Source organism: Stenotrophomonas sp. YJH_SMC_21, from assembly GCF_059369555.1.
In genome coordinates this window covers 114,947-170,152 of record NZ_JCAFSU010000007.1, presented here as the reverse complement: position 1 = coordinate 170,152, position 55,206 = coordinate 114,947, and the positions used below count along the sequence as shown (strand labels likewise).

Below are 55,206 nucleotides of genomic sequence, written 5' to 3'. Positions count from 1 at the left end.
GTTCCTGGCCCCGCGCCGCTGTACCTGTCCTGGTTTCGCGCATGCACATGATGGAAGAGCTCCTGGTCGTCACCACCGGTGGCACGATCGACAAGATCTACTTCGACGACAAGTCGGACTACCAGATCGGCGACCCCCAGATCGGCATGATCCTGCGCGAGCTGGGCGTGACGTTCCGCTTCAACGTGATTCCGATCCTGCGCAAGGATTCGCTGCACATCAACGACGAAGACCGCGAACTGATCCGCGCCACCATCGCCGCGCAGCCGACCCGCCACGTGCTGGTGACCCACGGCACCGACTCGATGGTGCAGACCGGCAAGGTGCTGGCGACGATCCCGGACAAGACCATCGTGATGACCGGCGCGCTCAGCCCGGCGCGGTTCCGTGGGTCGGATGCGGAGTTCAACATCGGCTGCGCGATCGGTGCGGTGCAGTCGCTGCCGAGCGGCGTATACATCGCCATGAACGGTCGTATCTTCGATCCGCAGCACGTGCGCAAGAACGTGGCCGCCAACCGCTTCGAGTCGGTCTGAGGAACAGCGTGCCGACCAAGGTCGGCACGCACCAAAGCGCTGCCCTTGCAAGGCCGGTACCTACCCAAAGAAGAACGCCCCGGCCTGAGCCGGGGCGTGCCCATGGAGAGGGGCTTGGGCTCAGTACTGGGCGTTGAGGGTCAGGCCCGAGAAGGTGCTGTAGGCCTTCACCCGCACATACCAGGTGCCGGCGGCAGGACTGTTGATGGTGCAGGTCTCGCTGTTGCCGCTCAGGTACGGACGGCAGGTGTAGGTGGTATCGGTCGGGGCACTGCCTTGGCGCACATACAGGTCGGCATCACCGCTGCCGCCACTGATCGCGACGCGCAGCTGGGTGCTGCCGGCCGGAACCGCGACGGTGTAGTTCAGCTCGGCACCGGTCGCAGCGCCCAGGCCGGTCACCGGTACGTTGTTCTGCAGCACGTTGCCACCCGGGTTCGGGTTGCCGCCACCATTGATCGCTGCGGCCACGGCGGCATTGGCGTCGATGATGCCGGCGCCGCAACCACCCGAGCAGGCGCCCGGCAGCGGACGTGCCGTGCTCTTGATGATGCTCTCGACCTGCGCCGGGCTCAGCGGGCTCGGAGCGACCGACTGCATCAGCGCGACCACGCCGGCCACGTGCGGCGCCGCCATCGAGGTGCCGTTGTACGACGCGTAGGTCGCGCTGCCCGGCGTGGTGGTGCCGGTGTTGAGGGTGGACAGGATGCTCTGGCCCGGTGCCGAGATGTCGATGCCGGTACCGTAGTTGGAGAAGCTGGCACGTGCACCGGCTGAGGTGGTCGCCGCCACCGCGATCACGTTCGGGCAGTTGGCCGGCACCGACGAGGACACGTTGGTGTTGCTGTTGCCGGCGGCGACCACCACGGTGGTGCCACGGCCGACCGCGCCGTTGATCGCGTTCTGGTAGGTGGTCGAGCAGCTGCCACCGCCGCCCAGCGAGAGGTTGATGACTTCGGCCGGATTGGCGTTGGCCGGTACGCCGCTGACGGTGCCACCGGACGCCCACACGATCGCATCGGCGATGTCGGAGGTGTAGCCGCCGCACTTGCCGAGCACGCGCACCGGCACGACCTTGGCATTGAACGCGGTACCTGCCACGCCGGTACTGTTGTTGGTCACCGCCGCCACGGTGCCGGCAACGTGGGTGCCGTGCCAGCTGGAGTTGGAGGCCGGGATGCCCGAGCCACACTCGTTGGCGCCGTACCAGTCGCCTTCGTCGTTCGGATTGTTGTCGCGGCCGCCGCCATCACGCGCCATCGCGGCGTCGCTGATGAAGTCATAGCCCGGCAGGATGTTGGCGTTGAGATCGGCATGGTTGGTGATGCCGGTATCGATCACGGCCACCACCACGCCGGTGCCGGTGGCCTTGTCCCAGGCCGGCCGGATGTTGATGCCGGCATTGGAGGTGCCGAAGCCCCATTGCTCGCTGAAGCGGGTGTCGTTCGGGGTCAGCGTCGCGCGCATGATCTGGTCGACTTCGACGTATTCCACGTTCGGGTCGGCGGCCAGCTTGCGCATCAGCAGTTCGGATTCGGCCTGGTCGAGCGGACGGTCGGTCTTGACCAGGGTCGGGCCGACGGCCAGCTTGCGGACCTGCTGCAGGCCCAGCGCGCGGCCCTGGCTGCTGGCCAGGCCGGCGGCGGCCGTCTTCAGCGACGAAGCCAGCGCAGTAGTGTTGGCCACGGCGGCGCTGCCGTCGCGGTACTTGACGATGAAGCGCTGGTGCGTCGGCGCGGACTGCAGGCCGCTGAGCTGGACATCACCGGCCAGCGCAGGCGTGGCCAGCAGCAGCGATGACAGAACGGACGCACCAAGGACCACCCACACTCGACGCACACGCGGTTGCGTTACCTGGGACATCGTATTTCCCTTTCTTGTGGTGTGAATGCCGGAATCGGCAGAAGCACCGGCCCGAACCCTGGGCTGGCTTGCATTGGCGAGGTTCGAAGTCCGGTGAGTCAGCGGATCCCCCTAACGATCCGCCGTGCAGATGACGCTAATGGCCGAAACCGGACACCACAAGATTTTCAGCGTCTTTTCAGCAAGATGAAATGTTCGTTCTGAGACTTTTCGGGTCGAGGGTTTGTGAAGGTGAAGGAACTTTCTCGTGTCCTGCACAGACCTGACTGGGCCGTCACGTGTCCTGGAATGACTATGCCGACATCGGCGTTCGCTGATTCGGGGTCAGATCCCTTTTCCCATGGAAAAGGGATCTGACCCCAGGCCGATAACGCAGAAAGCCCGTCACGGGGGACGGGCTTTCCGGAAGCGCAGTCGAGCGTGGCTCGACGCTACAGTTCAGCGTGGGCGATCAGCCCAGCTTGACCAGCCAGTTGTGGCGGTCCGGCAAGCGGCCGTACTGGATGTCGGTCAGTTCCTTGCGCAACGACATGGTCACTTCGCCGGCCGGCGCGTTGGTGTCGCCCACCGAGAAGCCCTCGCCCTTCAGCTGGCCGATCGGGGTGACCACCGCGGCGGTGCCGCAGGCGAACACTTCGGCGATCTCGCCGGAGGCCACGCCCTGCTTCCACTCGTCGATGCTGACCTTGCGCTCTTCGACCTTCATGCCACGGTCGCGGGCCAGCTGCAGGATGCTCTCGCGGGTGATGCCCTCGAGGATGCTGCCCGACAGTTCCGGGGTCACCAGCGTGCCGTCCTTGTAGACCAGGAACACGTTCATGCCACCCAGTTCTTCCAGGTACTTGCCTTCGACCGGGTCGAGGAACAGCACCTGCGAGCAGCCCTGTGCCTGCGCCTTCTGCTGCGGCAGCAGCGAAGCAGCGTAGTTGCCACCGCACTTGGCGGCACCGGTGCCGCCCTTGGCTGCACGCGCGTATTCGGTGGACAGCCAGATCGACACCGGGGCAACGCCCTTGGCGAAGTACGGGCCGGCCGGGCTGGCGATGACGTAGTAGCCGGCCTTGTGCGCGCCACGCACGCCGAGGAAGGCTTCGTCGCCGATCATGAACGGACGGAAGTACAGGCTGGACTCATCGGCCGACGGCACCCAGTCACTGTCGACCGCGATCAGCTGCTTCAGCGATTCGACGAAGATCTCCACCGGCAGTTCCGGCAGCGCCAGGCGCTGCGCCGAACGCTGCAGGCGACGGCCGTTGGCATCCGGACGGAAAGTCCAGATCGAGCCATCGGCATGGCGGTAGGCCTTGATGCCTTCGAAGATTTCCTGGCCGTAGTGCAGCACGGCCGCAGCCGGATCCAGCTGCAACGGGCCGTAGGCACGCACGTTGGCGTTGTGCCAGCCGGCATCCTTGTCCCAGCGCACTTCCACCATGTGATCGGTGAAGTGCAGGCCGAAGCCCGGCTTCTCCAGGATCTTGGCGCGCTCTTCAGCGCTGCGCGGGTGGTCCGAACGGGTAACGGCGAAGCTGGGGATGGACTGGGACACCGGAGGATTCCTGTTCTGGTTGCGGGTAGTGCCGGGCCCGCGTCACTGCGGGCCCTGGGTCAAAGCATGCCGGTCTCGAGCCGGGCCGCCTCGGACATCATGTGCTGGTTCCACGGCGGGTCGAACACCAGGTCGACGTCGGCCTCGGCCACCGTCGGGATCATTTCAAGCTTGCTGCGCACGTCATCGACCAGGATGTCGCCCATCCCACAGCCCGGTGCGGTCAGGGTCATCTTCACGTCGATCTCGCGCTGGCCTTCGTCCAGGTGCTTGATCTCGACCTCGTAGACCAGGCCCAGTTCGACGATGTTCACCGGAATTTCCGGGTCGAAGCAGGTGCGCAGCTGCTGCCACACCAGCTGTTCCACCTGTTCATCAGTGGCGTCGGCCGGCAGTTCCAGCGGTGCCGGTGCCTCCTTGCCGATGGCGTCGCCGTCCTTGCCGGCGATGCGGAACAGGTTGCCCTCGACGAACACCGAATAACTGCCGCCCAGCGCCTGGGTGATGTACCCATAGCTGCCGGCGGGCAGGGTCACGGTATCGCCCTGCGGGACCATCACGGCCTCGCAATCGCGCTCGAAGTGGACAGGTTCGCTGCTACGGGAATACATGGGGACCGATATGGGGCCGTGGCCGGGGCCACGCAAGACGGCATTCTAGCCCAGCCGCTCCGGCACCGCCGGTGCACCGCCGCAAACCACAGTATCCTGTGGGTGATCTTCAGGGAGCTTCGATGTCCTCCAATGCCGCGCGTGCCAGGGCCGTGACCTGGCTCTGGCCCATCATGCTGTTGCTGGGCCTGGTTGTTGCTCCCCTTGCCTGGATGGTGCTGGCGCTGATGACCGGCCGGCAGGTCGGCTGGATGGCGGTACTGACCGCCCTGGAACTGGTGTTCATGCTGCGCATGGGTACGCTCGGCCCGGGCCGGCTGCGCATCGTGCTGGTCGTGGTGGGCACCCTGCTGGTGGCCGCCGTGGCCAACTGGACCATCGCCAGCGCCTGGATGGGCGGCTCGATCGGGCTGGACCTGTGGGACGCCACGATGCGGATGGGCCCGCACCTGGCCTGGACCCTGATCACCCTGGCCAATGGCGCGGTGGAGTGGCTGTGGCTGGCCGTGGCCGTGGCCGTAGGCGCCTGGCTGGCGCGCTGAGCGCGCCGGTTGCCACGCCCGCCGGGGACATGCAGGTAGATCCACGCATGCGTGGATGGGATGGTAGTGCCGGCCGCTGGCCGGCAAACGCGTGCGGACCAGGGCCCGCACCCACCCGATGTAGCCGCCACACGTGGATGCGGTAGTGCCGGCCGCTGGCCGGCAAACGCGTGCGGACCAGGGCCCGCACCTACCCGATGCAGCGGCCACGCGTGGATGCGGTAGTGCCGGCCGCTGGCCGGCAAAGGGGTCAAAGCCCATTCCTGCGGAAAGGGATCCGCCCCCGGTCCTCAATGCCCGCCGTCGAGCGCCTTCAACTCGCTGACCAGGGAGGCTGCCGCTTCGGCACCGTCGCCATACAGCATGCGGGTGTTGTCGGCGTAGAACAGCGCATTCTCGATGCCCGCGAAGCCGGTGCCCTTGCCGCGCTTGATCACCACCACGTTGCGCGCATTGACCACGTCCAGCACCGGCATGCCGTAGATCGGGCTGGCCGGATCGGTTCGTGCGACCGGATTGACCACGTCGTTGGCGCCGATCACCAGCACCACGTCGGTGTTGGCGAACTCCGGGTTGATGTCGTCCATGTCCGCGATCAGGTCGTAGGGCACGCCCGCTTCGGCCAGCAGCACGTTCATGTGCCCCGGCATGCGCCCGGCCACCGGGTGGATCGCGAACTTCACCTTCACCCCGCGCTGGCCCAGCCGCTGCGCCAGCTCCCAGATCTTGTGCTGCGCCTGCGCCACGGCCATGCCGTAGCCAGGCACGATCACCACGCGCTCGGCGAAGGCCATCATCGCGGCGACGTCAGCCGCTTCGATCGGCTTCTGCGAGCCGCTGATCGCCTGCGCTTCGCCACCAGCACCACCGCCGAAGTTGGAGAACAGCACGTTGCGGATCGGCCGGTTCATCGCCTTGGCCATCAGACGGGTCAGCAGGATGCCCGCCGCGCCGACCATCATGCCGGCGATGATCAATGCTTCGTTGCCCAGCACGTAACCTTCGAACGACACCGCCAGGCCGGTGAACGCGTTGTACAGCGAGATCACCACCGGCATGTCGGCGCCACCGATCGGCAGCGTCATCAGCACGCCCAGCGTCAGCGCAAGTACGAAGAAGGCAACGATCGCCCAGGTGCTGAGCGTGCTGGCGGCGATGATCGCCAGTACCACCACCGCCAGCGCCACCAGCAGGTTCATCACCTGCTGGCCCGGCCAGGTCACGCGCTTGTCCAGGCGTCCATCCAGCTTGGCCCAGGCGATCACCGAGCCGGACAGCGACACCGCGCCGATCGCTGCGCCGACCACCGCCAGCAGCAGCACCGTGCCCGACGGCTGGCGCGCGGCCAGATCGGCCAGCGCCTGCGCGCTCCAGTGGCTGGTATCGCGGTTGGCAAGGAAAGCGTAGCGCAGCAGCTCCACCGCGCCGATCGCCGCCGCCGAGCCACCGCCCATGCCGTTGTACAGCGCCACCATCTGCGGCATGTCGGTGATGGCAACCTTGCCGGCCGACCACCAGGCCAGGCCCGCGCCGAGCAGCAGCGCCACCAGGATCAGCGGCACGTTGTGCAGTTCGGGAAGGAAGAAAGTGGCCGCCGTGGCCAGCAGCATGCCCAGCCCGGCCCAGCGGATGCCGCTGCGCGCGGTCAGTGGCGAGGCCATGCGCTGCAGGCCCAGCAGGAACAGCGTGGCGGCGACGAGGTAGCTGGCCTTGACCAGCCAGTCGAGCAGTTCGACGGTGCTGATGTTCAAGCCTGCGGCTCCTTCGGCTCGTCCTTGCCGCCCTTGGGCGCGCTCGGCTTGAACATTTCCAGCATGCGCGCGGTAACCACGTAGCCACCGGCGGCATTGCCGGCACCCAGCACCACGGCGAGGAAGCCCAGGGCCTTCTCCAACGGTGTCTGTGCGTGCCCCAGCACCACCATCGCGCCGATCAGCACGATGCCGTGGATGAAATTGGAGCCCGACATCAGCGGGGTATGCAGGATCACCGGCACCCGCGAAATGATCACGTGGCCGGCGATGGCGGCCAGCATGAAGATGTACAGCGCTACGAACCCGTCACTCACTGGCAACGCTCCCGCTCTGTCTTCGTCGGCCCATCATAACCATGGGCTGAACCCGGCGTGCACCCGGCGTCAACCGAAGCGGCGCTCACGCGTTGTCGATGGTGACCCCGAGCGAGGAACCGTACCCTGTGCTGGTGAGCAGCCCCGTCCCCCCGAGCGCCGAGACCGATGCCCTGCCGGCATCGCTGGAAGCGTTCCTGGCCAGCGTCGGCCCGCGCGCGTTCCGCTTCGCCGAGGCCGGCCTGCGCCAGCGCGAAGACGCCATGGACGCGGTGCAGGACGCGCTGCTGCGCATGCTGGACTACGCCGACAAGCCGGCAGCCGAATGGGCGCCGCTGTTCTGGAGCATCCTGCGCCGGCGCGTGATCGACGTGCAGCGCCGGCGCCGCTTCCGCCTGCCGTTCTGGCGCGACAACCAGGACGCGCAAGGCGGCGAGATCGACTGGGCCGATCCCGGCCCGGACCCGGCACAGGCGCATGAACAGCGCCAGCAGTACCAGCAGCTGGTGGACGCGTTGCGCCGCCTGCCCGCCCGCCAGCGCGAGGCCTTCACCCTGCGCGTGCTGCAGGACCTGGACGGGGCCACCACCGCCCGCGCCATGGGCTGCAGCGAAGGCGCGGTAAAAACCCATCTGGCACGCGCCCGGCAGGCGCTGCAGGACTACCTGGAGATCCACCCGTGAACCGCTCCCTGCCTTCCGATGACACCCTGCGCAGCCTGCACGCGCAGTCGCTGCATGCGCTGTCGCCGGCCACACTGGCACGCCTGCGCCAGGCCCGACACGGCGCCAGCGCGACCCGGCACGGGCGCCTGCGCTGGTGGCTGGCCAGCGCCTGTTCACTGGTGGTGGCGCTGGGTATCGGCCTGCAGTTCACTGGCCATGGCACGCTGACGGGCCCCGCGCCGGCACCTGTGCTGGCCTCGGTGGAAGACAACAGCGCGCTCTACGACGAAAATCCCGATCTGTACCTGTGGCTGGGCGATACCGACCTGGCGATGGAGTGAATCATGTCCCGACTGCACACCCTGCCCCTGCTGATGACCCTGTTGCTGCTGCCGGCCCTCCCGGCGCTGGCGCAGAGCGCCGCGCCCGCCCCTGCGGCACGCCCTGCGCCGGCCACGCCGCTGCCGGCCTGGGAACAGTTGAGCGAAGCGCAGCGGGAATCGCTGCTGGCGCCACTGCGCGACCGCTGGAACAGCGCCGATGCCGGCCAGCGCCAGCGCATGCTCTCGCATGGCCAGCGCTGGCAGACGATGAGCCCGGAGGAGCGCGACAAGGCCCGCCGTGGCCTGCGCCGCTTCGAGCACATGAGCCCGGAACAGCGTGAGCAGGCCCGGGCCCTGTTCGGCCAGATGCGGGAACTGCCGCCCGCGCAGCGCGACGCACTGCGGGAGCGCTGGTCGCAGATGACGCCGGAACAACGCAAGGACTGGGTGCGCGACAACCCACCGCCGGCGAAGCCGCGCTGAAACGCCCCGGGGAACGGGGTCAGATCCCTTTGCCAGAGGCAAAGGGATCTGACCCCATGTCGTTCATGCGTGCCAGCGTGTCTTCGCCAGCAGCTCGTCTTCCCAGTCGAAACCAAGCTGCCCTTCGCGCACGAACAGCGCGACGAAGTTGAGCAGGTTGCGCGCATACATCTCGCTGGCCTGGGTCGCGCCGCGGCTGGCAAGGCCCAGCGGGCCATCGATGGTCACGCCCTGATGCTCGATGCACTGCCCCGGTTGGGTCAGTGCGCAGTTGCCGCCGCTCTCGGCAGCCAGGTCCACGATCACGCTGCCGGTGGCCATGCCCTCCACCATCGCGGCAGTCACGATCGTCGGCGCCGGTCGCCCCGGTACCGCTGCGGTGCAGATCACCACATCCACGCTGCGCAGGTGGTCGGCCAGGCGGCGCTGCTGCTCGGCACGCTCTTCATCGGTCAACGCGCGCGCGTACCCGCCTTCGCCCGCCGCGCTCACCCCCAGGTCGAGGAAGCGCGCGCCCAGCGACTGGATCTGCTCGCGGGTTTCCGGACGCACGTCGAAACCTTCCACCTGTGCACCGAGACGCCGGGCAGTGGCAATGGCCTGCAGCCCCGCCACGCCGGCACCGATCACCAGCACCTTGGCCGGACGCACGGTGCCGGCAGCGGTGGTCAACATCGGGAAGAAACGTGGTGCGCGTTCGGCGGCGATCAGCGCGGCCTTGTAACCGGCCATGCCGGCCTGCGAACTGAGCACGTCCATCGCCTGCGCACGGGTGGTGCGCGGCAGCTGCTGCAGCGGGAACAGGTGCAGGCGGTCATCGGCAGCCAGTGCCGCCAGGCCCGGATCACTGGCCGGGGTCAACAGGCCAACCACGGTGGCACCCGGCTTCAGCTGTTCAAGCACCGCCGCTGGCGGCGCCTGCACGCACAACAGGATGTCGATTTCGGCCCAGCGGCCGGCGTCGAATGCGCGGGCACCGGCATCGTCGTAGGCTGCATCGGTGAAACCTGCCGCGAGACCGGCGCCGGCCTCGTACCAGACGGTAATGCCGAGGGCGCCGAGCTTGCGCGCGGTTTCCGGCGTCAGCGCCACGCGCCGTTCGCCCGGCGCGGTCTCCTTGATCCCCAGCAACGCCACGGCCATGCAGGTCCCCGCTGATCGGTGAGTTTTCCCGATCCTAGCAGGCGGCTCCACTCAGTGCAGCGTGGCGCTGCCCGGGTCCAGCCGATCGATCACGCCCTGCATGGCGCTGTCGAACGCACCGTCATCCACATGGGCGCGCAGACGTCCCAGCCGCACCATCACCGCCAGTTCCTCCGGCGAGGCCACGCAGAAGCGCACGCCGCGACGGTTGACGAACAGCAGGCGCGAGGAAATCGGGCTGACCCAGGACAGCTTGCCGGCCTGCACCTTGCCGTCCTTGTCGACGAAGTCCAGCCAGTTGCCGATCTCCATCCGGCGGAAGCGATCGGCGTCGGCATTGTCGAAATCATCGGCATCGATCTGCCCGCCCAGCTCGACCGCCGGCGATTCGGCCACCGGCGGGGTCGGTAGTGCCACCTGCGGCAGTTCCGGCAGCGCGCGTTGCAGTTCCGGCCGCGATTCGGCAATGCCCTGCAGGGTGTCATGCAGGGCATCGATGGCGCCGGTGGCGGCGTCGCCATGCACGCCCACGCTGGCGAACACCTTGGCCAGCGCCGGCTGCCAGGCCTGCAGCCACGGCTTGCCGACGATCTGGCGGCGGGCCTCGGCCACTTCCTCCAGCAGCCCGTCGCCCAGGCTCAGGGCCTCGGCCACCGATGCGCCCTCCTCGCCCTCACGCAGCAGCGCCAGGGTCAGGTGGTGCTGCCACGGCTGGCGCAGGAATTCAGCGATGGCCGGCGGCAGGGTGGCATCACCAATGCGGCGGTCCAGCTCGGCACCGGCACGGGTACGGGCCATTTCCAGCTTTTCCTGGCCACGCTGCGTTTCGGCGGCGCGACGCTCGGCGATTTCCACGCGGCGGCGATGCTGCACGAGGAACTCGCGGAATTCTTCTTCCAGGGTCAGGAAGATCGCCAGGTTCTCGTTGAACTCGGCGACCAGGCGCTCGATGATCTCCTCGACCTTGGCCATCAGCATGCGCTCGGCCTGGCTTTCGCCAGTGTTGCCTTCGCAGGCCTCGGCCAGCGAGTTGAGCAGCTTGCGCGCCGGATGGGTCTTCTGCACGAACATGCGACGGTCGAGCATGGCGACCTTGACGAACGGCACCACCAGGCGGCCGATCAACTCGCGCGAGCGGCCTTCCAGTTCGCGCTCGTCCAGCATCACGTCGAACAGCATGCCCACCAGGTCGATCGCATCCTCGTCCTGCGGGTCCAGCCGGGTCTGGCCCGGGTCGACACCGAGACGGGTGGCGCTGGACAGCACTTCGCTCTTCAACCGCTGCGCGAGTGATTCGCCGTCCTCGCCGATCGCTGCGCGCAGGGTCGCACTGGGCGTGGCCTGCAGCAGCGACAGCACCGACATCATCTCGCGCTGGCTGAGCGGACGCTGCTGGCCGATCGCCACCTGTGCGGCCGACGTCGCGTCCTCGCGCACGTGGCGGGTCTGCTGCAGCAGTTCGTGCAGCGCCTCCAGCAGCATGCCCTGCTGGCCCGCATGGGCCTCGCCGGTGCCGCTGCCTTCGGCGCCCAGGTGCTGCTGCATGTGGCCACGCCGCTCGGACCAGCGTGCGGCAAAGCGCTGCGCCCAGGCCGGCGCGGCCTGCTCGTCATCACCGAATTCGCCGTCCAGGCCCGAGCCCGGGCGCTGCTCCACCAGGTCATCCAGGCCCGAGGCCATGCGCGGGTCGGGCGCGGCCGACGGCGGACGCCGCGGCGCCCCCATCTGCGACATCACCCCGGCCGCGGCCAGTTGCTCGTCCAGCTTCTCGTAGATGCGACCCACCGGCGCGCGCAGGTCGCGCTCGCACAGCTTGATCAGCACCAGGTGTACTTCCGGGGCCAGTTCACAGCCGGCAAAGGCTTCGTGGATGGCCACGCCCAGGTGTTCGGGGCTGATGGGATTATGGTCGGCATCCAGTTCGGCGCCGCCGACCAGACGGCCCAGGCGACGGTCGAGCCGCGCCAGCACCGGCTTGAAGTCACGCAGCAGCACCGTGGCGAAATTGCGCACCGCCAGCCGCGACTCCAGCACGTGCTCGGCCAGCAGGCTCAGGCCATCCTCGGCTGGGCCGGACAGCGTCGATTCGGCCGACATGGGCTCACCACTGGCCAGCGCATCCCAGGCCCGCTGCAGGTGGCCAGAGAAGGCACCGGCAATGTCCTCGCGGCGGCGGCGCAGTTCGCGCATCGCATCCAGGAACAGCAGCTGCGACGAACCGGCATTGCCGGCCCGGTCGAACAGGGCATCGTCGAAGCGCGCCAGTGCCGCGCCAAAGGCCTGGCACAGCGCGGGCAGGACCATGTCCCGGGCACGCTGGAGCTGGGCCGGGTCACGGCCCGGCGATCCCATCGGTGTGGGCGCGCTCATCATTCGGGAAGGCTCCCCACCTTCTCTGGTACGACAGACAACGTGGACATCGCGACGACCGGCACACCCCATGTACCGGTACGTCGATGGTAGGCCGGCCAGCCCGTCACGGACAGTGAAACAGTCCTCACTTCAAACCTCATGACCGGCGGCCCGGCAAGGTAGATATCGTAAGCCGTGCAAGGCCTGCGAGGCGAGGGGAAGCGGCCGCCCGTTTCCCGCCAGTGGCATGACGTTCATCACAATTTGGTATTCAAAGGCCAGACGCGACACAGACGGTGTCTTTGACCACCCCGACTATAATCAAACCTTCGTGATGACCGGTTCAGACTCCATGCCCGACCCCGCCGCCCTGCTCGCCCTGGATGCCCGCCGCTCCGTGCCTTCGCGGCAACTGGCCGAGCCCGGCCCGGACCCGGCCACCCTGCAGCGGATGCTGGCTTCGGCAGTGCGCGTGCCCGATCACGGCAAGCGCGTACCGTTCCGCTTCCTGAAGATCGCCGGCGATGCACGTCACACTCTGGGCGACTTCCTGGCCGAGCGCAGCCGCCAACGCGACCCGCATGCGGGCGAGGCCGTGTTCGAGAAGGATCGCCAGCGTTTCAGCCATGCGCCGCTGGTGATCGTGGTGGTGGCCAGCCCGCGCCCGGACCCGAAGGTGCCCGAACAGGAGCAGCTGATGACCGCCGGCTGCGTCTGCTTCGCCCTGCTGCAGGCCGCACAGGCGCTGGGCTTTGGCGCGCAGTGGCTGACCGCCTGGATGGCCTTCGACCCCGCCGTGCACGCCTACCTGGGCCTGGCCGAGGGCGAAGGCATCGCCGGTTTCATCCATATCGGCACGCCGAAGGCCGCCGTGCCCGAGCGCGAGCGTCCGGACCCTGCCACCCTGCTGCGCGACTGGACGCCTCCGGCATGACCCTGCCGGTACCACCGCCGTCGCTGTACCTGGTCGACGCCAGCATCTATGTGTTCCGCGCGTGGCACTCCCTGCCCGACCAGTTCCAGGACGCGCAGGGCTGGCCGACCAATGCCGTGCACGGCTTCGCCCGCTTCCTGCTGGACCTGCTCGAGCGCGAACGCCCGCGTCACATCGCCATCGCCTTCGACGAAGCGCTGGACAGTGGCTTCCGCCACCGCCTGTACCCCGCCTACAAGGCCAACCGCGACCCGGCGCCGGAGGCGCTCAAGCGCCAGTTCGTGCACTGCAAGGCGTTGTGCGCGGCGTTGGGCCTCGCCGTTCTGGCCCACCATGAATACGAGGCTGACGACCTGATCGGAAGCGCCCTGCATGTGCATCGTGGCAGCCACCGCGGCGTGATCATCTCCGCCGACAAGGACCTGTCGCAGCTGCTGCTGGATCACGACGAGCAGTGGGACTACGCACGCAACCAGCGCTGGAACGTGGCCGGAGTGAAGGCGCGGCACGGCGTGCACGCGCACCAGATTGCCGACTATCTGGCGCTGTGCGGCGATGCGGTGGACAACATTCCCGGCATCAGTGGCGTCGGCAGCAAGTCCGCCGCCGTGCTGCTGGCCCATTTCGGCAGCATGGATGCACTGTACGAACGCCTGGACGAAGTGCCGTTCCTGCGCCTGCGCGGCGCCGCCCAGATGGCGGTGCGCCTGCGCGAGCAGCGCGAGCACGCCCAGCTCTGGCGCCAGCTGACCACCATCGCGCTGGACGCGCCGCTGGAAGGCAGCCAGCCCGGCCTGTTGCGCCAGACCGCCGATCCCGAGCTGCTCGGCGGCCTGTGCCAGACCCTGCGCTTTGGCCCGATGACCCGCCGCCGGCTGTTCGATGCCGCCGGCGTGCCCGATATTCTTCCCACCCACAGCGAGCCCGCATGAGCCAGCGCAACACCGAAGCCCCGCGTGTCGTCTATGAAGGCAAGTACCAGCGCATGCTGGTGCGCGGCACCTGGGAATACAGCGAACGTACCCATGCCGGTGGCCTGGCCGCGATCATCATCGCCGTCACCCCCGAGGACAAGGTGCTGTTCGTGGAACAGTTCCGCGTGCCGCTGCAGGCAGCCACCATCGAGATGCCGGCCGGCCTGGTCGGCGACATCCACGCCGGCGAATCGATCGAAGTCTCGGCCGTGCGCGAACTGGAAGAAGAAACCGGCTGGACCGCCGATCACGCCGAAGTGCTGCTGATCGGCCCGACCTCTTCCGGCGCCAGCAGCGAAAAAATCGCCTTCGTGCGCGCTACCGGCCTGCGCCGCGTTGGCGAGGGCGGTGGTGACGACAGCGAAGACATCATCGTGCACGAGATTCCGCGCAGTGAGGCAGCGGCCTGGCTGGTGCAGAAGATGGGCGAAGGCTACGAGCTGGACGCCAAGCTCTGGGCCGGGCTGTGGATGATCGAGCACCATCTGGACGGACGCCCGCGTGGCTGACGCCGACCTGCACGCGCTGCCGGCGCTGCTCGGCGCAGACGACCCGGCGATCCATACGATCCACCGGCCTCAGGGTGCCTCGCCGTACCTGCTGCTGGCCGACCACGCCGGCCAGCAGCTGCCGCGTGCCCTCGCAGGCCTGGGCTTGCCGCAGGCCGAACTGGACCGCCATATCGGCTGGGACATCGGCATTGCCGGAACCACCCGTGCACTGGCCGAACGGCTGGATGCCTGGGCGATCGAACAGACCTATTCGCGGCTGCTGATCGACTGCAACCGCCCGCTGGTGTCGCCAACGCTGATTCCGGAAGTGAGCGACCACACCGCGGTGCCGGGCAATGCCGGGCTGTCGGCGGCACAGCGGCAGCAGCGTATCGATGCGATCCACGCGCCCTACCACGCGCGCATCGACGCGGAACTGGATGCGCGCCGAGATGCCGGCCGCTCCACCCTGCTGGTGATGATGCACAGCTTCACTCCGGCGATGAATGGCGCGCAGCGACCTTGGCATGCCGGCGTGCTGTACCACCAGGACACGCGCTTCGCCCATGCCTTGCTGCAGGCACTGCGCGAGGAAGGCGACCTGGTGGTGGGTGACAATGAACCGTATTCGGTGAGCAGCACCAGCGACTACGCGGTGCCGGTGCATGGCGAAGGCCGCGGGCTGGTGCACGTGGAACTGGAAATCCGCCAGGACCTGATTGCCGATGTGGCTGGGCAGCAGGCCTGGGCTGAGCGGCTGGCGCGGATCTTCAGCGCATTGCAGCCGCAGTTGCTGGCGTTCGGTTGAACGCGCGTGGATCCATTCCGGATCGGTAGTGCCGGCCGCTGGCCGGCCACCTCAGGGTAGTTGGATCATTGCATTGCCGGCCAGCGGCCGGCACTACCGCAGGCGTGGGACATCCACCACCCACGCCAGCGCCTTCAATCATGCATCGCTGACCGGGCAGACGGTGGCGGCCGATTCGACCGGCGCCGGGCGCAGGCCCAGCGCGATCACCACGCCGAGCGCGGCGAACAACGCGGCGCCGTACTGTGCATTGACCATGCCCTGCAGGGCGTCGGCACTGGTTGCTGCCTGCGTGCCGCGCGCGGCGTTGGCCACCATCACCAGCACCGCCAGTCCCAACGCCCCGCCGATCTGCTGGGCGGTGGCTGCCATGCCGGACGCGACGCCTTGCTGCGGACCCGGCACGCCCTGCCCGGCCACGATCCACATCGCCGTCCAGCTCATGCCCTGGCCGATGCTGAGCACCACGATGCCCGGCAGCAGCGGCCAGTAGCTGGCACCGTGCGGCATCGCCAGCGCCACCGCGGCAATGCCGATGGCACCGGCGGCGAAGCCCCAGGCCAGTACCTGCCGTGGCGAACGGCGCCGCAGCATGCGTTCGGCAATACGGATGCCGAAGGTGCACACCAACGTCGGCAGCAGGAAGGCCATGCCGGCCTGCAGCGGGCTCCAGCCATAGCCATCCTGGAAGTAGAGCGCCAGGAAGTAGTACTGCACGCCATAGCTGCTCATGAAGGCGAAGGTCAGGCCGAGTGCCGCGCGCAGGCCCGACAGGCGCAACAGCGAAAACTGCATCAGCGGGTCACGGCTGCGTTTTTCGATCTGTACGAACACCGTCAACAGCACGGCTGAAAGCAGCAGGCAGATCAGCGTGGCCGGTGCCGTCCAGCCCCACTCCGGCCCTTGAACCAGTGTAGTGACCAGCAGGCTGCCGCCGGCGGTGACGGTCAGGCAACCGGCCAGATCGAAGGAGCGGCCGCGCACCCTTGGACCATCGGACGGCAACCACGCACCGGCTGCGACCGCGCACGCCGTGGCCAGCGGCACGATCACCGCCAGCACCGCCGGCCAGCCGAACGCCTGGGTCAGCACCCCACCGAGCAGCGTGCCCAGCGCCAGGCCCACCGCGCTGGCCATGCTCCAGATCGCCAGCGCGCGGTTGCGCACCGGGCCTTCGGCGTACAGCGTGTTGATCAGTGCCAGCGTGGCGGGGAACAGCAGGGCCGCACCGACGCCCTGCGCGGCGCGCGCGATGATCAACAAGGTGGCATTCGGCGCCAACGCACCGAGCAGCGACGCCAGTGCGAACAGCAGCATGCCCAGCCGGTAGAAACGGCGACGGCCGATCAGGTCGGCGGCGCGGCCACCCAGCAGCAGGCTGCCACCGAACGCCACGGTGTAGGCACTGACCACCCACTGCAGCTGCTGCGCGTTGATCTGCAGCGCGCGGCCCATGTCATGGAGGGCGACGAAGATGATGGTGGCGTCCAGGGCGATGATCAGCTGCGCGGTGGCCAGCAGGGTCAGCGCCCAGCGTGGGTACTTGAGAGGGGGCATCGGCGGCGGTGGATCGGTGGGGGAACGCAGTCTCATTGATGCGGGCCAATCAATAAACCCCTGCCCGACCATATCTGTCATGATTTTCGGCATGAATGGATCCTCGTTGGACCTCAATGCGGTGCGCATGCTGGTGCAGGTGGCCGAGGCACGCAGCTTCACCGTCGCTGCCGGGCAGCTGGGCCTGAGCCAGTCCGGCCTGTCGCGCGCGATCGGGCGGCTGGAAGCCACGCTGGGGGTAAAGCTGCTGCAGCGGAACACCCGCAACGTGGCGTTGACCCCGGATGGCCGCCAGTTCGTGGAACAGGTGGCACCGCTGCTGGCCGGCCTCGACGATGCCGAGCGGCAACTGGCCGACCGCCCGTGCACGCCCTCGGGTACGTTGAAGATCAGTGCGCCGTCGATGTTCGGGCGCAAGGTGCTGGTGCCGATGCTGGCGCCATTACTGGAACAGCATCCGCAACTGCAGGTGGAAGCCGTGCTCAGTGACCGCTTGGTCGATCTGGTCGAGGAAGGCTTCGATGCCGCGCTGCGCACCGGCGTCATCGCCGACCAGCGCATCGTCGCGCGGCCATTGCGGCCGCTGCGCTGGGTGACGGTGGCCAGCCCCGCGTATCTGGCCCGCTGTGGCGCACCGGACGATGTGGCCGCGCTGCGGGATCACGCCTGCCTGGCGGTGCGCAACCTGCGCAGTGGCCGGCTGGTGGACTGGCAGTTCCTGCAGGACGGGCAACTGCGCGAGTTCACGCCGCCGACGCGGATGGTGTTCGACAGCGGCGATCCGCTGGTGGAAGCGGCCATCGCCGGCATCGGCATCGTGCAGGTGATGGATTTCGCGGTGGCCGATGCCTTGGCCGACGGCCGCCTGCAGCGCGTGCTGCAGCCGTTCGAGGGCCGCAGCCGCGCGCTGTCACTGATCTACCCGCCGTCGCGCCAGCATTCGCCGAAGCTGCAGGTGCTGGCCGACGCATTGCTGGCCGGGGATTGGTAGCGCCGGCCGCTGGCCGGCGTCTGCAGGAATCCACCCGTTTCAGGTTTGCCGGCCAGCGGCCGGCACTACCAGGCTGTGGTCGATCCACGCCATGCGTGGATGAGGGTTGATAGCGCCGCGCATGGCCCGGCGCTACCGGTGCGGCGTTGCCGGCCAGCGGCCGGCACTACCGATCAGGCGAAGCTGTCGGTGGCACGTACCAGCGCGTCCACGTTCTCGGCCTCGAACGCCGAATGGCCCGAGGCCGGGGTGATTTCCAGCTTCGCCTTCGGCCAGACCTTGGTCAGGTCCCAGGCGTTGGCCAGCGGGCAGACCACGTCGTAGCGGCCGTGCACGATCACGCCGGGGATGTCGGCGATGCGGTGCGCGTCGCGCAGCAGTTGGTCTTCCACCTCGAAGAAGCCGCCGTTGACGAAGTAGTGGTTCTCGATACGGGCGAACGCCAGCGCGAAGTGCGGGTCTTCGTGGCTGTTGATGAAGTCATCATCGACATGCAGGAAGCTGGTCGCGCCTTCCCACACCGCCCACGCCTTGGCCGCTTCCAGGCGGGTGGCTTCGTCGTCGCTGGTCAGGCGGCGGTGGAAGGCCGAGATCAGGTCATGGCGCTCCACCGACGGGATCGGCTTGAGGTAGTGCTCCCACGCATCCGGGAACAGGCGGTTGGCGCCTTCCTGGTAGAACCATTCCAGCTCCCAGCGGCGCAGCATGAAGATGCCGCGCAGGACCAGTTCGGTCACGCGCTGCGGATGGGTTTCGGCATAGGCCAGCGCCAGGGTCGAACCCCAGCTGCCACCGAACACCTGCCAGCGATCGACCTTGAGGTGTTCGCGCAGCTTCTCGATATCGGCAACAAGGTCCCAGGTGGTGTTGTCCACCAGGTCGGCGTGCGGGGTGGAACGGCCGGCACCGCGCTGGTCGAACAGGATGATGCGGTACTTGGACGGGTCGTGGAACTGGCGCATCTTGTCGCTGCAGCCACCGCCCGGGCCACCGTGCAGCATCACCACCGGCTTGCCGTCCGGGTTGCCGCACTGCTCGAAGTACAGCGTGTGGCGGTCGTCGACCTTCAGGGTGCCGACGTCATAGGGGGTGATGGCGGGGTACAGCGTACGCATGCTTGCAGCTCCAGGGTGATGCCCTGCCGTGGCAGGAGAACCTCCATTCTAGGCCGGACGCCGGCCCAGGGTGATGCGGTCGCGCTGCTCCAGATCCTGCACGGTCTGCACCTCGGCAAACCCCGCCGCGTCGAACAGCGCGCGGATCGCCTCGCCCTGGTCCCAACCGTGCTCGATCAGCAGCCAGCCGCCGGGCAGCAGGTGGGCCTGGCCACCGTCGACGATGCGGCGGATGTCGTCCAGGCCATCCGGACCCGAGGCCAGTGCGGTGGCCGGCTCGAAGCGCAGGTCACCCCGCTCCAGATGCGGATCGTCGCTGGCGATGTACGGCGGGTTGCTGGCAATCAGATCAAAACGCGCGCCCTGCAGCGGTGCATACCAGTCGTGCCCGCCTTCAGCGAAGCGGACGTTGCGCAGATCATGGCGGGCGGCATTGCGCGCGGCCACGGCCAGCGCGCCCGGGCTGGCGTCGGTGGCCAGCACCTGCGCCTGCGGCCGTTCGCTGGCCAGTGCCAGTGCAATCGCACCACTGCCGGTGCCCAGGTCGGCCAGCTGCAGCGACTGGTCTGGCGGCAGGCGCTCCAGCGCCAGCTCGACCAGCAGCTCGGTTTCCGGACGCGGGATCAGCGTGGCCGGGTCGACCTCCAGGTCCAGCGTCCAGAATCCGCGACGGCCGGTCAGGTAGGCCACCGGCTCACCGGCCACGCGGCGGGCCAGCAACGCCTCGAAGACGGCCTGGTCATTGGCGGCCAGCGGATCGGTGGCGTGGGCGAACAGCCAGCTGCGCGGGCGGTCCAGTACGTGCAGCAGCAGCAGTTCAGCCTCGTGGCGGGCCTCGATGCCGCCGAGACGGGCACTGGCCTCAGCCACGGTCTGGCGCAGGGAGGGTTCGGTTTGGAAAGACATGCCGCAATTGTAGAGCCGCAGTCGAGCGTGGCTCGACACTGCAAAAAGCTGCAATCCGTTCAGGTTCTGCCGGAGGGAATAAGGAGGGGCTATCGGCCCCTTTCCGCGCCTCCGGGAGATTTCCCTTGTCACACAGCCAGTTGCAGGATGGGAGCGGCAAGGTTCAGTGCCTGCTCATGACCGAATGATAGACTCCATCTATCAAATAGATGCAATCAATGGATTGTTCTTATCGCCAGCGAGTCGGTAACCTAGCTCCTGTCGATTCACCCACTCCCCTTCACCAGAGGAAAAACGATGTCCCTGATCAACACCCAGATCCAGCCGTTCGAAGCCAACGCTTACCACAATGGCGAGTTCATCAAGGTTTCCGACGCCAGCCTGAAGGGCCAGTGGTCCGTCCTGATCTTCATGCCAGCCGCCTTCACCTTCAACTGCCCGACCGAGATCGAAGACGCGGCTGACCATTACGCCGAGTTCAAGAAGGCTGGCGCCGAGGTCTACATCGTCACCACCGATACCCACTTCTCGCACAAGGTGTGGCACGAAACCTCGCCGGCCGTCGGCAAGGCCCAGTTCCCGCTGGTCGGCGACCCGACCCACCAGCTGACCAACGCCTTCGGCGTGCACATTCCGGAAGAAGGCCTGGCCCTGCGTGGCACCTTCATCATCAACCCGGAAGGCGTGATCAAGACCCTGGAGATCCACTCCAACGAGATCGCTCGTGACGTTTCCGAGACTCTGCGCAAGCTGAAGGCTGCCCAGTTCACCGCCGCCAACCCGAACCAGGTCTGCCCGGCCAAGTGGAAGGAAGGCGAGAAGACCCTGACCCCGTCGCTGGACCTGGTCGGCAAGATCTAACGCAGTACCGGCCTTCCGTGGCCCCACGCCACGGCGCGCCCTTCATCCCCATGCCGGTGCCCTACCGGCGTGGGGGTGAACCCAAGACAGCCAACGCTCGCCCGCCTTGGCCAGCCAGCCCCTTCCACGGTCGCTGTCTTGGGTTCACCCCTACCCCCAGCTGGTCCGCTACCTTGTACAGCGGTGCCACGCCCCCTGTTTGCCTGAAGCCAGGAGAAGACCGATGTTGGACGCCAACCTGCAGTCGCAGCTGAAGACCTATCTGGAGCGCGTGACCCGCCCGATCCAGATCACCGCGCACGCCGACGACGGCGCCAAGTCGCAGGAGATGCTGGAACTGCTGCAGACCCTGGAAAGCCTGTCGGACAAGATCTCGCTGCAGGTGCTGCGCGATGGCCAGGGCCGCGTGCCGTCCTTCGACCTGGGCACCCCGGGCCAGGACATCCACCTGACCTTCGCCGGCCTGCCGATGGGCCATGAGTTCACCTCGCTGGTGCTGGCGCTGCTGCAGGTGGGCGGTCATCCGTCCAAGGCCACCGCCGAGCTGATCGAGCAGGTGCAGAACCTGGAAGGCGACTACCGCTTCGAAACCTACTTCTCGCTGTCCTGCCAGAACTGCCCGGACGTGGTGCAGGCCCTGAACCTGGCCGCGGTGCTCAACCCGCGCATCCAGCACGTGGCCATCGACGGTGCCCTGTTCCAGGACGAAGTCGAGAAGCGCGAGATCATGTCGGTGCCGACCGTGTACCTCAACGGCGAAGTGTTCGACCAGGGCCGCATGACCCTCGAGCAGATCGTGGCCAAGCTGGACACCAATGCCAGCAAGCGCGATGCCGAGAAGATCGCCGCCAAGGACGCCTTCGACGTGCTGGTGGTGGGCGGTGGCCCGGCCGGTGCTGCAGCGGCGATCTACGCCGCACGCAAGGGCATCCGCACCGGCATCGCCGCCGAGCGTTTCGGTGGCCAGGTGCTGGACACCATGGCGATCGAGAACTTCATTTCGGTGAAGGAGACCGAAGGCCCGAAGCTGGCCACGGCACTGGAACAGCACGTGCGCGAGTACGAGGTGGACATCATGAACCTGCAGCGCGCCAGCGCGCTGGTGCCGGCTGGCGAAGACGGCCTGGTGCAGGTGCAGCTGGAGAACGGCGCGGTGCTGAAGTCGCGTTCGGTGATCCTGTCCACCGGCGCGCGCTGGCGGCAGATGAACGTGCCGGGCGAAGACCAGTACCGCAACAAGGGCGTGGCCTATTGCCCGCACTGCGATGGCCCGCTGTTCAAGGGCAAGCGCGTGGCGGTGATCGGCGGCGGCAACTCCGGCGTGGAAGCGGCCATCGATCTGGCCGGCATCGTGTCGCATGTAACCCTGCTGGAGTTCGATTCCAGCCTGCGCGCCGATGAAGTGCTGCAGAAGAAGCTGCGCAGCCTGGCCAATGTCACCGTGCTGACCAGCGCACAGACCACCGAAGTGCTGGGCGACGGCAGCCGTGTCACCGGCCTGGTCTACAAGGACCGCATCGGCGGCGACGCCCACCGCGTCGAGCTGGAAGGCATCTTCGTACAGATCGGCCTGCTGCCCAACACCGAGTGGCTGAAGGATGTGGTGGCGCTGTCGCCGCGTGGCGAGGTCGTCATCGACGACCGCGGCCAGACCAACCTGCCGGGTGTGTTCGCTGCTGGCGATTGCACGACGGTACCCTACAAGCAGATCATCATCGCCATGGGCGCCGGTTCGACCGCCGCACTGAGCGCGTTCGACCACCTGATCCGCTCGTCGGTGAGCAACAGCAGCGGTGCCGTTGCTGAAGCGGCCTGATCCACCGTTCCCAGATCACCGGGAACATTGTCTGCCTGTCGGGTAACCATGCCGTCAGCCGGTCCGTTACCCCTGGGGTGTAAGGATGAACCTACGTGATCTGAAGTACCTGGTAGCCCTGGCCGACCACAAGCATTTCGGCCGGGCTGCCGCCTCCTGCTTTGTCAGCCAGCCCACGCTGTCCACGCAGATCCGCAAGCTGGAAGAAGAACTGGGCCTGCCGCTGGTGGAACGCGCACCGCGCAAGGTGATGCTGACCCCGGCCGGCCAGGAAGCGGCGGCACGGGCACGGGTGATCGTGTCCGAAGTGGAGCAGCTGAAGGAAGCGGCGCGACGCAGCCGCGACCCGGAAGCCGGGACGGTGCGCCTGGGGATCTTCCCGACCCTCGGTCCGTACCTGCTGCCGCATGTGATCCCACGCATCCGCGAGCGCTTCCCGGAGCTGGAACTGCTGCTGGTCGAGGAAAAGAGCGATGTGCTGCTGGACCGCCTGCGCGAAGGCAAGCTGGACGCCGCGCTGCTGGCGCTGCCGGTAATCGACGACCAGCTGCACGCCGAGTTCCTGTTCGAGGAACCGTTCCTGCTGGCGGTGTCCGGGCGCCACCCGCTGGCCCGCCGCGAACACCTGGATGTGCAGGAACTGGCCACGCAGAAGCTGCTGCTGCTGGAAGATGGCCACTGCCTGCGCGACCAGGCGCTGGAAGTGTGCCGCCTGTTCGGCGCCAACGAGAAGTCCGAGTTCCGCGCCACCAGCCTGGAGACGCTGCGGCAGATGGTTGCCGCCGACGTCGGCATCACCCTGCTGCCCAGCCTGTCGGTGCAGCCGCCGGTGCCGCGATCGAACAACATCCGCCTGCTCGACTTCACCGGCGAGGGCCGTCCCAGCCGTCGCATCGCCATGATCTGGCGCCGCAGCTCGGCCATGAACGACTTCCTGATGGAACTGGCCGACCAGTTCAAGCGCCTGCCGCAGGCGCTGTTCACCCTTGATGCGGTGAATGCCACCGGCGAAGCGACCGCCCTGCCCGGCCCCGCCCTGAACGGCTGAACCCCCGCAGCACCGGCCTGGAATCGGCAGGAGTCGATTCCGGCCGCATTTGTCCCCACAATACAGACAGGCGGCGCCAGCAGGTGCCGCCTTTTGCATGGCTTTCAACCAAGGAGCTTCACCATGAGTACCGCCAGCGGCCTGCCGCCGTCGATCACCGTTTCCACCTTCGACATGGACCGCCTGGACGCCATGCTCGAATCCCCTGCGCTGAGCCAGACGCCTGCCGCGCTCGCGCTTGCTGAAGAACTCAACCGGGCCACCGTGCTGGCACCGGACCAGATTCCCGAAGGCATCGTCATGATGCATTCGCGCGTGGAGTGCGAAGATGAAGTGTCGGGCGAGAAGCACGTCCTGACCCTGGTCTTCCCCCGCGAAGCCAACGTCGATGAAGGCAAGGTTTCCGTGCTGGCCCCGGTCGGCAGTGCCCTGCTCGGCCTTTCGATCGGCCAGAGCATCGACTGGAACGCGCCCGGCGGCCGCAAGCTGCGCCTGCGCGTGACCGCGGTCCACAACGACCGCCCCTGATTACCGCTGCGCACCGCGCGCGATTCGATCCCCCTGCACCAGGAGCCGTAATGAGTACCCCGTCCAAACTGTCCCAGCTGCGCGAACTGTCCGTGGTCGTTGCCGATACCGGTGACTACGAGGCGATCAAGCGCCTGCAGCCGGTGGACTGCACCACCAATCCGACCCTGGTGAAGAAGGCGCTGGACCTGCCGGTCTACGCCGAGCTGATCGAACGCGAACTGGCCTGGGGCCGCCAGCAGAGTGGCGACCGCGAAGCCGTGGTGCACGCCGTGGCCGACCGCCTGACCATCGGCGTCGGCGCGCTGCTGAGCACGCTGGTGCCGGGCCGCGTGTCCACCGAAGTGGACGCCGACCAGGCCCACGACACCGCCGCCACCGTGGCCAAGGCCCGCCAGTTCATCCAGATGTACGCCGATGCCGGCGTGCCGCGCGAGAAGATCCTGATCAAGATCGCCGCGACCTGGGAAGGCGTGGAAGCCGCGCGCATCCTGCAGGCCGAGGGCATCGACTGCAACCTGACCCTGATCTTCAACCCGACCCAGGCGCTGGCCTGCAGCGAAGCCGGCGCGTTCCTGATCTCGCCGTTCGTCGGTCGTATCCTCGATTGGTACGTGGCCAACGGCCAGACCCCGGCCACCATCGACGAAGACCCGGGCGTGAAGTTCGTGCGTGGCGTGTATGCCGAATTCAAGCGCCGCGGTTCGCCGACGGTGGTGATGGGTGCCTCGTTCCGTTCGACCGCGCAGATCGAAGCGCTGGCCGGCTGCGACCGCCTGACGATTTCGCCGGACCTGCTGGAGAAGCTGGACGCTGACCACGGCGAGCTGCCGCGCAAGCTGGTGGCCGGTGCAGCGGAAGGCGCGGCGGTGACCCCGATCGATGCGGCGAAGTTCGCGGCGGACCTCGCGGCCGATCCGATGGCCACCGAGAAGCTGGCGACCGGCATCGAGGCGTTTGCCAAGGATCTGGAAGCACTGCGCGAGCGGATCCGCGCGGCACTGTGAGGATTACTGCCAACGGCTGAGCCCCTCGTGGCAGGTTGGTTGGTCGCGAAAGGCATGAAGCAACAGCCGTGCTGGGTCGGGCGGGTTGGGTCCGCGGGGGACGCCGTGAACCCGTCCATCGGGGCTTGGCCGCGGCATCCATGCCGCGGACACCCCCGCGAACCCAACCCGCCCGCCCTCTGACAATTTCCTGCGGCCGCCCGCCACGGAAGAAAGAAAGAAGAGCAACAGCGGGTCGCGCGCTTCGCTTGCTCGCAGCCGAGCATGGCTATGCCGGTCGTCCTGACCGGCACCCTCCGGGCCGTCGCAAGCAACGTTGACAGCGGCTCCTGCCGCTGCCTTCGGCTCTACAGAAGGCACTGCAGAACCAAACGAAAAGGACGCGGCGAACGCCGCGTCCTTTTTGTCTTTCTTCAGTTCGTCAGTAACCAATGCTCTCGCCCACCGTCACCGGAAAACTGTCGAAGGTGGGACGGGTGCAGATGGCGGGACCGTCCACGGCATGGATGCCGTGGACGAGCCCCCAAGGACGGGTTTACGGCGTGTCCCGCCATCTGCACCCGTCCCGCCAAACTCACAGCAAACCAGAGCCGCTTGGCTTTAGCTTTGGCTTTCAGCCGTTGACGTTGCCCGCCGCAGGCGGACCACCGCGCGTCAGCGCGGCGCCTCCACATCCAACCCGATCGGGCAGCTCACGCCGGTGCCGCCGATGCCGCAGTAGCCGTTCGGATTCTTCGCCAAGTACTGCTGGTGATAGTCCTCGGCGTAGTAGTACGCAGGTGCCGGGTACACGATCTCGGTGGTGATCGGGCCGTAGCCGGCCGCATCCAGCTGCGCCTGGTAGGCCTCGCGGCTGGCCAGCGCGACGGCGTACTGCGCCTCGTCGGTGGCGTGGATCGCCGAGCGGTACTGGGTGCCGGTGTCGTTGCCCTGGCGCATGCCCTGGGTCGGGTCGTGGCTCTCCCAGAACAGCTGCAGCAGGCGCTCCAGGCTCACCACCGCCGGGTCGAACACCACCTGCACCACTTCGGTGTGGCCGGTCAGGCCCGAACAGACCTCTTCATAGGTCGGGTTCGGGGTGATGCCCCCGGCATAGCCCACCGAGGTGCTGTACACGCCCGGTTCGGTCCAGAACTTGCGCTCGGCGCCCCAGAAGCAGCCCAGCGCGAAACGGATCTGCTGCAGGCCGGCAAAACGGTCCTTCAGCGGATGGCTGTTCACGAAGTGCTGGTTGCTGTGCAGCGGCAGCGGCTGGTCACGCCCCGGCAGCGCCTCTTCCGGGCGTGGCAGGCGCTGCTTGAAGGCGCCGATGCCGAGGATGCCCTGGCCAATTCCCAACATGATGCGCTCCTACGCCGGAAGTCCGGCTATGTCGTCTGCATCTGAAATGGGGGCGTCCGGCGCGTGGCCCAAGTCCAGCGCCGCCACGATGTCCTCGGCCTGCGGGCGTGCCGCATCGGGGATTCCCACCCGCAGCACACCGAACAGCGGCAGCTCGCCCATGCCGCCCAGCAGCTGCTCGCCAAACACGAAGGCCGGGATGCCGGCATCTTCCAGCGCGTGCTTGACCAGGTGGGCGTCGAACAGGTTGTCGGCCTTGTACACGATGTGCATGCGGCGGCTCCGTGGGACAGGGTTCCAGCATACGCCCGGGGGCTGAATGGTGGTGGTGACGGCGCATGACCGTTCTGCCGGCCAGCGGCCGGCACTACCCATCCACCTTCCGGTAGCGCCGGCAGCGGGCCGGCGGAATGTGGATCGCCGTGCAGTTGGGTAGTGCCGGCCGCTGGCCGGCATCCCCACACCCCACCGGGCAGCCCTGCCCCGTACGCGCTAGACTGTTGGTCTTTCTGCCCTTTTTCGCCCCAGACTCATGTCCGAGCACACCCCCGCCAGCCCCGAGACCCCCGCCGACAGCCACGAGAAGCGCGATTTCATCCGCCAGATCGTGCGCGAGGACCTGGCCAGCGGAAAGCACCAGGCGATCAAGACCCGCTTCCCGCCGGAGCCGAACGGCTACCTGCACATCGGCCACGCCAAGTCGATCTGCCTGAACTTCGGCATCGCCGGCGAATTCAGCGGCGTCTGCAACCTGCGCTTCGACGACACCAACCCGGCCAAGGAAGACCCGGAATACGTGGCCGCGATCCAGGACGACGTGCGCTGGCTGGGCTTCGAGTGGAACGAGCTGCGCCATGCTTCGGACTACTTCCAGGCCTACTACCTGGCCGCCGAGAAGCTGATCGAACAGGGCAAGGCCTATGTCTGCGACCTGTCGGCCGAGGAAGTGCGCGCCTACCGCGGCACCCTGACCGAGCCGGGCCGCCCGTCGCCGTGGCGCGACCGCAGCGTCGAGGAAAACCTCGACCTGTTCCGCCGCATGCGCGCCGGTGAGTTCCCGGATGGCGCGCGCACCCTGCGCGCGAAGATCGACATGGCCAGCGGCAACATCAACCTGCGCGATCCGGCGCTGTACCGCATCAAGCACGTCGAGCACCAGAACACCGGCAACGCGTGGCCGATCTACCCGATGTACGACTTCGCCCACGCGCTGGGTGATTCGATCGAGGGCATCACCCACTCGCTGTGCACGCTGGAGTTCGAAGACCACCGCCCGCTGTACGACTGGTGCGTGGACAACGTCGATTTCGCCCATGACGATGCGCTGACCCAGCCGCTGGTCGATGCCGGCCTGCCGCGCGAAGCCGCCAAGCCGCGCCAGATCGAGTTCTCGCGCCTGAACATCAACTACACGGTGATGAGCAAGCGCAAGCTGATGGCGCTGGTCACCGAGCAGCTGGTGGACGGCTGGGAAGACCCGCGCATGCCGACCCTGCAGGGCCTGCGTCGCCGTGGCTACACCCCGGCCGCGATGCGCCTGTTCGCCGAGCGCGTGGGCATCAGCAAGCAGAACTCGCTGATCGACTTCAGCGTGCTGGAAGGCGCGTTGCGCGAAGACCTGGACAGTGCAGCGCCGCGCCGCATGGCAGTGATCGATCCGGTCAAGCTGGTGCTGACCAACCTGCCGGAAGGCCATGAAGAACAGCTGACCTTCAGCAACCACCCGAAGGACGAGAGCTTCGGCAGCCGCGACGTGCCGTTCGCACGCGAAGTGTGGATCGACCGCGAGGACTTCGCCGAAGTGCCGCCGAAGGGCTGGAAGCGCCTGGTGCCGGGTGGCGAAGTGCGCCTGCGCGGCGCCGGCATCATCCGCTGCGACGAAGTGATCAAGGATGCCGGCGGCACCATCACCGAGCTGCGCGGCTGGCTGGATCCGGAATCGCGTCCGGGCATGGAAGGCGCCAACCGCAAGGTCAAGGGCACCATCCACTGGGTCAGCGCCGTGCATGGCGTGCCGGCCGAGATCCGCCTGTACGACCGCCTGTTCTCGGTGCCGAACCCGGATGATGAATCGGAAGGCAAGACCTACCGCGATTACCTCAATCCGGAATCGCGCCGCACCGTCACCGGCTATGTCGAGCCGGCCGCGGCCAGCGCCGCGCCGGAGCAGTCGTTCCAGTTCGAACGTACCGGCTACTTCGTCGCCGACCGCCGCGACCACACCGAAGCCAAGCCGGTGTTCAACCGCAGCGTGACCCTGCGCGATACCTGGTCGGCCTGAGGACCTGCGCGGGCGCCAGCACGGCGCCCGCACGCCATCGACAATGATCACCGCCCTCTCCGTCCTGTTCTGGTTCATCTCGCAGCATCCGCTGCTGACGTTCTTTGCAGCGATGGTGCTGGCCGGGCTGGTCTCGTGGTGGCGGCGCTTTCCGGGCTACGCCATCGTGGTGTTCCCGCTGGCGATGCTCAACATGTTCCTCGGCCACTTCCTCAACGCCACCTTCCTCAACGTGGTGGGCGAGCGTGGTGAAGCGGTGATCGTCAAGGCCGAGCGAACCAGCTCCACGCTCAACGAACAGTACATCTGGCGCTACGAAGGGGTGCTGCGTACCGCCGAGGGCCGCGACGTGGACGTGGTGTTCCACACCAACACCGCTTCGCTGTGGCCGCTGGAAAACGCCATCCGTATCCCGGCGCGCGACCAGCCGTTCGTGGTCAAGTACACGCCGGGCTTCCCACGCAACTTCGTCATCCTCACCAATGAATCCCCGCACGGCGTCGCCCAGGCCCGGGCCAGCGCGCGCGAGCGGGTGGAGGTGGCGGCACGCAAGCTGCATTTCAGCCCGGGTAATGCCGATTTCCGCGCGGACTATCGCCGCGAGCTGGAAAGCTGGCTGCGCGACCACGGCAACGATCCGCAGCAGCAATCCGACGCGCAGCGATATCGCGCCGAACTCGACGCGCTCGACCGCTAGATGCCCAGGCCCTGCCTGGATGTTCCACCCCATCCACCCCACAGGCCTGACATGACCACGACCTCCGCCGCTCTCCTCCCGCTGCTGCAGCAGGTCCTTCAGGACGCGGGCGTCGCCAGCCACGTCGACGGCAACGCGCTGCTGCTGGACAGCGGCCTGCGCCTGACCCCGCATGCAATGGCCGCACACGCGCGCGAAAACGGTGGTTGGCAGACCTCCACCGTCATCGAAAGCCAGCATCCGCAGTTGTTCGCCGATGGCCTGTTCGAGTACCAGCATGCAAATGGTGCCGATGAGCAGGCATCGCTGTTGTCCGGCTTCCAGACCTGGGTGCGGGTAGACCTGGCGACCCTGCAGACCGCGATCGGCGCCCAAGACGCACAGGGCCTGCCGATGATGGGCCTGACCTATCCGGCCGGTGACAATGGCGAGGAACACGAGCGCACTGTAGTGCTGGGGCCGTTGGCGCACTACCGTGCACAGGAAGTGGATGCCTCCACCTGCAGCGAAGACGATCATGGCTCCTGCCCTTGCTGCCTGTTCACCCGCAGCATGGAGGCCTTCGACGAGCTGCTGAAAGCCCGCCAATTCCTCGCCATCCGCCTGTTCGCCTCGCGCGATGCCGACGGCCTGTGCGAGGCCGATTGCCGGGTCAACGGCCACGACTTCGCCGCCGCCCTGCCCCTGCTGCGCGCCTACGCGGCCAGCTGGCCGCAGGCCGGGCTGGAATTCCGCAAGCAGTACGTGGTGATCCGCACCGGCTCGCCAGGCTGACCCACGCCCACACCCGATACAGGCCCGTGCGGCTACACTGCGCGCCGGTTCCCCAAGCAACCGCACTTTTTCCCATCCCACACGAGGCACCCCCGCGATGCTGTACGCGCAAGTCCACCTGACCCTTCCCGCCTGGATCCACGACCAGATCGACCTGGATCGTCGATATCCGGGCGATGAGGCCAAGGTCGCGCTGGCGATCGAGCTGTCGCGGTTGAACGTCGAGCACGCCAGTGGCGGCCCGTTCGGCGCGGTGGTGTTCGGCCCGGACGACAAGGTCATCGCCGCTGGCGTGAACCGGGTGATGCCGCACGCGACCTCGCTGGCGCACGCCGAGAACATGGCCTACATGCTGGCCCAGCAGCGCCTGCAGACCCCGCGCCTGAACGCGGTGCTGTCGCCGGTCACCCTGGCCACCAGTTCGCAGCCATGCTGCCAGTGCTATGGCGCTACCGTGTGGGCCGGCATCGACCGCCTGCTGATCGGTGCCAACTCGGCCGACGTCGAGGAACTGACCCCGTTCGATGAAGGCCCGCTGCCGGCCGACTGGGTCGGCGAGCTCAACAAGCGTGGCATCGAAGTGGTGCAGGGCCTGAACCGCGACGCCGCGCGCAGCGTGCTGCGCGCCTATGGGGAAAGCGATGGCGCCCGTTACTGAGACCGGCATCGGCCTGCTGTGCCTGTGCCGGCAGGGCTTCGAGCCCGAGCTGGCCGGCGAGCTGCAGTTCCGCGCCGGTGAAGCCGGTTTCGCCGGCTACGCGCGCACCCAGCGCAATGATGGCTACGTGCTTTTCATGTGCGACGAAGCCGCCGCGCTGGCGCCGCGCCTGCGCTGGCGCGAGCTGATTTTCGCGCGGCAGAAGCTGGTGGTGCTGGCCGAGCTGCCGCAGCTGGACCCGGCCGACCGTATTACCCCGATGCTCGACGTGCTGGCCGATGCGCCGCGCTTCGGCGACCTGTGGGTGGAACACCCGGACTCGGACGCCGGCAAGCCGCTGTCCGGGTTGGCCCGCGCCTTCGGCAACGCACTGCGCCCGGCGCTGCGCAAGGCCGGCAAGCTGACTGACAAGCCGAGCAACCGCCTGCCGCGCCTGCACGTGGTGTTCGTCGACGGCACCCACGCCTTCGTCTGCGTGGCCGACCCGGCCGACAGCGCGCCGTGGGCACTGGGCATCCCGCGCCTGAAGCTGCTGCCCGAAGCACCCTCGCGTTCGGCGCTGAAGCTGGACGAAGCACTGCTGACCCTGCTGACGCCGGAAGAACGCGAAGCACTGGCCAAGCCCGGCATGCGTGCGGCCGACCTGGGTGCCGCCCCCGGCGGCTGGACCTGGGTGCTGACCCGCCAGCACATGCACGTGTTGAGCATCGACAACGGCCCGCTGCGCCAGCACGTGCTGGACACCGGCCTGGTCGAGCACCTGCGCGCCGATGGCTTCCACTGGCATCCGGAACAGCCGCTGGACTGGATGGTCTGCGACATGGTCGAGCAGCCGCGCCGCGTGGCCGAACGCATGGCCACCTGGTTCCGCGAAGGCTGGTGCCGGCACGCGATCTTCAACCTGAAGCTGCCGATGAAGAAGCGCTGGGACGAAACCCGCCTGTGCCTGGACCTGTTCCAGGACCAGGCCGGCAAGCCGCTGGTGGTGCGTGCCAAGCAGCTCTATCACGACCGTGAGGAGATCACCGTACTGGCGTCGCCACTGCGCTGACGCCATCACGTCCGCCGGGCATACCCCGGCGCTGCAGAGGGAGGAGCATCCATGCGACATCGAACGATTCCGCTGCTGATCACCCTGCTGGCCGCCGCACCAGCGGTGGCCCAGCAATTGCCGCACACCCCGGCACAAAGCCAGCCGCTGGGCCCCACCGGCGGCGCGATCCGCCAGCAACCGCTGGATGCGGGCCGGGTCAGCGGCAGCGTCGAGATTCCGCAGCCGGCCGGCGAGGCGCAGGTGACCGTGCGTTCGCTGGAACCGAGCAGCGTGGTTGGCCAGTACCGGATCCACTTCGCTGCGCTGGATGTGAACGGCGATGGTTTCATCAGCCGCGAGGAAGCGCAGGCGAATCCGGCGCTGGCCGATGAGTTCAATGCGTTGGACCTGAAGCGTCGCGGCAAGCTGGATCGTGCCGACCTGGCCGGCTGGCTGGTCGACTGAAAAAGGGGACGGAGGGGATTAAGTCGTTTGTGCCACAAACGACTTAATCCCCTCCGTCCCCTTTTTTGATCCAGCGCGATCTTCATCCACGCATGGCGTGGATCTACTGACGTCGGGCACCCACCAGAGCGGTTTGCATTCTGCTACACCCCGGCGGCGCGCTTCCAGAATGCCTGCACCAGCGGTGGCCATTTGCCGACGCAGCCCAGCGCCCGGCCGCGGGCCAGGGTCAGGTGCATTTCGTCGTTGGAGAACAGGCGGTTGATCGCATCGAAGCTGTAGGCGGCGATGTGGTTGTCGCTGCGCCGTTCGCGTGCCCAGCGCTGCAGGCGCTGCGGCGACAGCCGCGGCTGGCCACGGCGCTCGGCCGACGGCGCCAGCCACTGCTGCAGGGCGGCCACATCGCGCAGGCCCAGGTTCACGCCCTGCCCGGCCAGCGGATGCACCACGTGCGCGGCATCACCCAATGCCAGCACGCGGCCGGCCACGTAGTGACGTGCCAGCTGGCGGCGCAGCGGGAAGGCTGCGCGCGGTGATGCCAGCCGCAGCTCACCCAGCCGCGCCGCGAAGGCGCGGGTCAGTTCGCGGTTGAAGCTGTCTTCGTCCAGCGCCAGCACGCGCGCGGCCTCGTCCTCGGGCAGGGTCCATACGATCGAGCTGCGGCGCTCGGCCACCGGCAGCAGCGCCAGCGGCCCGCTCGGCAGGAAACGCTGCCAGGCGGTGGCCTGGTTGGGAAGATCGCTGTCCACGTAGGCCACCACGCCACGCTGGTGGTAGTCATGCTTTTCAACCTCGATCCCGGCCAGTTGGCGCAGGGTCGATTCGGCGCCGTCGGCGGCTACCGCCAACGCCGCTTCCAGGCGACGACCGTCATCCAGGCGCAGGCGCACGCCGTCGTCGTCCTGCTCCAGCGCTTCCACCCGCGCCGGGCAGTGCAGCTGCACGCCCGCCGCCGGCAACGCCGCCCACAGCCGATCCTGCAGCAGGCCGTTCTCGACGATGTAGCCCAGTTCACGACGGCCGAAGCGATCGGCATCGAACAGCAGATCTTCGCCACCGGCCGCATCCCACACCTGCATGCGCCGGTAGGGCCAGGCGCGGGCCTGCGCGATCGCCGGCCACACGCCCAGGCGGCTCAACAGTTGTACGTTGTCAGCAGCGAAGGCGAACACGCGGAGGTCAGGCTGTGCGGCCTGCCACGGCGCGGGCTCACGACCTTCCACCAGCGCAACCGACAGGCCGGCATCGGCCAGCGCCAGCGCGCACGCGGCACCGACCACGCCACCACCGACGATGGCCACATCAAGGCGCATGCGCCGGCTCATGCGGCTTCTCCGCGGCACAGGCGCGGCACTTCGCCGCGGAAGCCCATCGCGCCACCGACCAGCATCGACTGCACCGATGCGCGTTGCGCGGCCACCAGGCCGAGGCTGCGCAGCGGCCGCATCAGCGGCGCCGGGTTGCTGGTCAGGCGCGCCAGGCCGCCGGAGAACGCCACCGTCTGCCGGCGATCTTCCTCGCGGCGCGCGACATAGGCCTGCAGCAGTGCATCACTGCCGGCATCTTCATGCGCATCCTCCAGCAGCTCGGCCAGGGTCAGCGCATCGCGCAGGCCCAGGTTGAAGCCCTGTGCACCCAGCGGATGAATGGTCTGCGCGGCATTGCCCAGCAGCACCGTGCGCTCACCGGCCAGCGCACGCGCCAGCACCTGGATGAGCGGGTAGGCGCTGCGCGGGCCGGACTCGAGCAGGCGGCCGGCACGCCAGCCGATCGCGTTCTGCAGGCGTTGCAGCCAGGCGGCATCGTCCAGCGCCATCACCGCATCGGCCTGGTCGCGCGCAACACCATGCACGGTGCCGAAGTGACGATCGCCGCGCGGCAGCAGGGCCGTCGGGCCGGTATCGGTGAAACGCTCCCACGCGGTGCCATCCGGCGCGCGCTGGCTGCGTACACGGGCCACGAACAGGGTCTGCTGGAAATCATGGCGGTCGACCTCGATGCCCAGTGCACCACGCACGCCACTGGTCGTACCGTCGGCACCCACCACCAGCCGTGCCAGCAATACGCGCTCGCCGGCCTCATCGGCGACCCGCACCTGGCGGTAGCCGTCGACCACTTCACCCAGGCCCAGGAACCGCATCGGCCGGTAACGGCGCAGCCGCGGCAGCTCCTGAAGCCGCGCTTCCAGCGCCTGGCCGAAGTCGCGGGCGACCACCACCTGGCCGAACCAAGGCCGGTCGTAATCGGCCGCTTCCAGCTGCACACGGCCGAAATCGCCGGCACGGCTGACGTGGATGCGCCGGATCGGGCCCGGTGCCATCGCCAGCTTCTGCATCACCCCCAGCGCGGTCAGCGCATTGACGGTGGCAGCGGCGAAACTGAGATTGCGCTGGTCGAACACCGCCGGCAGCTCGCCGGCCGGGCTGGCCTCGAGCAGGCCCACGTCGCGGCCGAGGCGGTCCAGGGCAATGGCCAGGCTGGCGCCGACCAGGCCACCACCGACAATCAGCACGTCATGTCGTTCACTCATGCGTTCATGATACGCGCTCGCCCCGTCTGTACGCCGAACGGCCGGTCCTGCGCCAACCCGCGCGGCGGGCTAGAATGAAACCTGAATCCGCTCCGGGCCCGCCACCATGTCCGACACTGCCAACCGCGCCTTCGTCCTGTCCGTGCTCGTTCTGGTGCTGGCAGCGACCCGTGTCAATCACTTCGCGGCGATCCCCGATGCCTCATGGGCGGTGTTCTTCATCGGTGGCTTCTACCTGGCCCGCTGGACGCGCTGGGCGTTCCCGCTGCTGATGGTGTTCGCGGTGCTGGTGGACTGGATCGTGATCCGCAGCAGCGGCCTGGACTTCTGGCAGCACTACTGCGTGTCGCCGGGCTACTGGCTGCTGCTGCCGGCCTATTTCTCGCTGTGGGCCGGCGGCATGCTGCTGGGCCGCAACTACCAGAGCGCGCGCTGGCCGGTACTGGCCAAGGGCGCGCTGCTGCTGGTCGCCTCAGTGGCGGTCTGCCACCTGCTGGCGCAGGGCGGCTTCTACTGGACCAGCAGCAACGTGGCCGAGCCGACCCTGGCCGGCTGGGCACAGAACTACGCGCAGTGGTTCGGCCCCTACCTGCGCACCACGGCGATCTACGTGGCGCTGGCCGCCGCCCTGCAGCTGGCCGTGGAGCAGGTGTTGAAGCTCCAGCAGGCCCGCCGCGACATCCGCCACTGAGCCGCGACATGGGTCATCGCCTCTCGCGCATCTACACCCGCACCGGCGACGACGGCAGTACCGGCCTCGGTGACGGCCAGCGCGTGCCCAAGGATGACGCCCGGGTGGCGTCCTACGGCACCGTCGACGAGGCCAATGCCGCGCTCGGCCTGCTGCTGGCCGTGCCCCTGCCCGAGGATGTGCGCGCGCTGGTGGTGCATCTGCAGCACCAGCTGTTCGACCTGGGCGCCGAACTGTGCATCCCCGGCCACGCCGCGATCCACGCCGCCGATGTCTCGGCCCTGGAACAGCAGCTGGACCATTACAACGCCGACCTGCCGATGCTGAAGGAATTCATCCTGCCGGCCGGCGGCGAAGCCGCCGCGCGCTGCCATCTGGCCCGCACCATCGTCCGCCGCGCCGAGCGCGAAACGGTCACCCTGGCCCGCCACGAGGCCGTGCGCAGCGAGGCGTTGCAGTACCTGAACAGGTTGTCGGACCTGTTGTTCGTGCTGGCCCGGGTGCTGGCCCGTGCCGACGGCCAGGGCGAAGCGCTGTGGCAACCACAGCAGCGCCAGCGCTGAGCCTGCACGATGCTGGCCTACACCCATCCGTCCTGCCTGCTGCACGACCCCGGCCCCGGCCACCCGGAGTGCCCGCAACGCCTGCAGCATGTGCTGGACGCGCTGCACACCGCGTTCCCCGGCCAGCTGGAGTGGCGCGAAGCGCCACCGGCCAAGTTCGGTGAACTGACCCGGGTCCACGACAGCGCCCTGCTCGACTTCGTGCTGCAACCGCAGACCGCACCGCTGCGCCAGCTGGACATGGACACCTGGACCTCACCCGGCTCGGCCAGCGCCGCCGTGCACGCCGCCGGTGCCGGCGTGGCCGCGGTCGATGCGGTGATGCTGGGCGACGACCCGCTGGCCTTCTGCGCGGTACGCCCGCCGGGCCACCACGCCACCAGCAGCACGGCGATGGGCTTCTGCCTGCTCAACAACATCGCCATCGCCGCCGCCTATGCCCGCGACCGCCACGGCCTGGAACGGATCGCGGTGGTCGACTTCGACGTCCACCACGGCAACGGCACCCAGGACATCTTCCAGCACGACGCCCGGGTCTCGTACTACAGCACCCACCAGGCCGGGCTGTTCCCCAATTCCGGCCTGCGCCGTGACCGCGGTGCCGGCAACCTGATGAACATCCTGCTGCCGCCGGGCAGCGGTGGCTTCCGCTTCCGCAATGTCTGGGCCGACGAGATGCTGCCGGCCATCGACGACTTCCGCCCGCAGCTGCTGCTGATCTCGGCCGGCTTCGACGCCCACCTGCGTGATCCGCAGGCGGACCTGATGCTGGAGACCGACGATTTCGCCTGGATCACCGGTGAACTGCACGCGCTGGCACGCCGTCACGCGGCCGGCCGGATGGTCTCGATGCTGGAGGGTGGCTACGACCTGCAGGCCCTGGCCGAGTGCAGCGTGGCCCATGTCCAGACCCTGCTCACGCCGTCCGTGGGCACCTCCGCCGGATGAACCCGAACCGGCAGGCTCCGGCGTCCTTCATTGCCCCTATGCAAGGGATGGGGCAAGCTACCGTCCGTTTTCGCCCGAATCCGAACCGCGTGCGCCGAGCCCTCCGCCTGCTTCCCCTGCCTCTGAGCATCGCCATCAGCCTGCCGGCGATGGCCGATGAAAAGCCGCTCAACTGGGGCCTGTGCCCGGCCACCGACGTCATTCCCGCGTTCACTGACGCCCCCACCCCGGTTCCGGCCCAGGACAAGGCTGCCGCCGCGGCCGCCCGCGAGCAGCAGCCGACCGACATCGAGGGTGACCAGCTGCTGGGCACCACCACCGTGCCGCAGTACGAGGGCAACGTGGCGCTGCGCCGGGGTGACCAGTTCGTCGGTACCGACAAGCTCAGCTTCGACACCGAGACCGGCAACTACATCGCCGACGGCAATGTCCGCTACCAGGACGGGTCGATCCGGATGGTCGCCAAGCGTGCCGAAGGCAACCAGGAAAGCGATACCCACAAGATCTCCGACATCAAGTACCAGCTGGTGTCGCGCCGGGGCAACGGTGATGCCGAGTCGGTCGACCTGCAGGGTGCGGTCGGCCAGATGCACCGCTCCACCTACACCACCTGCGACCCCTCGCAGCCGGTGTGGAAGCTGTCGGCGCCGCAGATCGAAGTGGACAACGACGAGGGCTTCGGCACCGCGCGCAACGCCGTGCTGCGCATCGGCAAGGTGCCGGTGCTGTGGGCGCCGTACTTCAAGTTCCCGATCGATGACCGCCGCAAGACCGGCCTGCTGTTCCCGCAGCTGGGCATGTCCGGGCGCAACGGCTTCGACTACGCCCAGCCGATCTACTTCAACCTGGCGCCGAACTACGACGACACGCTGACCCCGCGCTACATGAGCCGGCGCGGCCTGCTGCTCGACAACGAGTTCCGCTACCTCTACAACGGCGGCCGCGGCGAGGTGTTGACCTCGTTCATGCCCAACGACCGCCTGCGTGACCGTGACCGCGGCCGGGTGATGTTCACCGGCTACCACAACGTGGACAGCCACTGGCAGGCCCGCGCCAACCTGGCCTGGGTCAGCGACGAGCGCTATGTCGAGGATTTCGCCAACCGCCTGGTGGGGGTGACCGCCTCCAACCTGCAGAGCACGGTGGGCCTGTATGGCACCGGCACGAACTGGACGGCCGGCATCATGGCCGACCGCTGGCAGCTGACCGACTACACGCTCGACGAGCGCGCCCTGCCCTACAACCGCCAGCCGCGCCTGTACTTCAACTGGGACAAGCCGGTCCGGCCCTGGCTGGAAGCCGGCATCTACGCCGAAGCGGTGCGCTTCACCCACGACGACATCAACTTCAAGAACGCCGTCGGCACCGGTAAGGATCTGCAGTACACCCGCAACGGAGTGCAGTGGACCGACGGCGTCGGTGTCAGCGGCGGTTCGCGATTGGACGTGAAGCCGTATGTGTCATTCCCGATCAGCGGCGCGGCCTGGTATGTGACCCCGACCCTGGCCTACCGTTACACCGCCTATCAGCTGGACCGTGGCCTGGTGGATGGTGTGAGAGGCATCCAGGCCCAGATCCTGCGTTCGCAGGGCATCGACCCGAACACGGCCACGCCCGAGCAGCTGCGCGGCAATACCTCGCCCAGCCGCAGCCTGCCGATCGGCAGCATCGACGCCGGCCTGTTCTTCGATCGCGAAACCAGCGTCCGCGGCAAGTCGTTCCTGCAGACCCTGGAACCGCGCCTGTTCTACCTGCGCACGCCGTACCGCAACCAGGACGAGCTGCCGATCTTCGACACCCGTGACTTCACCTTCAGCTGGGGCCAGCTGTTCCGCGACTCGCGCTACACCGGCGCCGACCGCCAGAACGACGCCAACCAGCTGACCCTGGCGGTGAGCACCCGGTTCATCGACCAGACCACCGGCAAGGAACGTTTCTCGGCCTCGATCGGCCAGATCCAGTACTTCGATGAGTCGCGGGTGACCACCACCCCAGGTGGTGCTCCGGTGGAAAAGGGCAAGTCGGCCTGGATCGCCGACGGCAACTACATGATCAACGACCGCTGGACCCTGGGCGCCACCTACCAGTGGGACCCGAAGTACAAGCGCGAGGATCTGGCCAGCGTCCGTGCCCGTTACCTGATGCCCAACGACGGCGTGGTCAACCTGAGCTACCGCTACCGCATCAATGCCGGTGCTCTGCCCGGTGCCAACAAGCATGACCGCACCCTGCTGGAGCAGGCCGACCTGTCGTTCCTGTACCCGCTGAATGCGCGTTGGAGCCTGGTCGGCCGCTATTACTACTCGCTGCAGGACAAGGAGCCGCTGGAAATCATCGGCGGTGTCCAGTGGGACAGCTGCTGCCTGGCCGTGCGTGTGGTCGGCCGCCGTTATGTCCGCAATCGCGAAGGCGAGATGAACAACTCCATCCAGGTGGAGTTCGTCCTGAAGGGCCTGAGCTCCATCGGCCAGGACACGGACCGCACTCTGCGCCGTGCTATCCTCGGCTACAACCGCGACGACCTCTATCTCGTGCCGCCCAGCAACACCGGGGCGACCCGCGATGACTACGATCCGAATCTGATCCCATGACCAAGCGCTTCCCCGTTCTACTCGCCTCGCTGCTGGCGGTGTCCAGCGTGTCCGCCCCCCTGCAGGTGCTTGCCCAGGAGGCGCAGCCGCTCGACCGCATCGCCGCCGTCGTCGATGAGGACGTGATCCTGCAGAGCGAGCTCCAGCGTGCGATCGCCAACATCAAGGCGCAGTACGCCGGACGGGAGAACCAGCTGCCGCCGGAAGACGTGCTCAGCCGCCAGGTGCTCGAGCGCCTGGTGCTGGTCAAGCTGCAGGTGGCCCGCGCCCAGGGCAGCGGCATCCGTGTCAGCGACCAGGAGCTGAACCAGGCGATGAACTCCATCGCCCAGCAGAACGGTTCGAACCTGGACGCCCTGCGCCAGCGCCTGGCCCACGACGGCATCGATTTCAACGATTTCCGCGCATCGGTGCGGGACGAGATCACCGTGCAGCGCCTGCGCCAGAGCTTCGCGCAGAGCCGCATCAGCGTCAGCGAGGGTGAAGTCGATGCCGCGCTGAAGCAGCAGGCCACGGTAGGCAACCAGTACCACCTGGCGCACATCCTGGTCGCGTTGCCGGACGGCGCCAACGCCGACCAGATCGCCACCGGCCAGAAGAAGGCCGATGGCGTCAAGGCCCTGCTGGACAAGGGCGAGCTGGACTTCAACGCGGCGGCCGTGCGCTATTCCGACAGCCCCAATGCGCTGGAAGGCGGCGACCTGGGCTGGCGCAGCCTGGATGAAATCCCGCAGGCCTTCGCGCAGATGATGGAAAAGATGAAGCCCGGCGAAGTGGTCGGCCCGATCCGTGGCCCCAGCGGCTTCCAGCTGTTGAAGCTGGTGGAAGTGCGTGATGCCAGCGCCACCGCTGGCGCCAGCACCGTCACCGAGTACCACGGTCGCCACATCCTGGTGCGCGTGGACGATCATCAGACCGACGCGGCCGCCAAAGCCAAGATCGATACCCTGCGTGCCCGCATTGCCGGTGGCGCGGACTTCGAAACCGTGGCCAAGGAGTCCTCCGAGGACAACAACAGCAAGGGCCAGGGCGGCGATCTGGGCTGGTTCCCGGCCGATGCGTTCGGTCCGGCCTTTGGCCAGCAGGTGGCCGCCATCCAGGACGGCGGCGTCAGCCAGCCGTTCCGCACCGATGCCGGTTGGCACATCCTGCAGCGCGTGGCCACTCGCCAGACCGACGTGACCAACGACAACCAGCGTGCCCAGGTCCGCGAGACCATTGGCCGCCGCAAGCTGGAAGACGAGTACAACCGCTTCCTGCAGGAACTGCGTGGCGAAGCCTACGTCAGCTTCCGCAGTGGCGACCGCGCGGAAAACACCGCCACGCCGCCGCAGTCCTGATCGATGCGCCCCGAGCTCGCTCTGGTACCGGGCGAGCCCGCCGGGATCGGCCCGGAGCTGTGCGTCCGCCTCGTCCAGCAGCCGCGTGAAGATTGCCGGCTGCTGGCCTTCGCCGACCCGGACACCCTGCGCGCGGCCGCGGCCGCGCTGGACCTGCCGCTGCAACTGTTGCCCGAGGGTGCCGAAGCGCGCGTCCCCGGCGACCTGCGCCTGCGCGTGGTGGCCAATGCCACCCCGAGCCGTTTCGGCCAGGCCGATCCGGCCAATGCCGGCGCGGTCATCGGCGCCCTGCTCGCTGCCGGCCAGGCCTGCCTGTCAGGCGAACTGCACGGCGTGGTGACCGGCCCGGTGCACAAGGCCGTCATCAACGAAGGCGGCATCGCCTACAGCGGCACCACCGAACTGCTGGCCGACCAGGCTGGGGTGAAGGTGGTGATGATGCTGGCCAACCACATCGTGCGCGTGGCCCTGGCCACCACCCACCTGCCACTGCGCGAGGTGGCCGACGCGATCACCGCGCCCAGCCTGGAACACACCCTTCGCACCGTGCACGCCGCGCTGCGCCGCGAGTTCGGCCTGCCCGCGCCACGCATCGCCGTGCTCGGCCTGAACCCGCACGCCGGCGAAGACGGCCATCTGGGCCGCGAGGAACTGGACCTGGTCATCCCGCTGCTGCAGCGCCTGCGCGCGGAGGGCATGGACCTGATCGGGCCGCTGCCAGCCGATACCGCCTTCCTGCCGGCCAAGCTGGCCGGCTTCGACACCGTGCTGGCGATGTACCACGACCAGGGCCTGCCGGTGCTGAAGTACTCGGGCTTCGAGCAGGCCGTGAACCTGACCCTGGGCCTGCCCTACCCACGCGTTGCGGTGGACCACGGCACTGCGCTGGACCTTGCCGGCCGTGGCGTGGCCGATCCTTCCAGCCTGCAGGCGGCAACGACGTTGTGTGCGCAGCTTGCGCGGCAACGTACACTGAGCGCATGAATTCCCCGCATTCCCCCTCCGGCCCGGTGTTCACCGCCCCGGCCAAGAAGCAGCTTGGCCAGCATTTCCTGGCCGACCGCCACTACATCGACAAGATCGTGATGGCGGTCAACCCGAAAGACGGTGACCGCCTGGTCGAGATCGGTCCCGGCCAGGGCGCGATCACGCTGCCGCTGCTGCGCGTGCATCCGAAACTGACGGTGATCGAGTTCGACCGTGACCTGATCGCGCCGCTGACCGCCGCCGCCGAGCCGCTGGGCGAGCTGACCATCGTCCACCGCGACGTGCTGCGCGTGGACTTCACCGAGCTGGCCGCCGGCCAGCCGATCCGCCTGGTCGGCAACCTGCCCTACAACATCTCCTCGCCGATCCTGTTCCATGCACTGGAACATGCCGCGGTGATCCGCGACATGCATTTCATGCTGCAGAAGGAAGTGGTCGACCGCATGGCCGCCGGCCCCGGCAGCAAGGTGTACGGCCGGCTCAGCGTGATGCTGCAGGCCTACTGCCAGGTGACCTCGCTGTTCGTGGTGCCGCCGGGCGCGTTCCGGCCGCCGCCGAAAGTCGATTCGGCCGTGGTGCGGCTGGTGCCGCGTGACCCGGCCACGATCAACATCAACGACCACAAGCGTTTCGCCGAGGTGGTCAAGGCCGCCTTCGGGCAGCGCCGCAAGACCCTGCGCAACGCCCTGAACAACGTGGTGTCCGCCGAACAGTTCGTTGCCGCCGGCGTGCGTCCCGATGCCCGCGCCGAACAGCTGGACGTGGCCGAATTCATCGCTTTGGCCAATGCCTCCTGATTACACTGCCGGTATGGAAGACGCTGACGTTTACGCCATCTCCGTCGAAGTCGCACCGCGCTTCCTCGACGATCAATCCGCGCCGGAAGACGGACGCTATGCGTTCGCCTACACGATCCGCATCCACAACCAGGGGCGTGTTGCCGCGCGCCTGGTCGCACGCCACTGGCGCATCACCGATGCCAACGGCCGCGTCGAGCATGTCGATGGCGACGGGGTGATCGGCGAGCAGCCACGCCTGCGTCCCGGTGAAGACTTCCATTACACGTCCGGTGTCATGCTGGGGACCGATCACGGGACCATGCAGGGCCACTACGACATGGTCGCCGACGACGGCACCGAATTTGCCGCGCCGGTCGCACCTTTCGTGCTGGCCATCCCGCGTACCCTGCACTGACACGGAGGCCGGACGATGAGTGTGTGGGCGATCGGCGACCTGCAGGGCTGCTATGACGTCACCCAGCGGCTGCTGGAGAAGATCCGCTTCGACCCGGCGCAGGACACCCTGTGGTTCTGCGGCGACCTGGTCAACCGCGGTGGCCAGTCGCTGGAAACGCTGCGGCTGGTGCATTCGCTGCGCGAGCACAGCGTGGTGGTGCTGGGCAACCATGACCTTTCGCTGCTGGCCGTCGGTGCACGCACCGAAGAGGAACAGCGCAAGGTCAACCCGGACCTGCTGCGCATCGTGCAGGCCGAGGACCGCGACGAACTGCTGGACTGGCTCCGCCTGCAGAAGCTGGTGCACGTGGACCGCGAACTGGGCTGGATGATGGTGCACGCCGGCCTGGCGCCGAAGTGGACCACGCAGATGGCCGAAAAGCATGCCGCCGAGGTCGAGGCGCAACTGCACGGTGCCGGCTACCGCAAGCTGTTCCGCAACATGTACGGCGACAAGCCGAGCTGGGCACCGAACCTGTCCGGCTACGACCGTTCACGCGCGATCATCAATGTGCTCACCCGCATGCGCTACTGCACCCCGCGCGGGCGCATCGGCATCGAGGACAAGGGCACGCCGGGCACGCAGGAACAGGGACTGTACCCCTGGTTCGAAGTGCCGGGCCGGGTCGAGCGCGACCTGAAGATCGTCTGCGGCCACTGGTCGGCGCTGGGCCTGACCATCACCCAGGGCGTGCATGCCATCGACACCGGCGCAGTCTGGGGCGGCAAGCTGACCGCGATCCAGCTCGATACCGATGAACTGCGCGTGGTGCAGGTGCCGGGCCGCGATGTCCCCGCACCCGTGCCCAACGCACGCCCGCCAGCGCGACCGGCGCACGAGCGTCCGGCGGCATCGGCGCAGGGCAAGGAACAGGGCGGCGGCAACACCCCGGCCGCCACCCCGGGCAACCGCGGCCCACGCCGTCGTCGTCGCCGTGGCGGCGGCGCGGGTGGTGGCTCTGCGGGCCCCGGCAGCAACAGTCCCCCGCCGCAGGCATGACGCGGCGCGGTGGGGCACCATGGACGGTGCTGCTGCTGACGGTGGCCCTGGCCAGCGGCTGCCAGCCCCCTTCGGCCCCGGCCCCCGCCGACGGCGGAAACGCCGGCCTCACGCCATCGCAGCCGCAGGCGCCTTCGCCGCCGCTGGTGGCAGCGGCGCGCGCACAGGTCGGCGTCACCACCCGCTACGACCCTACCTATCAGGTGCTGGCCTATCCCGGCGGCGACGTTCCGGTTGATCGCGGCGTGTGCACCGACGTGGTGGTGCGTGCCCTGCGCAGCCAGGGCCTGGACCTGCAGGCGCGCGTGCATGAAGACATGCGCGGCAATTTCAGTGCCTATCCCGCGATCTGGGGCCTGTCACGGCCGGACCGCAACATCGATCATCGCCGTGTGCCGAACCTGATGCGCTGGTTCGAACGGCAGGGCTGGCAGCAACCGATCACGGCCGCCGCCACCGACTATGCGGCCGGCGACATCGTCGCCTGGAAGCTCAACGGCAACGGCCTGCTGCACGTGGGCATCGTCTCCGACCGGCGGCTGGCCAATGGCACGCCGCTGGTGCTGCACAACATCGCGCGCGGCACGCGCGAAGAGAACCTGTTGTTCCAGCACGCCATCATCGGGCATTACCGGATGCCGCAGCGACAGCCCAGGTAGAGTCGACTGTCAGTCGACTATCACGCGCAGCGCGGGTTTTTCGGGTGACCGCCGAGAGCAGTCGACTAACAGTCGACTCTACCCCGTCGACATCCCCGTCGGTGTTTTCGTTGGTATTTGCGCGATCAGCGGCGCACGTAGTGCGCGAAGCGGAACGCGTAGGCATGGCGTTCGTCGGCCGGGTGCGGCTCGCTGCTCACTTCCCGCCAGTCCTGCATGTCGACTTCGGGGAAATGGGTATCAGCGGGGATTTCGGCATCCACCCAGGTCAGGTACAGGTCACTGGCCTGGTCCAGCAGCTGGTGGAAGATCTCGCCGCCGCCGATGATGCACAGCTCGCTGGCGCCCTCGCCTTCGGCAATCGCCTTCGCCTCGTCCAGCGACGCCACCGCGCGCATGCCCTCGAACGGCACCTGGCCGCTGCGGGTCAGCACCAGGTTGGTCCGTCCCGGCAGCACGCGGCCGATCGATTCGGCCGTCTTGCGGCCCATCAGGATCGGCTTGCCCAGGGTGAGCGCCTTGAAGTGCTTGAAATCATCCGGCAGGTGCCAGGGCATGGCATTGCCCTGACCGATGCCACGGTTGCGATCCAGCGCCACGATCATCGACAGCTTCATCGCGCTCATACCGCCACCGGCGCCTTGATGGCCGGGTGCGGATCGTAGCCGTCGATGCGGATGTCGTCGAACTGGAAGCCGAACAGATCGGTCACCTCCGGGTTCAACCACAGCTTGGGCAGCGCGCGCGGTTCACGCGACAGCTGCTCGCGCGCCTGCTCGAAGTGGTTCGAATACAGGTGCGCGTCGCCCAGCGTATGCACGAAATCGCCCACGCCCAGGCCGGTGGCCTGCGCCACCATGTGGGTCAGCAGCGCGTAGCTGGCGATGTTGAACGGCACGCCGAGGAAGATGTCGCCGCTGCGCTGGTACAGCTGGCAGCTGAGCTTGCCGTCCACCACGTAGAACTGGAACAGGTTGTGGCACGGCATCAGCGCCATCTGCGAAAGCTCGCCCACGTTCCAGGCGCTGACCACCAGCCGCCGCGAATCGGGGTTGCGCTTGATCTCGTCGACCAGCCACTGCATCTGGTCGATCTCACGGCCATCGGCGGTGACCCAGCTGCGCCACTGCTTGCCGTACACCGGGCCGAGATCGCCGTTCTCGTCGGCCCACTCGTCCCAGATCCGCACCTGGTTGTCCTTCAGGTAGCCGATGTTGGTGTCGCCCTTCAGGAACCACAGCAGCTCGTGGATGATCGAGCGCAGGTGCAGCTTCTTGGTGGTGACCAGCGGGAAACCTTCATTGAGATCGAAGCGCATCTGCCAGCCAAACACGCTGCGGGTGCCGGTGCCGGTGCGATCGCTCTTCTCGGCGCCGTGCTCGAGCACATGCGAGAGCAGGTCCAGGTAAGCCTTCATGCCTTGCCCCCGGCAGCCACCGGCAGCTGCGGCTGCAGTACCGGCGCACGGCGCGACATCACCAGCAGCACCAGGCCGAAAGCGATCAGCGGCAGGCTGAGGATCTGGCCGCGGGTCAGCCAGTCGAAGGCCACGTAGACGCCGTTGTCGGGCATGCGCACGAACTCCACCGCGAAGCGGAACAGTCCGTACATCAGCGCGAACAGACCGCCGACCAGGTAACGGTGGCGCGGCTTGGCCGACACGGCCCACAGCACCACGAACATCACCAGGCCTTCCAGGAAGGCTTCATACAGCTGCGACGGATGGCGCGCGAACTGGTTCAGCGCGCCGGTGGCGAACTGCGCCTGCAGGGTCGCGTGGTCGAGCTGGTTCAGCGGTGCCGGCAGGCCGGACGGGAACACCACACCCCAGGTACCGTCGGTGTACTTGCCCCACAGCTCGGCACCGATGAAGTTGCCGATGCGCCCGAAGCCCAGGCCCAGCGGTACCAGCGGCGCCATGAAATCCATGGTGTCGAAGAAATGCAGCTTGTGCTTGCGCGACCACCACCAGCAAGCGCCCAGCACGCCCAGCAGGCCGCCGTGGAAACTCATGCCGCCATCCCACACCTTGAACAGCAGCAGCGGGTTGTGCAGGAAATCGCCCAGCGCGTAGAACAGCATGTAGCCGATGCGCCCGCCCAGCACCACGCCAAGCATGGCGTAGAACAGCAGGTCGGAGAAGCCGTTGGCATCAACGCCCGGCAGGCGCCCGTCGGCAATGCGCTTGCGGCCCAGCAGCCAGGCCGCGGTGAAGCCGAGCAGGTACATGATGCCGTACCAATGCACCTTGATCGGCCCCAGCGAGAGGGCGATGGGGTCGATGTCGTGGAAATAGATCATGGAAGGTGCCTTGCGGTTGAACGCCTATTCTCGGGCCAGTGCCGCCCCGGCTCAACCAAGGAGCTGGGGCGAGTTCGGCAACGCGTCATCGTTCGACCGGGTCGAGGCCGGAAAGTGCCCTTCGATCAGGCTGGAAACCTCGTCGATGGCATCCTGCAGCGCTTCCACCGGATGGGAGCCACGCAGGCCCTCGCGCAGGTGGGTGCAGACCCGCTGCCATTGTGCCGGGCTGACCCGGCCCTGCAGGCCACGGTCGGCGACGATCTCGATGGCGTGGTCGGCCAGCAGCAGGTAGATCAGCACACCGTTGTTGTGGGTGGTATCCCAGGTGCGCAGGCGCGCGAAGGCATGTTCGGCGGCTTGGCGCGGGGTGACCTTGTGCCACAGCGCGGCCAGCGGCAGGTCCGCTTCCACCGCGAACATCACCTGACCACCGTGGCGCTGCTCACCGGCTGCGATGGCCTCGGTGATCGCCTGCAGCGTGGCCGGCGGGAACGCGCGCCGTACAGACGGCGAAAATACATGACGACACAGTCGTTGGATCATCACCAGCCCCCCGAAGCACCGCCACCGCCGGAGCGGCCACCGCCGCCGCCCCAACCGCCGCCGCCGCCGAATCCACCGCCCCCGCCGAAGCCGCCTCCGCCGCCCCAGCTGCCACCACCCCAGCCACCGCCACCGGCAAAGCGGCCCGGGTGACCGGAGAGCATGGCAACAATGAGGCCCACGACGCCAGCCAGGCCACTGGCGAGCAGTGTGGAGGTGAACAGGAATGCCGCCAGCGCCGCGCCGGCACCGCCGAGCAGGCCACGCAGCGGACGCGGCACGCGCGAGAAGATCCCGCGCAGGATGCTGCCGGCGAACACACCGATGAACAGCGCCAGGAACCAGGTATCGCCACCGCCGCTGGGCTCACGCCCGCGATGGCCGCTGACCGGCGCCGGCAGCGCTTCCCCGTCGATCAGCTTGACCAGCACCGCCGTGGCGTCGGTGATGCCACCGGCGTAGTCGCCGCTGCGGAAGCGCGGCACCAGGTATTCCTGGATGACCCGGTTGGCGATGGCATCGGGAATCGCTCCCTCCAGACCATAACCGGGTTCAATGCGCACGCGCCGGTCGTCCTTGGCCACCACCAGCAGCACCCCGTCGTCCACGCCCTTGCGGCCGATCTGCCACTGGTCGAAGACCCGCGTGGTGTACTGCGCGATGTCTTCCGGCTGGGTCGTGGCTACCACCAGCACCTGCAGCTGGCTGCCCTTGCGCTGCTGAAGGTCCAGCGCCTGCTGTACCAGCGCCTGCTTCTGCGCGGCATCCAGCGTGCCGGTGGCGTCGACCACCGGCGAATCCAGCGCCGGAATCGGCGCCAGCTGCTGGGCGTGCGATGCCAGCGGCAGCCATAGCAGCAGGGCCAGGAGCGCAGTGGCCAGGCGCATGGGTCAGTGGCCCGGCTGCGGTGCCGGCTGCTGCTGCGGCGCGCTGCCGAAATCGACCGCCGGCGCGTTGGAGATCTGCGCTTCGTTTTCCACGGTGAAGTTCGGTTTGGTCTTGTAACCGAAGATCTTGGCGGTGATCACCTGCGGGAACGAGCGGATGTAGGTGTTGTAGTCCTGCACCTGCTGGATGTAGCGGCCGCGGGCGACGGTGATGCGGTTTTCAGTGCCTTCCAGCTGGGCCTGCAGGTCGCGGAAGTTCTGGTCCGACTTCAGCACCGGGTAATTCTCGGTGACCACCAGCAGCCGCGACAGTGCGCTGCCGAGTTCACCCTGGGCCTGCTGGAACTGCTTGAGCGAGGCTTCGTCGTCGGCGTTGACGTTGATCTGGCCAACACGCGAGCGGGCGTTGGTGACTTCGGTCAGCACGCGCTCTTCCTGGCTGGCGAAGCCCTTCACGGTCTGCACCAGGTTGGGCACCAGATCGGCGCGGCGCTTGTACTGGTTGAGCACTTCGGACCAGCTGGCCTTGACCGCTTCATCCTTCTGCTGGATGGCGTTGTAGCCGCAGCCGGACAGCAGGGAGGCCAGCAGCATCAGGGGCAGGACACGGGTGAACAGGCGCATGGCGGAGGTTCCGGGTGGACTGGGCACCGAGCATGCCACGGTTCGGGTGAAAGACCGGCCATCGGGCGCCGCCCCCTCCGCGGTGGTTGGCGAGGAAGCGTTATCGGGGTCGGGCGGGAGGGGGGGTTGGCTGGGGGGCGCTGCAAGTACGTCCATGTAAGCTCGATCGCCGCATCCATGCGGCTCACGCCCCCAGCCAACCCACCCTCCCGGCCACGGACAATTTCCTGCGCACCGCGGGAAGATCAAAAGAAAAAATCAAAAGCAAAACGCGGTTCTTCAGGCATTCGTGTCGACCAAGGTCGACACCTACCAGAGCAGAACGCCGTTCCGACAGACCGCGGGAATCTGTCGAAGGCGGGGTGGGTCCGGTTGTGGGGGCGTGAGCCGCATGGATGCGGCGACCGAGCTTACATGGACGTACTTGCAGCGTCCCCCTCAACCGGACCCACCCCGCCAACCCACGGAATGCAGGCTTTTGCCGTTGACGTTGACGTTGATTGCAGCGGGTGCAGGGCTGCAAGCCCTGCCGGAATCCAACACCCCTCAGCAGGCTTCAGCCACCGCAGTGCGGGGACGCCCCAGCCATGCCAGCAGCAGGCCCGATGCCGCCAGCAGGCCACCGGCCACCGGAATCGCCGCGTAACCCAAACCCGAGCTGATCACCGCGCCCCCCAGCGCGGCACCCACAGCATTGCCCAGGTTGAACGCACCCACGTTGATCGACGACGCCAGGCCCGGCGCCTCGCTCGCCGCCTGCATCACCCGGATCTGCAACGGCGGCACGATGGCGAAGGTCGCCGCGCCGAACAGCAGCACGCCCAGCGCCGCGGTGGCGTGACTCATGAAGGCCAGCGGCAGCACGAACATCAGCAGGGCCAGGACTGCCAGCAGGATGCGCGTGGCACCGTCCAGCGACCAGTCGGCCATGCGCCCGCCGATGCCGTTGCCGAAAGTGAAGCCGATACCGATCAGCGCCAGCGACATCGCGATGAAGGCGTTGGAGGCACCGGTCAGTTCGGTCAGCACCGGCGCCACGTAGGTGTAGAGGGTGAACATCGCACCCGCGCCGAGCACCGTGGTGCCCATCGCCAGCAGTACCTGCGGCTGCAGGATGGCCTTCATCTCGCGGCGCACGTCCGGGCGCGGGCCCGGTGCCGATGCCGGCAGGGCCAGGCCCAGCGCGGTGATCGCTACCACGCCCAGCACCGCGGTGCCGGCGAAAGACAGGCGCCAGCCCAGCTGCTGGCCCACCCACGTGGCCAGCGGCACGCCGCCGATATTGGCGATGGTCAGGCCCATGAACATGGTGGCCACGGCGGCGGCCTGCTTGTCCTTCGGCACCAGGCTGGCGGCAACCACCGCACCGATGCCGAAGAAGGCACCGTGGTTGAGGCTGGTGACCAGGCGCGACAGCAACAGCAGGCCGTAGTTCGGGGCCAGTGCCGAGAGCAGGTTGCCGACCACGAAGATCGACATCAGCAGCATCAGCGCGGTGCGCTTGCCGAACCGTCCCATCAGCAGGGTCATCACCGGTGCGCCCAGCATCACGCCCACGGCGTAAGCGGTGATCAGCATGCCGGCAGTGGGAATGCCCACGCCCACGCCGTCGGCGATGACCGGCAACAGGCCCATCGGCGCAAACTCGGTGGTTCCGATGGCGAAGGCGCCGACGGCAAGCGCCAGCAAGGCGGCTCTGGAATTCATGGGGGGGTCCTGGGGGAGGGATTCGGGAGTGCGTAGCCTGCGCGCTTTGCTGTGGCGGATTAAGCCTCGCCCCGGGAAAACACTGTTGATTCTGGTTCACAAGTGGGGCACGGAAACCCGCTACAAGTGCAAAAACCGCAGCACCGTAGCAGAGCCGTGCCCCCCACAAACGCAGAACCCCCGGCCGGGCCGGGGGTTCTGAGGGACTTACATGCCAGAGGCGCTTACCAGTTGCCGGCGCCCGGCACGTTGTGCTCGCGGGCGCGACGGCGCATCAGCAGGTTCAGCCATTCCACCAGCACCGAGAAGCCCATCGCGGCGTAGATGTAGGGCTTGGGCACGTGCACGTCCAGGCCGTCCAGGATAAGCACCGCACCGATCATCAGGATGAAGGCCAGCGCCAGCATCTTCACTGTCGGGTTGGCGTCGATGAAGCGGCCCAGCGGGTTGGCGGCCAGCAGCATCACCAACACCGACAGCAGAATGGCGGCGACCATGACCGGGATGTGGTCGGCGATGCCAACCGCGGTGATCACCGAGTCCAGCGAGAACACGATGTCGATCACCGCGATCTGCGCGATCACGTAGCCGAACACGGCCGAGGCCTTGGTGGTGCTCGGATCTTCATCCTCGCCACCGCTGATCAGTTCCTTGATCTCCATGCAGCCCTTGATGATCAGGAACAGGCCACCGACGATCAGCACCAGGTCACGGATGGAGATGCCCATGCCGGCCACCGTGAACAGGTTGGCCGCCATGTGCGCCAGATACGCCAGCGACACCAGCAGACCGATACGGGTGATGCAGGCCACGGCGATACCGAGCTTGCGTGCGAACGGGCGACGTTCTTCTGGCAGCTTGCTGACCGCGATGGAAATGAACACCAGGTTGTCGATGCCGAGCACGATTTCCAGCGCGCTGAGCGTGAACAGGGTTACCCAGGCATTGGGGTCGGCGAGGAACTCAAAGGACATGGAATCTCTTCAAGGCAGTGGGGGAATGGGGTTTCAGCCGTAGCTGCCGGCCAGCGCGTGTGGAACCACGACCAGGGCCCAGCACAACAGCACGTTCATCATCAGCACGAACACCGCCGCCGAGCCCATGTCCTTGGCGCGGCCAGCCAACTCGTGGATTTCGCTGCCGTAACGTTCGATCACCGCCTCGATCGCCGAGTTGGCCAGTTCCATCGCCAGCACCAGCAGCATCGAACCGATCATCAGCGCACGCTCGACCGGCGTCTGCCCCAGCCAGACCGCGACCGGCGCCAGCAGGATCAGCAGGTAGACCTCCAGCCGGAACGACGATTCGTGCAGCCAGGCGGCGCGCAGGCCCTGCCAGGACCAGCGGGCGGCCTGGAAGATGCGGCGCGGGCCGCGCGGCAGATGGCCGAACTGATCAGCCACGGGTGGAACATCCAGCAACAGGGGCGCGGCGCAGCGACCGCTCAGACGCACGGCAGGGAATCATGGGTGCACAGGAATAGGCAGATGGCCGCCATTTTGCCACAAGGCCGCCAGCCGCATCCCGGCACCGGCCCGGTGAATGGACCGCCAGGGGCAAGCCCCGGCCCGCCCCAGCTTCTATGATGGCGTTCCCTTCCCTGCTGGAGCGCCTGATGTCCCGTCGCCATACCTGCCTGCTGATGCTGGGCCTGCTGACCGCCGCACCGCTGGCCCAGGCCCTGGGCCCGACCACGTCGCCCCGGGTACCTGAACAGGTCTCCAACGTGGCCTGGGCCGGCGACATGGCCCGGTTCGCCAGCGCCGACCAGGCCAACCCGCCGCCCCGCGGTGGCATCGAATTCATCGGCAGCTCCTCCATCCGCTTCTGGGAGAGCCTGGCCACCGACTTCCCCGGCCAGCCTGTATTCAACCGCGGTTTCGGCGGCTCGGAAGTGCGTGACAGCACCTGGTATGCCGGCCAGATCGTGGTGCCGTATGCGCCGTGCAAGGTGTTCTTCTACGCCGGTGACAACGACCTCAACAGCGGCCGCACCGCGACCCAGGTCCGCGACGACGTGGTCGCCTTCGTGCAGCGCGTGCATCGCGACCTGCCGAAGACCAAGGTCGAGTACCTGTCGATCAAGCCAAGCCCGTCGCGTGCGCACCTGCTGCCGGCGATCAACGAGGCCAACACGCTGATCAAGGCCGCGCTGGCCAAGCTGCCCAACACCGGCTTCACCGACATCTACACGCCGATGCTGCGCGCGGATGGCCAGCCGGATGCAACGCTGTTCCGCGAGGACATGCTGCACATGACCCCGGCCGGCTATGACATCTGGACCAAGGCGCTGGCGCCGAAGGTCAACTGCAACTGAGGCGGACGTGCGCCGGAGGGCGCCACGCACGCGCTCCGGTAGATGCCAACCTTGGTTGGCATGGGACACTGGCGTGAATCCTGCTGAAAGCGCCGACCGAGGTCGGCAACTACCAAGGCAGCAGGCGCCGGGTCAGCGGAACACCACCGTCGCTTCGGTGCCCTGACCCGGCTCGCTGGCCAGGCTGACTTTCCAGCCGAAGCGATCACACAGCCTGCGTACGATCGACAGGCCCAAGCCGGTACCCTGCGGCCGGCTGGGTTCGGCGCGATAGAACGGTTCGAACGCCCGTGACAGCGCTTCGGGGGACATGCCGATGCCGGTATCGTGCACCACCACCCGGTCGTTGTGCACATGCACGTCGATGCGCCCCTCGTCGGTGTAGCTGCATGCATTGCGCACCAGGTTGCTGACCACCACCTGCAGCACCCGCGGCGGCGCATGCAGCTGCACCGGGCCATCGCTGTGCAGGTGCACCGACACCGGGCGAGCCCCCAGCAGTTCGTTGGCGTTGTCCACTTCATAGCGGACGATGTCGTTGACGTCGAACAGCTCGATCTGCGGTTCGACGTCTGCCTCGCGGGCCAGGATCAGGAACGCATCGATCACCGCTTCCATGTCGCGGCCGGCCCGCTGGATGCGCTGCAGGCTGCGGCGCAGGCGCGGCTGCAGGCTTTCATCACCCAGTGCCATGTCGCTGGCAACGCGGATGACGGTCAGCGGCGTGCGCAGTTCATGGCTGGCATCGCGGGTGAAGTTGCGCTCGCGTGCCACGTGCGCGCTGACCCGGTTGGCCAGCGAGTGCAACGCGGCCGCCAGCTGCCGGGTCTCGCCCTGCATGTCCGCCGGCAGCTTGTTGGGCTCCAGGTCGGCCGCTTCCGGATGCCCCGGGTCCCAGCGTGAGACGCGCCGCGCCAGCCAGTTCACCGGCGACACCAGGCGCTTGGAAGCACGATAGGTGACCCAGCTGGCGCCATACACCGCCAGCAGGGTCAGCAGCACCGGCACGATGCCGAACCAGAACGCCAGCATCTCCGCGCGCGAACGCAGGAATACCAGATACAGGCGGCCGGCCGGGCGCACATCGACCAGCACCAGCTGGTCGTCCCCACGCAGTTCGTGGAAGCCCGGCTCCAGGTTGCGCAGGTTGGCCGGCAACGACAGGGCCGACTGCCCGCTTTCCAGCAGGTAGCCACGGATGTTCTGGGTGTTGGGTGGCGGCTGCACCGGCGAGGCCTCGTGCAGCGTCCAGAAGTACGCCGCCTCCTCACGCAGGGCGGCGCCGACCAGGCTGTGCTTGATCACCAGCGAAACCAGCCACGCACCGAGCAGGATGCCCAGGCTGGCCAGCACTGCCTGCAGGATGAAAGCGATACGGATCTTGCGCGGCAGGCCGTGCGGCATTGCGGGGTCCCGGTCAGAGCGCTGCGATTATAGGCAGCGCACCGCGCCGTTGGGATGCACGGGCGATGACCGGCGGCACTGCCGGACGGTCATCCCCTGCCCGTGTGCCCGGCCGCAGCCCGGCCCGGCCTGCGGCTGCACCGGCGCGAGCCTGCTCAGGCCATCGGCTGGGCGATGTCGGCAATGCGGTAGCCGGCACTCTGCACGGTATGCAGCAGCGGACGGTCGAACGGCTTGTCGATGATCTTGCGCAGGTTGTACAGGTGGCTGCGCAGGGTGTCCGAATCCGGCAGGCCGTTGCCCGAGATCTCGCGTTCGATCTCCTGGCGGGTGACCACGCGCGGCGATTCGCGCATCAGGATGGTCAGCAGGCGCAGGCCGATCGGCGACAGCTGCAGCTCGGTACCGGCACGGGTGGCACGCATGCTGACCGGATCGAGCACCAGGTCGGCAACCTTC

The 55,206-nt window shown here is 67.7% G+C and carries 57 protein-coding genes (1 of these 57 running past the window's edge); 32 read left to right on the top strand and 25 right to left on the bottom strand.

Translation table 11 applies throughout. The annotated features are described in order from the left end of the window. The first annotated feature begins 50 nt into the window (after positions 1 to 50). The gene (locus tag AC5P67_RS12005) at positions 51 to 536 is read left to right on the top strand and encodes an asparaginase domain-containing protein (protein WP_010481766.1); all 486 of its coding nucleotides are present in this window, start codon (positions 51 to 53) and stop codon (positions 534 to 536) included. Between the two features lie 120 nt (positions 537 to 656). On the opposite strand, the gene AC5P67_RS12000 is transcribed toward AC5P67_RS12005, so the two are convergent. The 3 genes from AC5P67_RS12000 to sufT form a co-directional block, all read right to left on the bottom strand. Beyond that, on the bottom strand, positions 657 to 2,399 hold the full coding sequence (locus AC5P67_RS12000) for a S8 family peptidase (RefSeq protein WP_005408178.1): 1,743 nt from the start codon (positions 2,397 to 2,399) through the stop codon (positions 657 to 659). A gap of 451 nt (positions 2,400 to 2,850) precedes the next feature. After that, positions 2,851 to 3,945, bottom strand: a complete 1,095-nt coding sequence (locus AC5P67_RS11995) for a branched-chain amino acid aminotransferase (protein ID WP_495214729.1) — start codon at positions 3,943 to 3,945, stop codon at positions 2,851 to 2,853. Between the two features lie 59 nt (positions 3,946 to 4,004). Beyond that, positions 4,005 to 4,556, bottom strand: a complete 552-nt coding sequence (gene sufT / locus AC5P67_RS11990) for a putative Fe-S cluster assembly protein SufT (protein WP_012479222.1) — start codon at positions 4,554 to 4,556, stop codon at positions 4,005 to 4,007. 122 nt (positions 4,557 to 4,678) lie between these two features. On the opposite strand from sufT, the gene AC5P67_RS11985 reads away from it, so the two are divergent. Beyond that, positions 4,679 to 5,098 (top strand): hypothetical protein, encoded by a 420-nt coding sequence (locus tag AC5P67_RS11985; protein WP_012479221.1) that lies wholly within the window; start codon positions 4,679 to 4,681, stop codon positions 5,096 to 5,098. 290 nt (positions 5,099 to 5,388) lie between these two features. Here AC5P67_RS11985 and AC5P67_RS11980 read toward each other — a convergent pair whose 3' ends face one another. Further along, positions 5,389 to 6,849, bottom strand: coding sequence for an NAD(P)(+) transhydrogenase (Re/Si-specific) subunit beta (locus AC5P67_RS11980; protein ID WP_012479220.1), 1,461 nt, complete (start codon positions 6,847 to 6,849; stop codon positions 5,389 to 5,391). Continuing rightward, the gene (locus tag AC5P67_RS11975; protein ID WP_005408173.1) at positions 6,846 to 7,166 is read right to left on the bottom strand and encodes an NAD(P) transhydrogenase subunit alpha part 2; all 321 of its coding nucleotides are present in this window, start codon (positions 7,164 to 7,166) and stop codon (positions 6,846 to 6,848) included. Before AC5P67_RS11975 ends, AC5P67_RS11980 begins: the two co-directional genes overlap by 4 nt. A gap of 98 nt (positions 7,167 to 7,264) precedes the next feature. Here AC5P67_RS11975 and AC5P67_RS11970 point away from each other — a divergent pair, with 98 nt between their 5' ends. From AC5P67_RS11970 to AC5P67_RS11960, 3 genes are read left to right on the top strand one after another with little or no spacing between them, the layout of a single operon-like run. Beyond that, the gene (locus tag AC5P67_RS11970) at positions 7,265 to 7,849 is read left to right on the top strand and encodes an RNA polymerase sigma factor (protein ID WP_077684483.1); all 585 of its coding nucleotides are present in this window, start codon (positions 7,265 to 7,267) and stop codon (positions 7,847 to 7,849) included. Continuing rightward, the gene (locus AC5P67_RS11965; protein ID WP_012479218.1) at positions 7,846 to 8,172 is read left to right on the top strand and encodes a hypothetical protein; all 327 of its coding nucleotides are present in this window, start codon (positions 7,846 to 7,848) and stop codon (positions 8,170 to 8,172) included. The genes AC5P67_RS11970 and AC5P67_RS11965 overlap by 4 nt, the downstream gene beginning before the upstream one ends. Positions 8,173 to 8,175: 3 nt before the next feature. Then, a complete protein-coding gene (locus AC5P67_RS11960) occupies positions 8,176 to 8,637 on the top strand; it encodes a DUF3106 domain-containing protein (RefSeq protein WP_012479217.1) in 462 nt (153 codons plus the stop codon). 63 nt (positions 8,638 to 8,700) lie between these two features. Here AC5P67_RS11960 and AC5P67_RS11955 read toward each other — a convergent pair whose 3' ends face one another. Both AC5P67_RS11955 and pacR read right to left on the bottom strand, forming a co-directional pair. After that, positions 8,701 to 9,780, bottom strand: a complete 1,080-nt coding sequence (locus tag AC5P67_RS11955) for an NAD(P) transhydrogenase subunit alpha (RefSeq protein WP_099474430.1) — start codon at positions 9,778 to 9,780, stop codon at positions 8,701 to 8,703. Positions 9,781 to 9,831: 51 nt separating this feature from the next. After that, a complete protein-coding gene (gene pacR / locus AC5P67_RS11950; RefSeq protein WP_005408168.1) occupies positions 9,832 to 12,153 on the bottom strand; it encodes a PacR family protein in 2,322 nt (773 codons plus the stop codon). A 331-nt stretch (positions 12,154 to 12,484) separates the two neighbouring features. Here pacR and AC5P67_RS11945 point away from each other — a divergent pair, with 331 nt between their 5' ends. The 4 genes from AC5P67_RS11945 to AC5P67_RS11930 are packed head-to-tail and all read left to right on the top strand — an operon-like array spanning position 12,485 to position 15,339. After that, a complete protein-coding gene (locus AC5P67_RS11945) occupies positions 12,485 to 13,066 on the top strand; it encodes a nitroreductase family protein (protein ID WP_005412319.1) in 582 nt (193 codons plus the stop codon). Further along, on the top strand, positions 13,063 to 13,998 hold the full coding sequence (locus AC5P67_RS11940) for a 5'-3' exonuclease (RefSeq protein ID WP_012479214.1): 936 nt from the start codon (positions 13,063 to 13,065) through the stop codon (positions 13,996 to 13,998). Before AC5P67_RS11945 ends, AC5P67_RS11940 begins: the two co-directional genes overlap by 4 nt. Continuing rightward, the gene (locus AC5P67_RS11935) at positions 13,995 to 14,549 is read left to right on the top strand and encodes an NUDIX hydrolase (protein ID WP_111193808.1); all 555 of its coding nucleotides are present in this window, start codon (positions 13,995 to 13,997) and stop codon (positions 14,547 to 14,549) included. The genes AC5P67_RS11940 and AC5P67_RS11935 overlap by 4 nt, the downstream gene beginning before the upstream one ends. Next, the gene (locus tag AC5P67_RS11930; RefSeq protein ID WP_049395817.1) at positions 14,542 to 15,339 is read left to right on the top strand and encodes an N-formylglutamate amidohydrolase; all 798 of its coding nucleotides are present in this window, start codon (positions 14,542 to 14,544) and stop codon (positions 15,337 to 15,339) included. Before AC5P67_RS11935 ends, AC5P67_RS11930 begins: the two co-directional genes overlap by 8 nt. Before the next feature lie 138 nt (positions 15,340 to 15,477). On the opposite strand, the gene AC5P67_RS11925 is transcribed toward AC5P67_RS11930, so the two are convergent. Then, positions 15,478 to 16,896: an MFS transporter gene (locus AC5P67_RS11925; protein WP_005408163.1), complete on the bottom strand. Its 1,419-nt coding sequence runs from the start codon at positions 16,894 to 16,896 to the stop codon at positions 15,478 to 15,480. A 91-nt stretch (positions 16,897 to 16,987) separates the two neighbouring features. On the opposite strand from AC5P67_RS11925, the gene AC5P67_RS11920 reads away from it, so the two are divergent. Then, positions 16,988 to 17,887: a LysR family transcriptional regulator gene (locus tag AC5P67_RS11920; RefSeq protein WP_224481821.1), complete on the top strand. Its 900-nt coding sequence runs from the start codon at positions 16,988 to 16,990 to the stop codon at positions 17,885 to 17,887. Positions 17,888 to 18,060: 173 nt separating this feature from the next. Here the strand turns inward: AC5P67_RS11920 and pip are convergent, their stop codons facing one another. Together pip and prmC are read right to left on the bottom strand one after the other, a co-directional pair. Further along, on the bottom strand, positions 18,061 to 19,002 hold the full coding sequence (pip, locus tag AC5P67_RS11915) for a prolyl aminopeptidase (protein WP_005408161.1): 942 nt from the start codon (positions 19,000 to 19,002) through the stop codon (positions 18,061 to 18,063). Positions 19,003 to 19,050: 48 nt separating this feature from the next. Continuing rightward, complete coding sequence (gene prmC / locus AC5P67_RS11910) at positions 19,051 to 19,908, bottom strand: peptide chain release factor N(5)-glutamine methyltransferase (protein ID WP_111193807.1); 858 nt, start codon at positions 19,906 to 19,908, stop codon at positions 19,051 to 19,053. A gap of 297 nt (positions 19,909 to 20,205) precedes the next feature. Between prmC and ahpC the strand changes: the two genes are divergently transcribed. From ahpC to AC5P67_RS11885, 5 genes are all read left to right on the top strand, one after another. Continuing rightward, complete coding sequence (gene ahpC, locus AC5P67_RS11905; protein WP_005408159.1) at positions 20,206 to 20,769, top strand: alkyl hydroperoxide reductase subunit C; 564 nt, start codon at positions 20,206 to 20,208, stop codon at positions 20,767 to 20,769. Positions 20,770 to 20,992: 223 nt separating this feature from the next. Continuing rightward, a complete protein-coding gene (ahpF, locus tag AC5P67_RS11900) occupies positions 20,993 to 22,585 on the top strand; it encodes an alkyl hydroperoxide reductase subunit F (RefSeq protein WP_088610981.1) in 1,593 nt (530 codons plus the stop codon). A gap of 85 nt (positions 22,586 to 22,670) precedes the next feature. Then, positions 22,671 to 23,633 carry a LysR substrate-binding domain-containing protein gene (locus AC5P67_RS11895; protein WP_005412310.1) on the top strand — a complete coding sequence of 321 codons (963 nt, stop codon included), beginning with the start codon at positions 22,671 to 22,673 and terminating at the stop codon, positions 23,631 to 23,633. A gap of 123 nt (positions 23,634 to 23,756) precedes the next feature. Continuing rightward, the gene (gene rnk / locus AC5P67_RS11890) at positions 23,757 to 24,161 is read left to right on the top strand and encodes a nucleoside diphosphate kinase regulator (RefSeq protein WP_005408156.1); all 405 of its coding nucleotides are present in this window, start codon (positions 23,757 to 23,759) and stop codon (positions 24,159 to 24,161) included. Between the two features lie 50 nt (positions 24,162 to 24,211). Next, positions 24,212 to 25,168, top strand: coding sequence for a transaldolase (locus AC5P67_RS11885; RefSeq protein ID WP_012479209.1), 957 nt, complete (start codon positions 24,212 to 24,214; stop codon positions 25,166 to 25,168). A 654-nt stretch (positions 25,169 to 25,822) separates the two neighbouring features. On the opposite strand, the gene msrA is transcribed toward AC5P67_RS11885, so the two are convergent. Continuing rightward, positions 25,823 to 26,488, bottom strand: a complete 666-nt coding sequence (msrA, locus tag AC5P67_RS11880; protein WP_024956784.1) for a peptide-methionine (S)-S-oxide reductase MsrA — start codon at positions 26,486 to 26,488, stop codon at positions 25,823 to 25,825. Between the two features lie 30 nt (positions 26,489 to 26,518). After that, positions 26,519 to 26,782, bottom strand: a complete 264-nt coding sequence (locus AC5P67_RS11875) for a putative signal transducing protein (protein WP_005408153.1) — start codon at positions 26,780 to 26,782, stop codon at positions 26,519 to 26,521. A 259-nt stretch (positions 26,783 to 27,041) separates the two neighbouring features. Here AC5P67_RS11875 and AC5P67_RS11870 point away from each other — a divergent pair, with 259 nt between their 5' ends. The 6 genes from AC5P67_RS11870 (at position 27,042) to AC5P67_RS11845 (ending at position 32,417) form a co-directional block, all read left to right on the top strand. Beyond that, the gene (locus AC5P67_RS11870; protein ID WP_012479204.1) at positions 27,042 to 28,790 is read left to right on the top strand and encodes a glutamine--tRNA ligase/YqeY domain fusion protein; all 1,749 of its coding nucleotides are present in this window, start codon (positions 27,042 to 27,044) and stop codon (positions 28,788 to 28,790) included. Between the two features lie 43 nt (positions 28,791 to 28,833). Then, the gene (locus AC5P67_RS11865; protein ID WP_012479203.1) at positions 28,834 to 29,487 is read left to right on the top strand and encodes a membrane protein; all 654 of its coding nucleotides are present in this window, start codon (positions 28,834 to 28,836) and stop codon (positions 29,485 to 29,487) included. A 51-nt stretch (positions 29,488 to 29,538) separates the two neighbouring features. Continuing rightward, positions 29,539 to 30,261: a DUF6348 family protein gene (locus AC5P67_RS11860; RefSeq protein WP_060380610.1), complete on the top strand. Its 723-nt coding sequence runs from the start codon at positions 29,539 to 29,541 to the stop codon at positions 30,259 to 30,261. Between the two features lie 97 nt (positions 30,262 to 30,358). Continuing rightward, the gene (locus tag AC5P67_RS11855) at positions 30,359 to 30,919 is read left to right on the top strand and encodes a nucleoside deaminase (protein WP_004154307.1); all 561 of its coding nucleotides are present in this window, start codon (positions 30,359 to 30,361) and stop codon (positions 30,917 to 30,919) included. Next, positions 30,903 to 31,970, top strand: a complete 1,068-nt coding sequence (rlmM, locus tag AC5P67_RS11850) for a 23S rRNA (cytidine(2498)-2'-O)-methyltransferase RlmM (RefSeq protein ID WP_060380613.1) — start codon at positions 30,903 to 30,905, stop codon at positions 31,968 to 31,970. Before AC5P67_RS11855 ends, rlmM begins: the two co-directional genes overlap by 17 nt. A 51-nt stretch (positions 31,971 to 32,021) precedes the next feature. Next, the gene (locus AC5P67_RS11845; RefSeq protein ID WP_043035675.1) at positions 32,022 to 32,417 is read left to right on the top strand and encodes an EF-hand domain-containing protein; all 396 of its coding nucleotides are present in this window, start codon (positions 32,022 to 32,024) and stop codon (positions 32,415 to 32,417) included. 143 nt (positions 32,418 to 32,560) lie between these two features. Here AC5P67_RS11845 and AC5P67_RS11840 read toward each other — a convergent pair whose 3' ends face one another. Further along, positions 32,561 to 33,742 carry a UbiH/UbiF family hydroxylase gene (locus AC5P67_RS11840; protein WP_005408147.1) on the bottom strand — a complete coding sequence of 394 codons (1,182 nt, stop codon included), beginning with the start codon at positions 33,740 to 33,742 and terminating at the stop codon, positions 32,561 to 32,563. Beyond that, on the bottom strand, positions 33,739 to 34,947 hold the full coding sequence (gene ubiH, locus AC5P67_RS11835; protein ID WP_005412303.1) for a 2-octaprenyl-6-methoxyphenyl hydroxylase: 1,209 nt from the start codon (positions 34,945 to 34,947) through the stop codon (positions 33,739 to 33,741). The genes AC5P67_RS11840 and ubiH overlap by 4 nt, the downstream gene beginning before the upstream one ends. Positions 34,948 to 35,053: 106 nt before the next feature. Here ubiH and AC5P67_RS11830 point away from each other — a divergent pair, with 106 nt between their 5' ends. The 10 genes from AC5P67_RS11830 (at position 35,054) to AC5P67_RS11785 (ending at position 44,961) form a co-directional block, all read left to right on the top strand. Further along, positions 35,054 to 35,638 carry a hypothetical protein gene (locus AC5P67_RS11830; RefSeq protein WP_005408145.1) on the top strand — a complete coding sequence of 195 codons (585 nt, stop codon included), beginning with the start codon at positions 35,054 to 35,056 and terminating at the stop codon, positions 35,636 to 35,638. An 8-nt stretch (positions 35,639 to 35,646) separates the two neighbouring features. Further along, complete coding sequence (locus tag AC5P67_RS11825; RefSeq protein ID WP_005408144.1) at positions 35,647 to 36,201, top strand: cob(I)yrinic acid a,c-diamide adenosyltransferase; 555 nt, start codon at positions 35,647 to 35,649, stop codon at positions 36,199 to 36,201. Positions 36,202 to 36,210: 9 nt separating this feature from the next. Further along, positions 36,211 to 37,149, top strand: a complete 939-nt coding sequence (locus tag AC5P67_RS11820; RefSeq protein ID WP_012479199.1) for a histone deacetylase family protein — start codon at positions 36,211 to 36,213, stop codon at positions 37,147 to 37,149. Between the two features lie 89 nt (positions 37,150 to 37,238). Then, positions 37,239 to 39,740, top strand: a complete 2,502-nt coding sequence (gene lptD, locus AC5P67_RS11815) for an LPS-assembly protein LptD (RefSeq protein WP_495214724.1) — start codon at positions 37,239 to 37,241, stop codon at positions 39,738 to 39,740. Further along, complete coding sequence (locus tag AC5P67_RS11810) at positions 39,737 to 41,080, top strand: peptidylprolyl isomerase (RefSeq protein WP_005408141.1); 1,344 nt, start codon at positions 39,737 to 39,739, stop codon at positions 41,078 to 41,080. Before lptD ends, AC5P67_RS11810 begins: the two co-directional genes overlap by 4 nt. Before the next feature lie 3 nt (positions 41,081 to 41,083). Further along, on the top strand, positions 41,084 to 42,064 hold the full coding sequence (pdxA, locus tag AC5P67_RS11805) for a 4-hydroxythreonine-4-phosphate dehydrogenase PdxA (protein ID WP_138969802.1): 981 nt from the start codon (positions 41,084 to 41,086) through the stop codon (positions 42,062 to 42,064). After that, positions 42,061 to 42,864 (top strand): 16S rRNA (adenine(1518)-N(6)/adenine(1519)-N(6))-dimethyltransferase RsmA, encoded by an 804-nt coding sequence (gene rsmA, locus AC5P67_RS11800; RefSeq protein WP_005408139.1) that lies wholly within the window; start codon positions 42,061 to 42,063, stop codon positions 42,862 to 42,864. The genes pdxA and rsmA overlap by 4 nt, the downstream gene beginning before the upstream one ends. Before the next feature lie 13 nt (positions 42,865 to 42,877). Further along, positions 42,878 to 43,261, top strand: a complete 384-nt coding sequence (gene apaG, locus AC5P67_RS11795) for a Co2+/Mg2+ efflux facilitator ApaG/CorD (protein ID WP_005412297.1) — start codon at positions 42,878 to 42,880, stop codon at positions 43,259 to 43,261. A gap of 15 nt (positions 43,262 to 43,276) precedes the next feature. Beyond that, positions 43,277 to 44,302, top strand: a complete 1,026-nt coding sequence (locus AC5P67_RS11790) for a symmetrical bis(5'-nucleosyl)-tetraphosphatase (RefSeq protein ID WP_005412296.1) — start codon at positions 43,277 to 43,279, stop codon at positions 44,300 to 44,302. Further along, positions 44,299 to 44,961, top strand: a complete 663-nt coding sequence (locus AC5P67_RS11785) for a DUF1287 domain-containing protein (protein WP_062607764.1) — start codon at positions 44,299 to 44,301, stop codon at positions 44,959 to 44,961. Before AC5P67_RS11790 ends, AC5P67_RS11785 begins: the two co-directional genes overlap by 4 nt. A gap of 125 nt (positions 44,962 to 45,086) precedes the next feature. On the opposite strand, the gene AC5P67_RS11780 is transcribed toward AC5P67_RS11785, so the two are convergent. From AC5P67_RS11780 to AC5P67_RS11740, 9 genes are all read right to left on the bottom strand, one after another. Then, positions 45,087 to 45,578 (bottom strand): dihydrofolate reductase, encoded by a 492-nt coding sequence (locus AC5P67_RS11780; protein ID WP_024958640.1) that lies wholly within the window; start codon positions 45,576 to 45,578, stop codon positions 45,087 to 45,089. 5 nt (positions 45,579 to 45,583) lie between these two features. Next, on the bottom strand, positions 45,584 to 46,378 hold the full coding sequence (locus tag AC5P67_RS11775; protein ID WP_043035669.1) for a thymidylate synthase: 795 nt from the start codon (positions 46,376 to 46,378) through the stop codon (positions 45,584 to 45,586). Then, positions 46,375 to 47,262 (bottom strand): prolipoprotein diacylglyceryl transferase, encoded by an 888-nt coding sequence (gene lgt / locus AC5P67_RS11770; protein WP_495214721.1) that lies wholly within the window; start codon positions 47,260 to 47,262, stop codon positions 46,375 to 46,377. Before lgt ends, AC5P67_RS11775 begins: the two co-directional genes overlap by 4 nt. Before the next feature lie 51 nt (positions 47,263 to 47,313). Further along, entirely contained in the window at positions 47,314 to 47,808 is a 495-nt protein-coding gene (locus tag AC5P67_RS11765; RefSeq protein ID WP_032966445.1) for a TPM domain-containing protein, read from the bottom strand. Then, complete coding sequence (locus tag AC5P67_RS11760; RefSeq protein WP_043035668.1) at positions 47,808 to 48,695, bottom strand: TPM domain-containing protein; 888 nt, start codon at positions 48,693 to 48,695, stop codon at positions 47,808 to 47,810. Before AC5P67_RS11760 ends, AC5P67_RS11765 begins: the two co-directional genes overlap by 1 nt. 3 nt (positions 48,696 to 48,698) lie before the next feature. Beyond that, positions 48,699 to 49,319, bottom strand: coding sequence for a LemA family protein (locus AC5P67_RS11755; RefSeq protein ID WP_012479189.1), 621 nt, complete (start codon positions 49,317 to 49,319; stop codon positions 48,699 to 48,701). Between the two features lie 546 nt (positions 49,320 to 49,865). After that, the gene (locus AC5P67_RS11750) at positions 49,866 to 51,026 is read right to left on the bottom strand and encodes an MFS transporter (RefSeq protein WP_065183607.1); all 1,161 of its coding nucleotides are present in this window, start codon (positions 51,024 to 51,026) and stop codon (positions 49,866 to 49,868) included. A 224-nt stretch (positions 51,027 to 51,250) separates the two neighbouring features. Further along, a complete protein-coding gene (locus AC5P67_RS11745) occupies positions 51,251 to 52,000 on the bottom strand; it encodes a TerC family protein (protein WP_005408127.1) in 750 nt (249 codons plus the stop codon). A 33-nt stretch (positions 52,001 to 52,033) separates the two neighbouring features. Continuing rightward, complete coding sequence (locus AC5P67_RS11740; RefSeq protein WP_005408126.1) at positions 52,034 to 52,429, bottom strand: diacylglycerol kinase; 396 nt, start codon at positions 52,427 to 52,429, stop codon at positions 52,034 to 52,036. A gap of 212 nt (positions 52,430 to 52,641) precedes the next feature. Between AC5P67_RS11740 and AC5P67_RS11735 the strand changes: the two genes are divergently transcribed. After that, positions 52,642 to 53,343 carry an SGNH/GDSL hydrolase family protein gene (locus AC5P67_RS11735; RefSeq protein WP_495214718.1) on the top strand — a complete coding sequence of 234 codons (702 nt, stop codon included), beginning with the start codon at positions 52,642 to 52,644 and terminating at the stop codon, positions 53,341 to 53,343. Positions 53,344 to 53,475: 132 nt separating this feature from the next. Here the strand turns inward: AC5P67_RS11735 and AC5P67_RS11730 are convergent, their stop codons facing one another. Both AC5P67_RS11730 and AC5P67_RS11725 read right to left on the bottom strand, forming a co-directional pair. Further along, positions 53,476 to 54,747: a sensor histidine kinase gene (locus tag AC5P67_RS11730; protein ID WP_495214717.1), complete on the bottom strand. Its 1,272-nt coding sequence runs from the start codon at positions 54,745 to 54,747 to the stop codon at positions 53,476 to 53,478. 155 nt (positions 54,748 to 54,902) lie between these two features. Beyond that, on the bottom strand, positions 54,903 to 55,206 hold the final stretch of the coding sequence (locus AC5P67_RS11725; RefSeq protein ID WP_495214716.1) for a response regulator transcription factor. It continues 410 nt past the right edge of the window; the window shows 304 of its 714 coding nt (coding positions 411–714); its start codon lies beyond the right edge, outside the window; it ends in the stop codon at positions 54,903 to 54,905.

Coding starts and splice junctions, on each gene's coding strand:
- AC5P67_RS12005 (WP_010481766.1), top strand. CDS start 51: ATGGAAGAGCTCCTGGTCGTCACCACCGGTGGCACGATCGACAAGATC.
- AC5P67_RS12000 (WP_005408178.1), bottom strand. CDS start 2,399: ATGTCCCAGGTAACGCAACCGCGTGTGCGTCGAGTGTGGGTGGTCCTT.
- sufT (WP_012479222.1), bottom strand. CDS start 4,556: ATGTATTCCCGTAGCAGCGAACCTGTCCACTTCGAGCGCGATTGCGAG.
- AC5P67_RS11985 (WP_012479221.1), top strand. CDS start 4,679: ATGTCCTCCAATGCCGCGCGTGCCAGGGCCGTGACCTGGCTCTGGCCC.
- AC5P67_RS11970 (WP_077684483.1), top strand. CDS start 7,265: ATGGTGACCCCGAGCGAGGAACCGTACCCTGTGCTGGTGAGCAGCCCC.
- AC5P67_RS11960 (WP_012479217.1), top strand. CDS start 8,176: ATGTCCCGACTGCACACCCTGCCCCTGCTGATGACCCTGTTGCTGCTG.
- AC5P67_RS11955 (WP_099474430.1), bottom strand. CDS start 9,780: ATGGCCGTGGCGTTGCTGGGGATCAAGGAGACCGCGCCGGGCGAACGG.
- pacR (WP_005408168.1), bottom strand. CDS start 12,153: ATGATGAGCGCGCCCACACCGATGGGATCGCCGGGCCGTGACCCGGCC.
- AC5P67_RS11945 (WP_005412319.1), top strand. CDS start 12,485: ATGCCCGACCCCGCCGCCCTGCTCGCCCTGGATGCCCGCCGCTCCGTG.
- AC5P67_RS11940 (WP_012479214.1), top strand. CDS start 13,063: ATGACCCTGCCGGTACCACCGCCGTCGCTGTACCTGGTCGACGCCAGC.
- AC5P67_RS11935 (WP_111193808.1), top strand. CDS start 13,995: ATGAGCCAGCGCAACACCGAAGCCCCGCGTGTCGTCTATGAAGGCAAG.
- AC5P67_RS11925 (WP_005408163.1), bottom strand. CDS start 16,896: ATGCCCCCTCTCAAGTACCCACGCTGGGCGCTGACCCTGCTGGCCACC.
- AC5P67_RS11920 (WP_224481821.1), top strand. CDS start 16,988: ATGAATGGATCCTCGTTGGACCTCAATGCGGTGCGCATGCTGGTGCAG.
- pip (WP_005408161.1), bottom strand. CDS start 19,002: ATGCGTACGCTGTACCCCGCCATCACCCCCTATGACGTCGGCACCCTG.
- prmC (WP_111193807.1), bottom strand. CDS start 19,908: ATGTCTTTCCAAACCGAACCCTCCCTGCGCCAGACCGTGGCTGAGGCC.
- ahpC (WP_005408159.1), top strand. CDS start 20,206: ATGTCCCTGATCAACACCCAGATCCAGCCGTTCGAAGCCAACGCTTAC.
- ahpF (WP_088610981.1), top strand. CDS start 20,993: ATGTTGGACGCCAACCTGCAGTCGCAGCTGAAGACCTATCTGGAGCGC.
- AC5P67_RS11895 (WP_005412310.1), top strand. CDS start 22,671: ATGAACCTACGTGATCTGAAGTACCTGGTAGCCCTGGCCGACCACAAG.
- rnk (WP_005408156.1), top strand. CDS start 23,757: ATGAGTACCGCCAGCGGCCTGCCGCCGTCGATCACCGTTTCCACCTTC.
- AC5P67_RS11885 (WP_012479209.1), top strand. CDS start 24,212: ATGAGTACCCCGTCCAAACTGTCCCAGCTGCGCGAACTGTCCGTGGTC.
- AC5P67_RS11875 (WP_005408153.1), bottom strand. CDS start 26,782: ATGCACATCGTGTACAAGGCCGACAACCTGTTCGACGCCCACCTGGTC.
- AC5P67_RS11870 (WP_012479204.1), top strand. CDS start 27,042: ATGTCCGAGCACACCCCCGCCAGCCCCGAGACCCCCGCCGACAGCCAC.
- AC5P67_RS11865 (WP_012479203.1), top strand. CDS start 28,834: ATGATCACCGCCCTCTCCGTCCTGTTCTGGTTCATCTCGCAGCATCCG.
- AC5P67_RS11860 (WP_060380610.1), top strand. CDS start 29,539: ATGACCACGACCTCCGCCGCTCTCCTCCCGCTGCTGCAGCAGGTCCTT.
- AC5P67_RS11855 (WP_004154307.1), top strand. CDS start 30,359: ATGCTGTACGCGCAAGTCCACCTGACCCTTCCCGCCTGGATCCACGAC.
- rlmM (WP_060380613.1), top strand. CDS start 30,903: ATGGCGCCCGTTACTGAGACCGGCATCGGCCTGCTGTGCCTGTGCCGG.
- AC5P67_RS11845 (WP_043035675.1), top strand. CDS start 32,022: ATGCGACATCGAACGATTCCGCTGCTGATCACCCTGCTGGCCGCCGCA.
- AC5P67_RS11840 (WP_005408147.1), bottom strand. CDS start 33,742: ATGAGCCGGCGCATGCGCCTTGATGTGGCCATCGTCGGTGGTGGCGTG.
- ubiH (WP_005412303.1), bottom strand. CDS start 34,947: ATGAGTGAACGACATGACGTGCTGATTGTCGGTGGTGGCCTGGTCGGC.
- AC5P67_RS11830 (WP_005408145.1), top strand. CDS start 35,054: ATGTCCGACACTGCCAACCGCGCCTTCGTCCTGTCCGTGCTCGTTCTG.
- AC5P67_RS11825 (WP_005408144.1), top strand. CDS start 35,647: ATGGGTCATCGCCTCTCGCGCATCTACACCCGCACCGGCGACGACGGC.
- AC5P67_RS11820 (WP_012479199.1), top strand. CDS start 36,211: ATGCTGGCCTACACCCATCCGTCCTGCCTGCTGCACGACCCCGGCCCC.
- AC5P67_RS11810 (WP_005408141.1), top strand. CDS start 39,737: ATGACCAAGCGCTTCCCCGTTCTACTCGCCTCGCTGCTGGCGGTGTCC.
- pdxA (WP_138969802.1), top strand. CDS start 41,084: ATGCGCCCCGAGCTCGCTCTGGTACCGGGCGAGCCCGCCGGGATCGGC.
- rsmA (WP_005408139.1), top strand. CDS start 42,061: ATGAATTCCCCGCATTCCCCCTCCGGCCCGGTGTTCACCGCCCCGGCC.
- apaG (WP_005412297.1), top strand. CDS start 42,878: ATGGAAGACGCTGACGTTTACGCCATCTCCGTCGAAGTCGCACCGCGC.
- AC5P67_RS11790 (WP_005412296.1), top strand. CDS start 43,277: ATGAGTGTGTGGGCGATCGGCGACCTGCAGGGCTGCTATGACGTCACC.
- AC5P67_RS11785 (WP_062607764.1), top strand. CDS start 44,299: ATGACGCGGCGCGGTGGGGCACCATGGACGGTGCTGCTGCTGACGGTG.
- AC5P67_RS11780 (WP_024958640.1), bottom strand. CDS start 45,578: ATGAAGCTGTCGATGATCGTGGCGCTGGATCGCAACCGTGGCATCGGT.
- AC5P67_RS11775 (WP_043035669.1), bottom strand. CDS start 46,378: ATGAAGGCTTACCTGGACCTGCTCTCGCATGTGCTCGAGCACGGCGCC.
- lgt (WP_495214721.1), bottom strand. CDS start 47,262: ATGATCTATTTCCACGACATCGACCCCATCGCCCTCTCGCTGGGGCCG.
- AC5P67_RS11765 (WP_032966445.1), bottom strand. CDS start 47,808: ATGATCCAACGACTGTGTCGTCATGTATTTTCGCCGTCTGTACGGCGC.
- AC5P67_RS11760 (WP_043035668.1), bottom strand. CDS start 48,695: ATGCGCCTGGCCACTGCGCTCCTGGCCCTGCTGCTATGGCTGCCGCTG.
- AC5P67_RS11755 (WP_012479189.1), bottom strand. CDS start 49,319: ATGCGCCTGTTCACCCGTGTCCTGCCCCTGATGCTGCTGGCCTCCCTG.
- AC5P67_RS11750 (WP_065183607.1), bottom strand. CDS start 51,026: ATGAATTCCAGAGCCGCCTTGCTGGCGCTTGCCGTCGGCGCCTTCGCC.
- AC5P67_RS11745 (WP_005408127.1), bottom strand. CDS start 52,000: ATGTCCTTTGAGTTCCTCGCCGACCCCAATGCCTGGGTAACCCTGTTC.
- AC5P67_RS11735 (WP_495214718.1), top strand. CDS start 52,642: ATGTCCCGTCGCCATACCTGCCTGCTGATGCTGGGCCTGCTGACCGCC.
- AC5P67_RS11730 (WP_495214717.1), bottom strand. CDS start 54,747: ATGCCGCACGGCCTGCCGCGCAAGATCCGTATCGCTTTCATCCTGCAG.